General features: G+C 73.5%; 53 protein-coding genes and 2 pseudogenes (2 of these 55 only partly in view). 31 read left to right on the plus strand and 24 right to left on the minus strand.

The window, feature by feature from the left end; genetic code table 11:
- Positions 1–617: the 3' portion of an inorganic phosphate transporter gene (locus tag RLT57_RS16665; protein ID WP_311298193.1), read on the plus strand. It extends 379 nt beyond the left edge of the window; the window shows 617 of its 996 coding nt (coding positions 380–996); its start codon lies beyond the left edge, outside the window; it ends in the stop codon at positions 615–617.
- Between the two features lie 89 nt (positions 618–706).
- Here the strand turns inward: RLT57_RS16665 and pstB are convergent, their stop codons facing one another.
- The 9 genes from pstB to RLT57_RS16710 all read right to left on the minus strand — a co-directional run bounded on the left by pstB (position 707) and on the right by RLT57_RS16710 (position 11,933).
- Positions 707–1,483 carry a phosphate ABC transporter ATP-binding protein PstB gene (pstB, locus tag RLT57_RS16670; RefSeq protein WP_311298194.1) on the minus strand — a complete coding sequence of 259 codons (777 nt, stop codon included), beginning with the start codon at positions 1,481–1,483 and terminating at the stop codon, positions 707–709.
- 63 nt (positions 1,484–1,546) lie between these two features.
- Complete coding sequence (pstA, locus tag RLT57_RS16675) at positions 1,547–2,623, minus strand: phosphate ABC transporter permease PstA (RefSeq protein WP_311298195.1); 1,077 nt, start codon at positions 2,621–2,623, stop codon at positions 1,547–1,549.
- A complete protein-coding gene (pstC, locus tag RLT57_RS16680) occupies positions 2,620–3,600 on the minus strand; it encodes a phosphate ABC transporter permease subunit PstC (RefSeq protein ID WP_311298196.1) in 981 nt (326 codons plus the stop codon). The genes pstA and pstC overlap by 4 nt, the downstream gene beginning before the upstream one ends.
- A gap of 112 nt (positions 3,601–3,712) precedes the next feature.
- Positions 3,713–4,864: a phosphate ABC transporter substrate-binding protein PstS gene (gene pstS / locus RLT57_RS16685; RefSeq protein WP_311298197.1), complete on the minus strand. Its 1,152-nt coding sequence runs from the start codon at positions 4,862–4,864 to the stop codon at positions 3,713–3,715.
- A gap of 369 nt (positions 4,865–5,233) precedes the next feature.
- Positions 5,234–5,677 (minus strand): NUDIX hydrolase, encoded by a 444-nt coding sequence (locus tag RLT57_RS16690; protein WP_311298198.1) that lies wholly within the window; start codon positions 5,675–5,677, stop codon positions 5,234–5,236.
- Positions 5,674–6,804 (minus strand): CHAD domain-containing protein, encoded by a 1,131-nt coding sequence (locus tag RLT57_RS16695; protein WP_432759758.1) that lies wholly within the window; start codon positions 6,802–6,804, stop codon positions 5,674–5,676. The genes RLT57_RS16690 and RLT57_RS16695 overlap by 4 nt, the downstream gene beginning before the upstream one ends.
- A 301-nt stretch (positions 6,805–7,105) precedes the next feature.
- Entirely contained in the window at positions 7,106–9,328 is a 2,223-nt protein-coding gene (locus RLT57_RS16700) for an RNA degradosome polyphosphate kinase (RefSeq protein WP_311298199.1), read from the minus strand.
- Between the two features lie 440 nt (positions 9,329–9,768).
- On the minus strand, positions 9,769–10,740 hold the full coding sequence (gene mshD / locus RLT57_RS16705) for a mycothiol synthase (RefSeq protein ID WP_311298200.1): 972 nt from the start codon (positions 10,738–10,740) through the stop codon (positions 9,769–9,771).
- Positions 10,737–11,933: an MFS transporter gene (locus RLT57_RS16710; protein ID WP_311298201.1), complete on the minus strand. Its 1,197-nt coding sequence runs from the start codon at positions 11,931–11,933 to the stop codon at positions 10,737–10,739. The genes mshD and RLT57_RS16710 overlap by 4 nt, the downstream gene beginning before the upstream one ends.
- Before the next feature lie 267 nt (positions 11,934–12,200).
- Between RLT57_RS16710 and RLT57_RS16715 the strand changes: the two genes are divergently transcribed.
- On the plus strand, positions 12,201–14,003 hold the full coding sequence (locus RLT57_RS16715) for a bifunctional metallophosphatase/5'-nucleotidase (RefSeq protein ID WP_311298202.1): 1,803 nt from the start codon (positions 12,201–12,203) through the stop codon (positions 14,001–14,003).
- On the opposite strand, the gene RLT57_RS16720 is transcribed toward RLT57_RS16715, so the two are convergent.
- From RLT57_RS16720 to RLT57_RS16740, 5 genes are all read right to left on the minus strand, one after another.
- The gene (locus tag RLT57_RS16720) at positions 13,996–15,417 is read right to left on the minus strand and encodes a sensor histidine kinase (protein ID WP_311298203.1); all 1,422 of its coding nucleotides are present in this window, start codon (positions 15,415–15,417) and stop codon (positions 13,996–13,998) included. The genes RLT57_RS16715 and RLT57_RS16720 overlap by 8 nt on opposite strands.
- Positions 15,414–16,151: a response regulator transcription factor gene (locus RLT57_RS16725; protein ID WP_311298204.1), complete on the minus strand. Its 738-nt coding sequence runs from the start codon at positions 16,149–16,151 to the stop codon at positions 15,414–15,416. Before RLT57_RS16725 ends, RLT57_RS16720 begins: the two co-directional genes overlap by 4 nt.
- Positions 16,152–16,223: 72 nt before the next feature.
- Complete coding sequence (locus RLT57_RS16730) at positions 16,224–17,309, minus strand: S1C family serine protease (protein WP_311298205.1); 1,086 nt, start codon at positions 17,307–17,309, stop codon at positions 16,224–16,226.
- A gap of 107 nt (positions 17,310–17,416) precedes the next feature.
- On the minus strand, positions 17,417–18,454 hold the full coding sequence (locus RLT57_RS16735) for a LacI family DNA-binding transcriptional regulator (RefSeq protein WP_311298206.1): 1,038 nt from the start codon (positions 18,452–18,454) through the stop codon (positions 17,417–17,419).
- 43 nt (positions 18,455–18,497) lie between these two features.
- On the minus strand, positions 18,498–19,349 hold the full coding sequence (locus RLT57_RS16740) for a response regulator transcription factor (protein ID WP_311298207.1): 852 nt from the start codon (positions 19,347–19,349) through the stop codon (positions 18,498–18,500).
- A gap of 209 nt (positions 19,350–19,558) precedes the next feature.
- On the opposite strand from RLT57_RS16740, the gene RLT57_RS16745 reads away from it, so the two are divergent.
- The 7 genes from RLT57_RS16745 to RLT57_RS16775 all read left to right on the plus strand — a co-directional run bounded on the left by RLT57_RS16745 (position 19,559) and on the right by RLT57_RS16775 (position 25,296).
- Entirely contained in the window at positions 19,559–20,566 is a 1,008-nt protein-coding gene (locus RLT57_RS16745; RefSeq protein ID WP_399128823.1) for an alpha/beta hydrolase, read from the plus strand.
- A 253-nt stretch (positions 20,567–20,819) separates the two neighbouring features.
- Positions 20,820–21,113, plus strand: a complete 294-nt coding sequence (locus tag RLT57_RS16750; RefSeq protein WP_311298208.1) for a MoaD/ThiS family protein — start codon at positions 20,820–20,822, stop codon at positions 21,111–21,113.
- On the plus strand, positions 21,110–22,447 hold the full coding sequence (locus RLT57_RS16755; protein ID WP_311298209.1) for a hypothetical protein: 1,338 nt from the start codon (positions 21,110–21,112) through the stop codon (positions 22,445–22,447). The genes RLT57_RS16750 and RLT57_RS16755 overlap by 4 nt, the downstream gene beginning before the upstream one ends.
- A gap of 128 nt (positions 22,448–22,575) precedes the next feature.
- Positions 22,576–23,271, plus strand: a complete 696-nt coding sequence (locus RLT57_RS16760) for an LmeA family phospholipid-binding protein (protein ID WP_311298210.1) — start codon at positions 22,576–22,578, stop codon at positions 23,269–23,271.
- Positions 23,272–23,703: 432 nt separating this feature from the next.
- A complete protein-coding gene (locus tag RLT57_RS16765) occupies positions 23,704–24,540 on the plus strand; it encodes a sulfurtransferase (protein WP_311298211.1) in 837 nt (278 codons plus the stop codon).
- A gap of 37 nt (positions 24,541–24,577) precedes the next feature.
- Complete coding sequence (locus tag RLT57_RS16770) at positions 24,578–24,868, plus strand: DUF1416 domain-containing protein (RefSeq protein ID WP_311298212.1); 291 nt, start codon at positions 24,578–24,580, stop codon at positions 24,866–24,868.
- 134 nt (positions 24,869–25,002) lie between these two features.
- Positions 25,003–25,296: a DUF3099 domain-containing protein gene (locus RLT57_RS16775; RefSeq protein ID WP_311298213.1), complete on the plus strand. Its 294-nt coding sequence runs from the start codon at positions 25,003–25,005 to the stop codon at positions 25,294–25,296.
- Positions 25,297–25,443: 147 nt separating this feature from the next.
- Here the strand turns inward: RLT57_RS16775 and RLT57_RS16780 are convergent, their stop codons facing one another.
- Complete coding sequence (locus RLT57_RS16780; protein WP_311298214.1) at positions 25,444–25,806, minus strand: DsrE family protein; 363 nt, start codon at positions 25,804–25,806, stop codon at positions 25,444–25,446.
- Positions 25,807–25,881: 75 nt separating this feature from the next.
- Here RLT57_RS16780 and RLT57_RS16785 point away from each other — a divergent pair, with 75 nt between their 5' ends.
- The 4 genes from RLT57_RS16785 to RLT57_RS16800 all read left to right on the plus strand — a co-directional run bounded on the left by RLT57_RS16785 (position 25,882) and on the right by RLT57_RS16800 (position 28,974).
- A complete protein-coding gene (locus RLT57_RS16785) occupies positions 25,882–26,637 on the plus strand; it encodes a hypothetical protein (protein ID WP_311298215.1) in 756 nt (251 codons plus the stop codon).
- 311 nt (positions 26,638–26,948) lie between these two features.
- Positions 26,949–27,512 carry an FABP family protein gene (locus tag RLT57_RS16790; RefSeq protein ID WP_311298216.1) on the plus strand — a complete coding sequence of 188 codons (564 nt, stop codon included), beginning with the start codon at positions 26,949–26,951 and terminating at the stop codon, positions 27,510–27,512.
- Between the two features lie 20 nt (positions 27,513–27,532).
- Positions 27,533–27,985 carry a Fur family transcriptional regulator gene (locus tag RLT57_RS16795; RefSeq protein WP_311298217.1) on the plus strand — a complete coding sequence of 151 codons (453 nt, stop codon included), beginning with the start codon at positions 27,533–27,535 and terminating at the stop codon, positions 27,983–27,985.
- A gap of 20 nt (positions 27,986–28,005) precedes the next feature.
- Positions 28,006–28,974, plus strand: a complete 969-nt coding sequence (locus RLT57_RS16800; RefSeq protein ID WP_311298218.1) for a YgfZ/GcvT domain-containing protein — start codon at positions 28,006–28,008, stop codon at positions 28,972–28,974.
- Positions 28,975–29,030: 56 nt separating this feature from the next.
- Here RLT57_RS16800 and dtd read toward each other — a convergent pair.
- A pseudogene (gene dtd, locus RLT57_RS16805) lies at positions 29,031–29,455 on the minus strand (D-aminoacyl-tRNA deacylase).
- Between the two features lie 299 nt (positions 29,456–29,754).
- Here dtd and RLT57_RS16810 point away from each other — a divergent pair.
- Together RLT57_RS16810 and RLT57_RS16815 are read left to right on the plus strand one after the other, a co-directional pair.
- Positions 29,755–30,345, plus strand: a complete 591-nt coding sequence (locus RLT57_RS16810) for an ABC transporter substrate-binding protein (protein ID WP_311298219.1) — start codon at positions 29,755–29,757, stop codon at positions 30,343–30,345.
- Between the two features lie 127 nt (positions 30,346–30,472).
- Positions 30,473–31,726 carry a GNAT family N-acetyltransferase gene (locus tag RLT57_RS16815; protein WP_311298220.1) on the plus strand — a complete coding sequence of 418 codons (1,254 nt, stop codon included), beginning with the start codon at positions 30,473–30,475 and terminating at the stop codon, positions 31,724–31,726.
- An 82-nt stretch (positions 31,727–31,808) separates the two neighbouring features.
- Here RLT57_RS16815 and RLT57_RS16820 read toward each other — a convergent pair whose 3' ends face one another.
- On the minus strand, positions 31,809–31,976 hold the full coding sequence (locus RLT57_RS16820; RefSeq protein WP_311298221.1) for a hypothetical protein: 168 nt from the start codon (positions 31,974–31,976) through the stop codon (positions 31,809–31,811).
- A 50-nt stretch (positions 31,977–32,026) separates the two neighbouring features.
- Here RLT57_RS16820 and RLT57_RS16825 point away from each other — a divergent pair, with 50 nt between their 5' ends.
- On the plus strand, positions 32,027–32,659 hold the full coding sequence (locus RLT57_RS16825) for a hypothetical protein (RefSeq protein WP_311298222.1): 633 nt from the start codon (positions 32,027–32,029) through the stop codon (positions 32,657–32,659).
- 101 nt (positions 32,660–32,760) lie between these two features.
- Entirely contained in the window at positions 32,761–33,495 is a 735-nt protein-coding gene (locus tag RLT57_RS16830; protein ID WP_311298223.1) for an HAD family hydrolase, read from the plus strand.
- 276 nt (positions 33,496–33,771) lie between these two features.
- Here the strand turns inward: RLT57_RS16830 and RLT57_RS16835 are convergent, their stop codons facing one another.
- Positions 33,772–34,182: a GNAT family N-acetyltransferase gene (locus tag RLT57_RS16835; protein ID WP_311298224.1), complete on the minus strand. Its 411-nt coding sequence runs from the start codon at positions 34,180–34,182 to the stop codon at positions 33,772–33,774.
- Between the two features lie 84 nt (positions 34,183–34,266).
- Here RLT57_RS16835 and RLT57_RS16840 point away from each other — a divergent pair, with 84 nt between their 5' ends.
- Together RLT57_RS16840 and RLT57_RS16845 are read left to right on the plus strand one after the other, a co-directional pair.
- Positions 34,267–35,343 carry a dihydrodipicolinate synthase family protein gene (locus tag RLT57_RS16840; protein ID WP_311298225.1) on the plus strand — a complete coding sequence of 359 codons (1,077 nt, stop codon included), beginning with the start codon at positions 34,267–34,269 and terminating at the stop codon, positions 35,341–35,343.
- A 109-nt stretch (positions 35,344–35,452) separates the two neighbouring features.
- On the plus strand, positions 35,453–36,508 hold the full coding sequence (locus RLT57_RS16845) for an aspartate-semialdehyde dehydrogenase (protein WP_311298226.1): 1,056 nt from the start codon (positions 35,453–35,455) through the stop codon (positions 36,506–36,508).
- Between the two features lie 70 nt (positions 36,509–36,578).
- Here RLT57_RS16845 and RLT57_RS16850 read toward each other — a convergent pair whose 3' ends face one another.
- Positions 36,579–37,925, minus strand: a complete 1,347-nt coding sequence (locus RLT57_RS16850) for a M14 family zinc carboxypeptidase (protein WP_311298228.1) — start codon at positions 37,923–37,925, stop codon at positions 36,579–36,581.
- Between the two features lie 398 nt (positions 37,926–38,323).
- On the opposite strand from RLT57_RS16850, the gene RLT57_RS16855 reads away from it, so the two are divergent.
- The 3 genes and pseudogenes from RLT57_RS16855 to RLT57_RS16865 all read left to right on the plus strand — a co-directional run bounded on the left by RLT57_RS16855 (position 38,324) and on the right by RLT57_RS16865 (position 40,670).
- The gene (locus RLT57_RS16855) at positions 38,324–39,448 is read left to right on the plus strand and encodes a ThiF family adenylyltransferase (RefSeq protein WP_311300739.1); all 1,125 of its coding nucleotides are present in this window, start codon (positions 38,324–38,326) and stop codon (positions 39,446–39,448) included.
- A gap of 14 nt (positions 39,449–39,462) precedes the next feature.
- Positions 39,463–40,310: pseudogene (locus RLT57_RS16860) on the plus strand (aldo/keto reductase).
- Between the two features lie 18 nt (positions 40,311–40,328).
- Positions 40,329–40,670 (plus strand): ArsR/SmtB family transcription factor, encoded by a 342-nt coding sequence (locus RLT57_RS16865; RefSeq protein WP_311298229.1) that lies wholly within the window; start codon positions 40,329–40,331, stop codon positions 40,668–40,670.
- 177 nt (positions 40,671–40,847) lie between these two features.
- Here the strand turns inward: RLT57_RS16865 and RLT57_RS16870 are convergent, their stop codons facing one another.
- Positions 40,848–41,774: a cytochrome P450 gene (locus RLT57_RS16870; protein WP_311298230.1), complete on the minus strand. Its 927-nt coding sequence runs from the start codon at positions 41,772–41,774 to the stop codon at positions 40,848–40,850.
- Positions 41,775–42,157: 383 nt separating this feature from the next.
- Entirely contained in the window at positions 42,158–42,793 is a 636-nt protein-coding gene (locus tag RLT57_RS16875; protein WP_311298231.1) for a maleylpyruvate isomerase N-terminal domain-containing protein, read from the minus strand.
- 428 nt (positions 42,794–43,221) lie between these two features.
- On the opposite strand from RLT57_RS16875, the gene rox reads away from it, so the two are divergent.
- The 4 genes from rox (at position 43,222) to RLT57_RS16895 (ending at position 46,898) form a co-directional block, all read left to right on the plus strand.
- Positions 43,222–44,676: a rifampin monooxygenase gene (rox, locus tag RLT57_RS16880; RefSeq protein ID WP_311298232.1), complete on the plus strand. Its 1,455-nt coding sequence runs from the start codon at positions 43,222–43,224 to the stop codon at positions 44,674–44,676.
- 521 nt (positions 44,677–45,197) lie between these two features.
- Complete coding sequence (locus RLT57_RS16885) at positions 45,198–45,668, plus strand: helix-turn-helix domain-containing protein (protein ID WP_311298233.1); 471 nt, start codon at positions 45,198–45,200, stop codon at positions 45,666–45,668.
- A 70-nt stretch (positions 45,669–45,738) separates the two neighbouring features.
- Positions 45,739–46,377: a hypothetical protein gene (locus RLT57_RS16890; protein ID WP_311298234.1), complete on the plus strand. Its 639-nt coding sequence runs from the start codon at positions 45,739–45,741 to the stop codon at positions 46,375–46,377.
- A gap of 143 nt (positions 46,378–46,520) precedes the next feature.
- Positions 46,521–46,898 (plus strand): DUF2516 family protein, encoded by a 378-nt coding sequence (locus tag RLT57_RS16895; protein WP_311298235.1) that lies wholly within the window; start codon positions 46,521–46,523, stop codon positions 46,896–46,898.
- A gap of 50 nt (positions 46,899–46,948) precedes the next feature.
- Here RLT57_RS16895 and RLT57_RS16900 read toward each other — a convergent pair whose 3' ends face one another.
- The 3 genes from RLT57_RS16900 to RLT57_RS16910 form a co-directional block, all read right to left on the minus strand.
- Positions 46,949–48,460 (minus strand): PP2C family protein-serine/threonine phosphatase, encoded by a 1,512-nt coding sequence (locus tag RLT57_RS16900; protein ID WP_311298236.1) that lies wholly within the window; start codon positions 48,458–48,460, stop codon positions 46,949–46,951.
- Between the two features lie 432 nt (positions 48,461–48,892).
- The gene (locus RLT57_RS16905) at positions 48,893–49,282 is read right to left on the minus strand and encodes a hypothetical protein (RefSeq protein ID WP_311298237.1); all 390 of its coding nucleotides are present in this window, start codon (positions 49,280–49,282) and stop codon (positions 48,893–48,895) included.
- Positions 49,283–49,422: 140 nt separating this feature from the next.
- Positions 49,423–50,217 carry a class I SAM-dependent methyltransferase gene (locus RLT57_RS16910; protein ID WP_311298238.1) on the minus strand — a complete coding sequence of 265 codons (795 nt, stop codon included), beginning with the start codon at positions 50,215–50,217 and terminating at the stop codon, positions 49,423–49,425.
- 281 nt (positions 50,218–50,498) lie between these two features.
- On the opposite strand from RLT57_RS16910, the gene mshA reads away from it, so the two are divergent.
- The 5 genes from mshA to RLT57_RS16935 all read left to right on the plus strand — a co-directional run.
- Positions 50,499–51,887 (plus strand): D-inositol-3-phosphate glycosyltransferase, encoded by a 1,389-nt coding sequence (gene mshA / locus RLT57_RS16915; protein WP_311298239.1) that lies wholly within the window; start codon positions 50,499–50,501, stop codon positions 51,885–51,887.
- A 256-nt stretch (positions 51,888–52,143) separates the two neighbouring features.
- On the plus strand, positions 52,144–52,626 hold the full coding sequence (locus RLT57_RS16920) for a YbjN domain-containing protein (RefSeq protein ID WP_311300740.1): 483 nt from the start codon (positions 52,144–52,146) through the stop codon (positions 52,624–52,626).
- 557 nt (positions 52,627–53,183) lie between these two features.
- Positions 53,184–54,350, plus strand: coding sequence for a UDP-N-acetylglucosamine--N-acetylmuramyl-(pentapeptide) pyrophosphoryl-undecaprenol N-acetylglucosamine transferase (locus tag RLT57_RS16925; protein WP_311300741.1), 1,167 nt, complete (start codon positions 53,184–53,186; stop codon positions 54,348–54,350).
- Positions 54,351–54,828: 478 nt separating this feature from the next.
- Positions 54,829–55,179 carry an ArsR/SmtB family transcription factor gene (locus RLT57_RS16930; RefSeq protein ID WP_311298240.1) on the plus strand — a complete coding sequence of 117 codons (351 nt, stop codon included), beginning with the start codon at positions 54,829–54,831 and terminating at the stop codon, positions 55,177–55,179.
- Between the two features lie 74 nt (positions 55,180–55,253).
- Positions 55,254–55,518: the 5' end (the start) of a SulP family inorganic anion transporter gene (locus tag RLT57_RS16935; RefSeq protein WP_311300742.1), read on the plus strand. It continues 1,385 nt past the right edge of the window; only the first 265 of its 1,650 coding nucleotides appear in the window; its start codon is at positions 55,254–55,256; its stop codon lies beyond the right edge, outside the window.

Genomic DNA, 55,518 nt, shown 5'->3' on the forward strand with positions numbered 1-55,518 from the left:
CGGGCGTGGTGGACAAGGTGGTCGTGCCGATGTTCGTCTCGCCGCTGGTCGGTTTCGTGGTCGGCTACGCGATCATGCTGGCCATCCTGTGGTTCTTCCGGCGGGCCAACCCGCACAAGGCCAAGCGGGGCTTCCGGATCGCCCAGACCATCTCGGCGGCGGCGATGGCGCTCGGCCACGGCCTGCAGGACGCGCAGAAGACGATGGGCGTGGTGGTGCTGGCGCTGATCATCCACGACCCGTCCACCGGCGACGGCATCCCGATCTGGGTGAAGCTGGTGTGCGCGGCGATGATGTCACTGGGCACGTACGCGGGCGGCTGGCGGATCATGCGCACGCTGGGTCGCCGGATCATCGACCTGGATCCGCCGCAGGGCTTCGCGGCCGAGACCACCTCCGCCGGCATCCTCTACACGACCGCGTACCTCTTCCACGCGCCGGTCTCCACCACCCATGTGATCACCTCGGCGATCATGGGCGTCGGCGCCACCCGGCGGGTGAAGGCGGTGCGCTGGGGGGTGGCCAAGAACATCGTGGCCGGGTGGTTCATCACCATGCCGGCCGCCGGCCTGGTCGCCGCCGCCGGGTTCTACCTGATCCGGTTGGCCTTCGGCTGATCTGCGGATCAGGCCCCGCCTCCCGGTGGGAGGCGGGGCCTGCGCGCCTTGCGGTGGCACCGCCATGCAGCACCGCGCGGCGGTCTCGGTCACCCGAAGCGGCCGGAGATGTAGTCCTCGGTGGCCTGGACCGACGGGTTGGAGAAGATGCGCTCGGTGTCGTCTATCTCGATCAGCTTGCCGGGCCGGCCGACCGCCGCCAGGTTGAAAAAGGCGGTACGGTCCGACACGCGGGCGGCCTGCTGCATGTTGTGGGTGACGATGACGATGGTGAACCGGGTCTTGAGCTCGCCGATCAGGTCCTCAATGGCGAGGGTGGAGATCGGGTCGAGCGCCGAGCACGGCTCGTCCATCAGCAGCACGTTCGGCTCGACCGCGATGGCGCGGGCGATGCACAGCCGCTGCTGCTGGCCGCCGGACAGGCCGGAACCGGGCTTGTTGAGGCGGTCCTTGACCTCGTTCCAGAGGTTGGCGCCCCTGAGCGACTTCTCGACGATGCCGTCCAGTTCGCCTTTGCGGCGGATGCCGTTGAGCCGCAGGCCGGCCGCCACGTTGTCGTAGATCGACATGGTGGGGAACGGGTTCGGGCGCTGGAAGACCATGCCGACCGTGCGCCGCACCGTCACCGGGTCGACCCCCGGGCCGTACAGGTTCTCGTCGTCCAGCAGCACCTTGCCCTCGACGCGGCCGCCGGGGGTGACCTCGTGCATGCGGTTCAGGGTGCGCAGGAAGGTGGACTTGCCGCAGCCGGACGGGCCGATGAAGGCCGTCACCGAGCAGGGCTCGACGGTCATCGAGATGTCGTCGATGGCCTTGTGGCTGCCGTAGAAGGCGGAGAGGCCGCTGACGTCGATTCGCTTGGCCATGGGAACTCACTTCTTTTCTGCTGATGGCCGCGTCCGCGACCGGCCGCACGGCTCGGGAGCCGCTTATCGGGACTTGGGCGCCTTCCAGCGGGCGATGCCGCGGGCCACCAGGTTCAGGATCATCACGAAGGCGATCAGCACCAGGGCCGCGGCCCAGGCGCGGTTCCAGCTCGCGTCGTTGCCGTTGCCGTACTGCTGGTAGATGTAGAAGGGCAGCGACGACTGCGGGCCGCTGAACGGGTCCGTGTTGATCAGGTTGCTGCCGAACACCAGCAGGGCGATCGGGGCGCTCTCACCGGCGATACGGGCGATGGCCAAAACCACACCGGTGGTGATACCCCCGACCGCGGTCGGCAGAACCACCTTGACGATGGTGCGCCACTTGGGCACGCCCAGCGCCAGGGCCGCCTCGCGCAGCTCGTTGGGGACGAGCTTGAGCATCTCCTCGGTGGAGCGGACCACGACCGGCATCATCAGGATGGTCAGGGCCAGCGAGCCGGCGAAGCCGGACTGCGGGGCGGAGCCGACGAGCACGAACCAGATCGACAGGATGAACAGGCCGGACACGATCGAGGGGACACCGGTCATCACGTCGACGAAGAACGTGACCCACTTCGCGAGCGCGCCCTTGCCGTACTCGACCAGGTAGATCGCGGTCAGGATGCCGATCGGCGCCGCGATCACGGTGGCGATGCCGACCTGTTCCAGGGTGCCGATGATGGCGTGGTAGACGCCGCCGCCCGGGTCGACGGTCAGCACGTTGTTCATCGAGTGGGTCAGGAAGGTGACGTCGAGGACCTTCACGCCCTCGCTGATCGTCGTCTCGACCAGCGAGTAGAGCGGGATGACCGCCAGCACGAAGCTGGCCCAGACCAGGCTGGTGGCCGTCCTGTCCCTGGCCTGCCGGCGGCCTTCGACCCGGGCGGTGATGAGGTAGGACCCGGCGACGAACAGCAGCAGGGCGATCAGGCCCCACTGGATGTGGCTGTCCAGCCCGGCGCCGGCGCCGATGGCGCAGGCGACCGCGATCGAGCCGACGGCGGTGGCCAGCGGCGCCCAGCGCGGCAGCCGCGCGGTGGCCAGCGGCTTGGCGGCGGGGGGGTTGGGCGCCGGCGCGGCGTCCACGGCGGTCTCACTCATGCGTTGGCCCCCGAGTATTCCTTCCGGCGCTGGATGATGACCCGGGCGGCGCCGTTGACCAGCAGGGTGATGACGAACAGGACCAGGCCGGAGGCGATCAGCGCGTCGCGGCCGAACTCGTCGGCCTCACCGAACTTGGCGACGATGTTCTGCGAGAAGGTGCCGCCGACCGGGTCCAGCAGGTGCGCGGACAGCTGCGGGGAGGCGGACAGCACGGTGGCGACCGCCATCGTCTCGCCGAGCGCGCGGCCCAGGCCCAGCATGGACGCGGAGATGATGCCGGAGCGGGCGAAGGGCAGCACCGACAGCCGGATGACCTCCCAGCGGGTCGCGCCGAGCGCGATCGCCGCCTCCTCGTGCATCTTGGGCACCTGCCGGATGACCTCCCGGCTGACGTTGGTGATGATCGGCAGGATCATGATCGCCAGGAGGATGCCGACGGTGAACAGCGAGCGGGCGGAGGAGTTCGGGTCCTGCTTCGCGAAGATGACCGTCCAGCCGAAGTACGTGTCCAGCCAGAGGTTCAGCCCGTGCAGGTGCGGCACCAGGAAGAGGGCGCCCCACAGGCCGTAGATGATGCTGGGTACGGCGGCGAGCAGGTCGATGACGTACGCGATCGGCTCGCCGAGGCTGCGCGGCGCGTAGTGGGTGATGAAGAGCGCGATGCCGATGGCTATCGGGACCGCGATGACCATCGCGATGATCGAGCTGACGATCGTGCCGTAGGCCAGCACGGCCACGCCGAAGACCGGCGGGTTCAGGCTGGCGTTCCACTCGAAGGTGGTCAGGAAGTTTCCGTGGTCCTCGGAGATCGCGCTCACCGCGCGAACCGTCAGGAAGATCGCTATCGCGGCCACGACCACGAGCAGGAGGACACCGGAGCCACGCGACATGCCGGCGAAGATCCGGTCGCCGGGCCGGGTCACGGCCTTGATGTGGTGTGGCGGTGCGGTGGGAGGCGGTGTGGTTATCGTCATGGGAACTCTCCGGTCTGGGTGGGAGAGCGGAACGGCTCCCCCCTGCGGCGGTGCACCGGATGCGCGGCGGGTCCCGCGGCCGGTGACCGGCCGCGGGACCCGCCGGCTGTGATCAGGAAAGGGCGGCGACGGTGGAGCGGACCTTCGTGGCGATCTCGGCGGGCAGCGGGGCGTAGCCCGCGGCCGTCAGCTGCGACTGGCCGTCCTCGCTGGAGATGTAGTTGAGGAAGGACTTGGTCAGCGGCAAAGTGCCCGGCTTGTTGCCCTTGTCGCAGGCGATCTCGTACGTCACCAGGACGATCGGGTAGGCGTTGGCCGCCTTGGTGGTGTAGGCGGCGCCCAGGTCGAGCGACAGGTCGGAACCGGTGCCGACGACCTTCGCGGAGGCGATGCCCGCGGAGGCGTCGGCGGAGGTGGCTTCGACCGGCGCGGAGGCACCGGTGTCGATCTTGACCGTCTTGATGCTCTCGGCGGTCGCGTAGGACAGCTCGAAGTAGCCGATGGAGCCCTCGGTCTGCTTGACCAGGGCGGCCACGCCGGAGGACTTGGCGGCGGCCTGGCCGCCCTTGCCCGCCCACGCCTTGGCGTGTTCGTAGGGCCACGCGGACGGGGCCGCGCCCTTGAGGTACTTGGTGAGGTTGTCCGTGGTGCCCGACTCGTCCTGGCGGTGGACGGTCTGGATCTTGGTGGTCGGCAGGGTGGCGTCCGCGTTCAGCGCCTTGATGGCCGGGTCGTTCCAGGAGGTGATCTGCGAGTTGAAGATCTTGGCCAGGGTGGGCGCGTCCAGCACCAGGCTGTCGACGCCGGGCAGGTTGTAGCCGATGGCGATCGGTCCGCCGACCATCGGGATGCTGATGCCCTCGCCGCCGGCGCAGACCTTCTTGGAGGAGGCCACCTCGGTGTCCTTCAGCGGGGAGTCGGAGCCGGCGAAGGCGTCCGTGCCCTGGTTGAAGTCGACGACGCCCTCACCGGAGGACGACGTCTTGTAGTTGATCGTCGCGCCCGGGCAGGCCTGCTGGTAGTTCTTCACCCAGGACTCGATGGCATTCTGCTGGGCAGAGGAGCCGGAGGCCAGGATCTGGCCCTTCTCACAGGAGATCGCCGACGCGTTGGAGGCACTGCTGCTGGGCTGACCGGCGCTGGTGCCGGGGCTCGACGAGTTGCTGTTGTCGTCCGAACCGCAGGCGGTCAGGACCAGCGCGCCGGTAATCGCGACCGCGCCGACGGTCAGGACCCGGAGCCCGCTCTTACGCTGAAGCTTCACCTTCGTGTGTTCCTTCCGAGAGCCCGCCGGTGGAACGGCGAAGCAGAGGGCTGGTCTGTCTGCATCCACCCGGCGAATGGTGCTCACCGGTAAGGCCGAAATTAGGCAGATCAGGTGAAGCGACCTTCGGGAGATGGTGAACGTAGGGTGAACCTCGTCTATCAGGGTGGTGGCGCACTCCGTGGATCTTGTTCGGTACGTCGCGAAAGTGACCTACGCGGTCAACGGAAAAGGCGCGGTGACGACGGGATCACGACCCGATCACGGGAGTCACGGGCGGGTCACGGTCGGCGGCCCGGCCGCAACGGGGAGCCGGCCGGCGGGTGTCGGGGGGCCCGGAGGCGGACGCCGGGTGCGCCCGGACGGCGTTCAGCCGGCGAGCGTACGCAGCAGGGCGTCGACGAGCGGTCGGTCGCGGTCGTGGGTCAGGCGGTGCCGGGCGGCGGCGGCCGGCAGCCACACCATACGGTCCACCTCGCGGCTGACCGCGAAGGCGCCACCGGTGGCCTCGGCGGCCCAGTACCTGACCTCTTTGGGGCGGCCCTCGACCACATAGCGGGTGGTCGGCAGCGGCGCGCCGAGCACGCACTCCATGCCGGTCTCCTCACGGGTCTCCCGCAGCGCCGCCGCCGCGGTCTCCTCGCCCCGCTTCAGCTTGCCCTTGGGCAGACTCCAGTCGTCGTAGCGCGGGCGGTGGATCAGCGCGATCTCGACACCGCCGCCGTACGGCGAGCGGCGCCACAGCACCACCCCCGCCGCGCGGACCGTCGCCGGGTCCGCGCCGCCGAAGCGCCGTTCGTCCGGCCGGGTCATGCGCCGCGTGCCTCCGGGGGCCGCTGGGCGACCGGCGGGCCGGGCCGGTCCCACAGCCGGGAGAAGGCGAAGCGGGCGGCCTCCACCTCGTGCCGCTGGTCGGCGTGCAGCACGCCCAGCGCGTAGGCCGTGGCCGGGGCGATCCGCGGGGTGCGGGCGGCGGCGGCCACCGCGGCGGCCGACTCGGCGGCCTCCAGGTGCCGTTGGAGCAGCACCGCCGCCTCCGGCAGCCGCGGGTCGTCCGGCGCCCCGGCGCCCGGCACCTCGGCGGCGTAGCGGCTCAGCCGCAGCAGGACCCGCACCCGGTGCCAGGGCGCGTCCTGGAGATCGGCGGTGAGCTCGGCGCCCAGCGAGGCGCGCATCGCCTCGGCGTTGTAGGGGTCCGCCGCCCGGTGCAGCGGCAGCGCCTCGGCGGCGTCCGCCAGCCGCTGGTACGCCTGTCCGGCCAGCGGCGGCAGTACGGCGTCGGCCGGGTCGGCGCCGCTCGCCGTCAGCGGCACCTCGGAGGCCAGTACCGCGATCGCGTCGGCCAGGCCGTGGAACCGCGGGGAGCCCGTCGCCTGGAGCGTCGCGGAGTGCGCCCGGGTACGGGCCAGCGTCAGCTGACGTTCCAGCAGGGCGGCGGCGCGGGCGGCGCCGAGCGCCGGCGGGCCGGAGCCGCCGGCCGCGGCGGGATCGGGTTCGGGGGCGCCCGGCAGGGACAGCCGCCGCAGCGCCTCCAGCAGCCGGGTCAGCCGCTGCGCGTACTGCGGCTCGCGGCCCAGCGTCGCCGACAGCCAGTTCAGTTCGGCCCGCAGCGGCTCGGCCCAGCCCTGTTCGGTCAGCGGCGCGTAGGTGTGCAGCACCCCGGCTATGCGGCGGGCGCTGCCCCGCAGCAGCGGGTCCGCGTCGGACTCGCTGTCCCCGCGCAGGCCCAGCCCGCGCAGGAACGCGGTCGCCTGCTCCCGCAGGTATCCGGTGAGCTCCCCGCCCGCGCTGCGCCCCGCGCCGCCGGTGCGGGTCCCGCCGCCCGTACGGCCGACGCCGGTGCCGCGGCCGACGGCCGCCTTGGCGGGAGCCGGGCCGGCCGGTCGCCCGCCCGCTGGGTTCGGCGGGCGCCCGCCGAACGCTGTTCTGCCGCCGGCCACCGTGCTGCTCCCCGTGTCCCCGTCGTCCGCGCGGTCGCGCGTGACGTCCCTGCCCGCCGGGCCGCTTGCCGCGGCCCGCTCGCCGGGCACCGGGCCCGTGCGTGTCGGTCGGCCGGCCGCCGGGCCGCCGGTGCCGCGGTCGCGGCCGAGCGCCGGTTCCGCGGGTGTCCGCCCGCCCGCCTGACCGCCGCCCGCGGTCGTAGCGCCGACCGTGTCCGTACCGCCCGATGCCGCCCGGTGGTGTGCCGCGGTCATCGCGTGCGGCCGGCCGGGCGGGCCGGAGGCGGTCACCGCGAGGGCGTCAGGTCGCTGCTGATGGGCCACGCCGGCGCCTCCGGGCGTCGATGAGCATCTCCTGGATGTTGCGCAGCGGCCGTCCTTCGGGGTCGGCGCTGTGCCGGGTCCAGTTGCCGTCGGCCGCCAGGTGCCAGGAGGACGTGGAGTCCGACATCCCGGTCTCCAGCAGGCGGCCGATGGTGGCGCGGTGCGTCGGGTCGGCGACCCGGACCAGCGCCTCGATGCGGCGGTCGAGGTTGCGGTGCATCATGTCGGCGCTGCCGAGCCAGACCTCGGGCTCGCCGCCGTTGCCGAACACGAACACCCGGGAGTGTTCGAGGAAGCGCCCGAGGACGCTGCGCACCCGGATGTTCTCCGACAGGCCCGGCACCCCGGGCCGTACCGCGCAGATGCCGCGGACCCAGATGTCCACCGGCACGCCGGCCTGCGAGGCGCGGTAGAGCGCGTCGACGATCACCTCGTCGACGATGGAGTTGACCTTGATCCGTACGTACGCCGGCCGGCCCGCCCTGTGGTGGTCGACCTCCGCGGCGATCCGCTGGATCAGCCCGTCGCGCAGGCTGCGCGGCGCCACCAGCAGCCGGTTGTACGCCTCCCGCCGGGAGTAGCCGGACAGCCGGTTGAACAGGTGCGACAGGTCCGCGCCGACCTGCGGGTCGGCGGTCAGCAGGCCCAGGTCCTCGTACAGCCGGGCGGTCTTGGGGTGGTAGTTGCCGGTGCCGACGTGGCTGTAGCGGCGCAGTGTCTCGCCCTCCTGGCGGACCACCAGCGACAGCTTGCAGTGCGTCTTGAGGCCGACCAGCCCGTACACCACGTGGCAGCCGGCCTCCTCCAGCTTGCGGGCCCACTTGATGTTGGCCTGCTCGTCGAAGCGTGCCTTCAGCTCCACCAGCACCAGCACCTGCTTGCCCGCCTCGGCCGCGTCGATCAGCGCGTCCACGATCGGCGAGTCGCCGGAGGTGCGGTACAGGGTCTGCTTGATGGCCAGCACGTCCGGGTCGGCGGCGGCCTGGTCCAAGAACGCCTGCACGGAGGTGGAGAAGGAGTCGTACGGGTGGTGCAGCAGCACGTCCCGCTCGCGCAGCGCCGCGAAAATGTCCGGCGGTGACGCGGACTCGACCTCGGCCAGGTCGCGGTGGGTGCCGGCGATGAACCGCTTGTACTTCAGCTCCGGCCGGTCGAGCCCGGCGATGGCGAACAGGCCGGTCAGGTCCAGCGGGCCGGGCAGCGGATAGACCTCGGTGTGGCTCATCTTCAGCTCGTGCACCAGCAGGTCCAGCACCCGCGGCGCGATCGACTCCTCGACCTCCAGCCGGACCGGGGGCCCGAAGCGGCGCCGCATCAGCTCCTTCTCCAGGGCCTGGAGAAGGTTCTCCGCGTCGTCCTCCTCGACCTCCAGGTCCTCGTTCCGGGTGACCCGGAACATGTGGTGGTCGAGCACCTCCATTCCCGGGAACAGCTCGTCCAGGTGGGCGGCGATCACGTCCTCCAGCGGCACGTACCGCTGCGGACCGGCCTCCAGGAAGCGGAACAGGATCGGCGGCACCTTCACCCGGGCGAAGTGCTCGTGGCCGGAGACGGGGTTGCGGACCACCACCGCGAGGTTCAGCGACAGGCCGGAGATGTACGGGAAGGGGTGCGCGGGGTCCACGGCCAGCGGGGTCAGCACCGGGAATATCTGCTGCCGGAACAGCGTGGCCAGCCGGGCCTGCTCCTTCTCGGTCAGATCGCCCCAGCGGATGACGTGGATGCCCTCGTCGGCGAGCTGCGGCGCCACGTCGTTCTGGAAGCAGGCGGCGTGCCTGGCCATCAGCTCGCGGGACCGGGTCAGGATCAGGTCCAGGACGTCGCGGGGCTGGAGCCCGGAGGCCGAACGGGTGGCGACACCGGTGGCCATCCGCCGTTTGAGGCCGGCCACCCGGACCATGAAGAACTCGTCGAGGTTGCTCGCGAATATCGCCAGGAAATTGGCGCGTTCCAGCAGGGGGGTCGCCGGGTCCTCAGCCAGCTCCAGCACCCGCTCGTTGAAGGCCAGCCAGCTCCGCTCCCGGTCCAGAAAACGGTTCTGCGGCAGTTCCCCGCCGTCCTCCTCCGTGACCGGGGTGAGCTCGGGCAGCTCGGGTTCGAGGTCGGGCACGACCCGGGGCCGGAAGGTGCCGTCCGGGGCTCGGTCGCCGTCGCCCGGCTGCGGCTGTACGGGGACACTCGGGTGGTTCGTCTGCGCCATGGTGTGCGAGCCCTCCTCCGGTTCCGGCACGTCGGACGTGCGACCGGCGGCCTTTCCGGGGCGTCGCTCAGCCGTCGCTCCATTGTCCCGGGTACCCGACGGTTTCGGCAGGTCGGGCCGGGGCGTGGGGGGAGGGGCGGCGGGCTGCATCCTCTGATGCTCGCAAGGGAGGTTGAATCGCCGGTAACGAGCGCATGGCCGTCAGGCAAGCGCGGCACTTCCGGCAGGGGCGCCCGGACGGAGCGTGTCCGGTTCCGGGGCCCGCGGGCTCCCGGGGCGGGCCAGGGAGCCGCCGCCGGGCCCCCGGGAGCCCGTGCGGCCCTGCCGGGGCCCTCCAGGGGGCTTCCCGGGGCCTCCCGCGGCCCGGCGCGGTGCCCTTGGGCGGTCCCGGCGGGGGCCTCGGGGAGCCTGGGGGTATTTGCGGCCCCGGGGGGATCCGCTCAGTCCCGGGTGCGGTACATCAGGTCGGTCTCGTGCACGGTGAAGCCCAGCCGCTCGTAGAGGGCGACGGCCGGTGCGTTGTCGGCGTCCACGTACAGCATGGCCGTGGGCAGGCCGCGGTCGCGGGCCAGGTGGCGCAGTCCGATCGTGGTCAGCGCCCGGCCCAGGCCGCTGCCCTGCTCGCTGGGGGCGATCCCGAGCACGTACACCTCGCCCAGGCGCTCCTCGGCGTGCACCTTGGTCCAGTGGAAGCCGGCCGGCGCGGCGCCGCGGAAGGCGAGGAAGAAGCCGGCCGGGTCGAACCAGTCCTCGGCCTCGCGGTCCTCCAGGTCACGCGCGGTGAGGCCGCCCTGTTCGGAGTGCCGGGTGAAGGCGGCGGCGTTCAGGGCGAGCCAGGCGGTCTCGTCCTGGCCGGGGACGAAGGTGCGGACGGTGACACCCTCGGGCAGCCGGGGCTCGGGCAGACCGGTCAGCCCGGCGTCCAGCGGGCGGCGCATCTGGCGCAGCTCGCGGATGAGCTCGAGGTCCAGGGCGGCGGCCAGGTGGCGGGCGGCGGGATGGCTGCCGTGCGCCCACACCCGCAGCCGCTTGCCGGTGGCCTCCAGCACCGCCCGGCCGATCGCCCGGCCGTGGCCCCGGGCGCGGTGCGCCGGGTGCACCAGGATCTCGGCGACGGGGGGCTCCGTCGGGTCGGTGCCGTCGATCTGGGCGTACCCGATCAGCTCCTCCGCGCCGGCCCCGCCGCCTCCGCCGGTGTCCGCGCCGCCGCCGGGCTCCGCCCCGGCCGCGCCGGGCGCCCACAGCAGCAGATGCCGCACTCCGGCGCTGCCACCGCGCCGGACGTACAGCCGGCCCTGTTCGGAGACCGCTTGCCGGCCGTCGGCGGCTGCCGCGGTCCTGATGAGGTCGAGGACCGCCGCGGCGGCGCTCTGGTGCAGCTCGGACAGTGCCTCGATACGCCGGTCACTCATGCGGAAATCGTACGGCGCGGCCGCGCCGTACGGGGGGTCGCCGCCCGCCGCGGCACCGGGACGACCAGCGCTGACACACCGGCGACGGCCGCCGCGAGGGCGAAACCGGGCCAGTACGCGGTGGCCGAGATGAGTGCCGCCATCGCGGGCGGCACCACGGCCGCGGTCAGGTTCTGCCCGGTGTTGTGCACCCCCAGGGCGCGGCCCGACCAGGCGGGCCCGGCGCGTTCCGCGGTGGAGGTGAACGACAGTCCGTTGGTGCTGGCGGTCAGCGCGATGGCGGTCACCAGCAGCACCGGGGTGACCGGGGACGGGAAGGCGGTGGTCAGCGCGGCGGCGGCGACCACGGCCGCGGTCAGCACGGCCAGCTGCCGCATCGGCCGCAGCCGGTTGCCGACCCGGTCCGACCAGCGGCCGACCACGATGCGGGACACCGCGCCCAGTCCTTGGGCAAGCGCGATCAGCTGCCCGGCGTGCACCGGCGTCCAGCCGCGTACGTCCACCAGCAGCACCAGCGCGAACGCCCCGGCGGTGAACTGCGGCACCACCAGCAGGGCGGCCGAGCCGTGGATGCGCCACAGCACGTTCGACCCGCGGTACGGGTTCGGCGCGGGCTTGCCGACCGCGGTCTCCGGGCGCGCCGGGTCGGCCGCGAACACCCCGACCAGTACCGCGATGGCGCAGCACAGCACCGCCAGGAACCCGAACGCACCGGTCAGCCCGTGCGCGCCGGCCAGCGGCGGCATCGACAGCGCGGCCACGCCCATCCCCAGCGGGGTCGACGTCTGCCGGATCCCCATGGCCAGCCCGCGCTCGCCGGCGCTGAACCAGCCCATCACCAGCCGCCCGCTCGCCGAGTACACCGAGGCCCCGGCGGCCCCGGCCAGCACCAGCAGTCCGCCGAGCGCGACCATCCCGTGCGCGCCCCAGGCGGCCCCGGCCAGCGCCCCGCCGGCCGCGCCCAGCCCCAGCGCGATCACCACCCGCTCGCCCCACCGGTCGGCCGCGGCCCCCCACAGGTACAGCGCCAGCACCAGTCCGGCCGTCGGGCAGGCCACCAGCAGCCCCACCTGGGTCAGCGTCAGGCGCTCGCGGTCCCGCAGCTCGTCGGCCAGATAGGGGATCCCGTACACGAACGCGCAGGCCGCGGTCTGTGCCGCGGTCCCCAGCGCCAGCATGATCCAGCGTCGCACGATGACGGAACCTCCTCGGTGGGCGGTGCTGACAACTATGCGGGCTGCTCCGCAGGATGAGACAGTTCGTTCCGTATGTTGAGACGCCTTCGGCCGTCCGGCGGTGGCCCGCCCCGGCCGGATCCGCCCCGGCCGGCCGCCGGCGGCGCCCGGCGGTTACCTCGTCTTAACCGGCAACCCCCTGCCGTGCTACGCGCGTTGACTCTATGCTGCCGTCCGAGTTAACAGTTCTTGACCGGTATTTGACCTAGGGATCCAGGGGAACAGATGTCTCTGGCACGCAGAATCTCGGTGGGTGTCGCCGGCCTCGCGGCCGTCGGCACCCTCATCGCGGCCTGTCCCGCCCCCGCGCACGGGCACGAGGGGCACGGCGGGCACAGCAGCCACGGAGGCGGGCACGGGAAGCCGGACCCGACCGTCGACCTCCAGCTCCTCGCGCTCAACGACTTCCACGGCAACCTGGAGCCGCCGGCCGGGTCGTCGGGCAGCGTCAGCGAAATCCAGCCGGACGGTACCGTCAAGGCGGTCAGCGCCGGCGGGGTGGAGTACCTCGCGTCCAGTCTGCGGACCGCCAGGAAGGGCCACGACCGGTCGCTGACCGTCGCCGCCGGGGACCTGGTCGGCGCCAGCCCGCTGCTGTCCGGGCTGTTCCACGACGAACCGACCGTCGAGGCGATGAACACGATCGGCCTGGACGTCACCAGCGTCGGCAACCACGAGTTCGACGAGGGCAAGACCGAGCTGCTGCGGCTGCAGAACGGCGGCTGCCACCCGGTCGACGGCTGCTACCAGCCCGGCAAGACCTTCAAGGGCGCCGACTACCCGATCCTGTCGGCCAACGTCGTCAACGAGGAGACCGGCCGCCCGCTGCTCCGGCCCTACGTGGTCAGGAACGTCAAGGGCGTCAAGGTCGGCTTCATCGGCGTCACCCTCAAGGGCACCCCGGACATCGTGACCGCCTCCGGCGTCGCGGGCCTGAAGTTCCTGGACGAGGCCGAGACGGTCAACAAGTACACCAGGGAGCTCAAGCGGCAGGGCGTCAACGCGGTCGTCGCGCTGATCCACGAGGGCGGCTTCCCGGTCTCCGGCAGCTACAACTACAACTGCGACGCGGGCGGCGCCGGCACCGGCATCTCCGGCCCGATCGTGGACATCGCCAAGAAGATCTCCCCCGACGTGGACGCCCTGGTCACCGGCCACACCCACAACGCGTACGTCTGCACCGTCCCGGACCCGGCCGGCCGGCCCCGGCTGGTCACCAGCGCCTCCTCCTTCGGCCGGCTCTACACCGAGCTGGACATGAAGTACGACCTGCGCACCCACGACATCGCCCGCACATCCGTGAAGGGCACCAACCACGTCGTGGACCGCGTGCAGCCCAAGGCCGCCGACATGACCGCGCTGATCGCCCGCTGGAACACCCTGGCCGCGCCGGTCGCCGGCCGCACCATCGGCTACATCAGTGCCGGCATCGGCCGCACCGGCACCCGGGAGACGCCGCTCGGCGACCTGATCGCCGACGCCCAGCTGGAGTACGGCAGGACCCTCGACCCGAGCGTGCAGCTGGCGCTGATGAACCCCGGCGGCATCCGCACCGACCTGGTCTATCCCGCCACCGGCAGCGAGGGCGACGGCGTGGTCACCTACGCCGAGGGCTTCGCCGTGCAGCCGTTCAGCAACACCGTCAACCTCGTCACGCTCACCGGCGCGCAGCTCGTCACCGCGCTCCAGCAGCAGGTCAGCGGCGCCAACCAGGCCGCCCCGAAGATCCTGCAGATCTCCGCCGGCCTGACCTACACCCTGGACACCACCAAGACCGGCGCCGACCAGGTGGTGGCCGGCTCGGTCGCCCTCAACGGCACCCCGCTCGACCCGGCCGCCTCCTACCGGGTCGCCATGAACAACTTCCTCACCGGCGGCGGCGACGGCTTCACCGTCCTGGCCCAGGGCACGAACCCGCTGGTGGGCGGCGACGACCTGGCGGCCTTCGCCGCCTACCTGACCGCGCACTCCTCGGCGTCGGCGCCCATCGCGCCGCCCGCCGCGAAGCGGGTGACGGTGGTCAGCTAGCCGGCAGCTCCCCGGGCGGCGCGGTCGGCGCCCCCGGCAGCCGGAGGGCGGCCAGCGTGCCGCCCCCCGGCGCCGGGGCCAGCGCCACCTCGCCCCCCGACTGCTGCACGGTCCTGGCCACGATCGACAGCCCCAGGCCGCTGCCGGGCAGGCTCCGCGCGTCCGGCGACCGCCAGAACCGCTCGAAGACGTGCGGCAGCTCCTCGGCCGGAATCCCCGGACCGTGGTCGCGCACGGTCAGCTGCCCGTCGTGCAGCCGCACCTCGACCTCGCCGCCCGGCGGGCTGAACTTCACCGCGTTGTCCAGCAGGTTGACGATCGCCCGCTCCAGCGCGGCGGCCTCACCGCGGACGTACCAGGGCCGGACGTCCGCGACCAGCTGGAGGTCGGGCCCGCGCAGCCGCGCCCGCTCCAGCGCCGCCTCGGTCACCCGGTGCAGCGGCACCACGTCCAGGGTGCGGGCCGCGTCCGGCCGCGACAGCTCCTGCAGATCGCCGATCAGCGCGGCCAGCTCGGTCATCTGCGCCTTCACCGACGCCAGCAGCGCGCGCCGGTCCTCCGGCGGCAGCGCCCGCCCGGTCGCCTCGCTGCGCTCCAGCAGCTCGATATTGGTCCGCAGGCTGGTCAGCGGGGTACGCAGCTCGTGCCCCGCGTCGGCGATCAGCTGCTGCTGCCGGTCCCGGGACGACGCCAGCGCGGCCGTCATCGCGTTGAACGACGTACTCAGCCGGGCGATCTCGTCCTGCCCGGTGACCGGGATCCGCACGTTCAGGTCCTCGGTACGGGCGATGTGCTCGACGGTCTGCGTGAGGGTGTCCACCGGCCGCAGCCCGGTCCTGGCGATCACCAGGCCGGCCGAGGCCGCGCCCAGCACCCCGATGCCGCTGACCGCGAGCAGCACCCAGGCCAGCCGGGTCAGCGGCCGGTCCACGTCGCTCAGCGGGCGGGCCACCGAGATCGCCGCGGGCTGGAAGTTGATCCGCGCCTGGAAGGTGTAGACCCGCAGCTTCCCGCCGCCGGGCGCGGTCACCGTGTGCAGGGCGTCCGTCGCCTGCCCCGTCGCCACCGCCCGGTCCTGCGCCCCGACGGGGATCTCCGCATGGCCCTGTACCCAGCAGGCCCGGCCGCTGGACAGCACCACCTGCGCGGAGGTGCTGGTGGTGATGAAGGTGTAAGGGTCGGCCGGGTCGGTCGTATCCGGCTTGGGCGCCGCGGGCAGGCAGCCCCGGGTGTTGAGGGTGTCGGCGATCTGCGTGTTCTGCACGATGTCGGGCTGCCGCAGCGACCGGTCGAGTTCGCCGCGCAGCTGGTCCCGGGTGATCGCCCAGCAGGCCAGTGCGGCCAGCGCCACGGCGACGGCCACCGCGACGGCGGTGAGCAGGGTCAGCCGGGACCGCAGCGGGAGTCGGCTCACGAACGGCCGCCGTCCGGCGCGCGCAGCACGTACCCCACCCCGCGGACGGTGTGCACCACCCGCGGCATGCCGCCGGCCTCGGTCTTGCGGCGCAGGTACATCACGTACACGTCCAGCGAGTTGGAGGACGGCTCGAAGTCGAAGCCCCACACCGACTTGAGGATCTGCTCCCGGGTGAGCACCTGCCGCGGGTGGGCCAGGAACAGCTCCAGCAGGGTGTACTCGGTCCGGGTCAGCTCGACCGGCCGGCCGGCCCTGGTCACCTCCCGGGTGCTGGTGTCCATCCGCAGGTCGGCGAAGGCCAGCACGTGCTCCTGGTCGGCGCCGGCCGGCCCCGCCGCGTAGGAGCTGCGGCGCAGCAGGGCCCGCAGCCTGGCCAGCAGCTCGTCCAGTTCGAACGGTTTGACGAGGTAGTCGTCGGCGCCCGCGTCGAGGCCGGTGACGCGGTCGCCGACGGTGTCCCGCGCGGTGAGCATCAGGATCGGGGTGGTCACACCGGTGGAGCGCAGCCGCCGGGCCGTGGTCAGCCCGTCCATCCGCGGCATCAGCACGTCCAGCACGATCGCGTCCGGCCGGTACGACCGCGCCTGCTCCAGCGCGGCCACGCCGTCGCCGGCCAGCGCGGTGTCGTACCCCTCGAAGGCCAGGCTGCGGCGCAGCGCCTCCCGGACGGCCGGCTCGTCGTCCACGATCAGGATGCGGGCGGGCGCCTCGCCGCTCTCGCCGGTGCTCATGGTGTCGGGTACCTCGCTGGGGGACGTCGGGCAGGACGGTTCTCTGGTGCGTTCAGCCTCGCATGCCCGGGGTCAGTTGCCGCCCGAGCCCCCGGCCCGCAGGTGCGCGAGGTCGGCGGTGACGGTGTTGATCGGGATGGCGAAGCCGAGGCCGACGCTGCCGGCGGAGCTGTCGCCGCCGGAGGAGGAGGCCGAGGAGTACATCGCCGAGTTGATGCCGATGATCTGGCCGCTCATGTTGATCAGCGCGCCGCCGGAGTTGCCCGGGTTGAGCGAGGCGTCGGTCTGGATCGCCTTGTACGTGGTGGTGGACTCGCCGGTGTCGCCGTTGTACTGGTTGCCGCCGAAGGAGAACGGCCACTGGTCGCCGCCGCTGCCGCCGAAACCCCGGCCCTGGTCCTGGCTCCGGCCGTCCTCGACCGGGACCGTCACGTCGCGGCCGAGCGCCGAGACGATGCCGCTGGTGACCGTGCCGGTCAGGCCGTCGGGGGAGCCGATGGCCACCACCTGGTCGCCGACCACCAGTCCGGAGGAGTCGCCGAGCGTCGCGGCGGGCAGCCCGCTCGCGCCCTGCACCCGGATCAGCGCCAGGTCCTTCTGCGGGTCGGTGCCGACCACCGAGGCGGTCGAGGTCCGGCCGTTGCTGAAGGACACCGTGATCGACGCGGCGCCCGCTACGACGTGGTTGTTGGTGATGATCTGGCCGTCGGCGGTGATGATCACCCCGGCGCCGGTGGCCTTCCCCTCGTTGGAGGTCGCGTTGATCTCGACCACGCTGGGGCTGACCGCCTTCACCACGCCCGCCACCGTGCCGTTGACCGCGCTGGCGTTGACCGCGCTGGTCGTGGCCGCCGCGGCCGAGGTGTGGTGGTCCGTCGCGCTGCCGATCAGGGCGCCCGCGCCGCCGCCGATCACACCGGCGGCGAGCGCCACCGCGGCGAACAGCGCGATCGGCCGCCCGGCCCGGCGCCCGCGGCGCGGCGCGGGCTCGCCGGGCGCCGGGAGCGGCGGGTACGCCGGAGGCGGGGGGAAACCGGAGCCCACACCCTCGTCGCCGGCGCCGGCCGGCTCGGGGGGCGTCTGCGGGCCGTGGTAGAGCGGTGCCTGCGGGCCGTGCGGGTACTGGGGTTCTCCGCTGTAGCGGTTGCTCTCGGTCATGACAACGACTGTGCGCCCGGATCATGAGAGCTTCCTGAGCGCGCGCTGAGAAGCCCGGCAGAAGCAGGTATGCCCGATGTAAAGAAGATCCTCTGGTACGGGCGGAGTTACGGTGTCGCGCGGGCGTGGCAGCCGCAGGAGCCGCGTACCACCAACCGGGAGGGGAACGTGCGCAGCCGCTCCCGGCGGACCCCCGGCACCCGCAGCGAGTCGTCCAGCACCGCGTCCACCGCGGCCCTGGCCATGGCTTTGCGGTCCGAGGCCACCGTGGTCAGCGGCGGGTCGGCCAGCCCGGCCTCCTTGACGTCGTCGAACCCGGCCACCGCCAGCTGCCCGGGTACCTCGATCCGCAGCTCGCGGGCGGCCCGCAGCACCCCGATGGCCTGGTCGTCGGTCGAGCAGAAGATGGCCGGCGGCCGGTCCGGGCCGGCCAGCAGCCCGAGCGCGACCTGATAGGCGTCGTAGCGGTTGTACGGGGCGTGGAAGAGCCGGCCCTCGGTGGACTTGCCGAACTCCTGCATGGCCCGCTCCCAGCCGACCACGTGGTCGGTGACCGGGTCGCCGGTGACCGGGGTGATCTCGGTTCCGCCGAGGCAGGCCACGTACTCGTGTCCGTGCTCCAGCAGGTGGCGGGTGGCCAGCTGGGCGCCGCCGATGTCGTCGGTGACCACCGCGATGTCGTCGATCGCCTCGGGACGCTCGTGCAGCAGCACCACACGGGCGTCCCAGGCGTCGATCTCGGCGGCGGCGTTCTGGCTCGGGCCCTGGCTGATCAGGATCAGCCCGGAGACGCGCATGCCGAGGAAGGCCCGCAGGTAGTGCACCTCGCGCTCGTCGAGGTAGTCGGAGTTCCCGACCAGCACCATCTTCCCGCGATCCGACGCGGCCTGTTCGACGGCGTGCGCCATCTCGGCGAAGAACGGCTGCCGCGCGTCCGGCACGATCAGTCCGATCAGGTCGGTACGGCGGCTCGCCATCGCCTGCGCCACCCGGTCCGGGCGGTAGCCGAGCTGCTTGATGGCCGCGAGCACGCGCTCGCGGGTGGCCGGGGCTACCGGCCGGGGTCCGTTGTTGATGACGTAGCTGACGACCGCGGTGGAGGTCCCCGCCAGCCTGGCCACGTCGTCACGCGTCACCTTGGGCACGTCGCGAAGTCTACGCGTGTCTATTCAGCCGTCACACGGCTCGTCATACGGTCTGTCCGGCTGATGTGTGGCCGTCGCCGAGCCCGTCACCGAGCCCGTCACCGAGCCCGCCGAGGCCCTCGCCGCGGCTGTCGGCACCGGCCGTCGGACGGCCCGCCGCGAAGGCTCCGCCGCGGCCCTGGGCGGCTTCGCTGCGGGCCGCCTCCTCCGCCGCGCGCTCGACCTTCTCCGGGGTGACGAAGCGGTAGCCGACGTTGCGCACGGTGCCGATCAGCGACTCGTGCTCCACGCCGAGCTTGGCCCGCAGCCGCCGTACGTGCACGTCCACGGTCCGGGTGCCGCCGAAGTAGTCGTAGCCCCACACCTCCTGGAGCAGCTGCGCCCGGGTGAAGACCCGGCCGGGGTGCTGCGCCAGGTACTTGAGCAGCTCGAACTCCTTGAAGGTCAGGTCGAGCACCCGGCCCTTGAGCTTCGCGCTGTACGTCGCCTCGTCGACCGACAGGTCGCCGTTGCGGATCTCCATCGGGCTGTCGTCCGTGGTGATCTGCTGCCGGCCCATGGCCAGCCGCAGCCGCGCCTCGACCTCGGCCGGGCCGGCGGTGTCCAGCAGGACGTCGTCGATGCCCCAGTCCGCGGTGACGGCGGCGAGGCCGCCCTCGGTGACCACCAGCAGCAGCGGGCAGCCGGGGCCGGTGGAGCGCAGCAGCTGGCACAGGCTGCGGACCTGCGGCAGATCGCGGCGCCCGTCGATCAGGATCACGTCCGCGCCGGGGGTGTCCACCAGCGCAGGCCCCTCGGCCGGCGCGACGCGGACACTGTGCAGCAGCAGGCCGAGTGCGGGCAGCACCTCGGTGGACGGTTGCAGGGCGTTGGTCAGAAGCAGGAGTGAACTCACCGGGTGCTCCCGTCGTTCGTCGTCCGGCAGCGACGCGTCGTGGTGCGTCCCGTGCACCGCGCTACCGGGTCGAGCTGGCCGAACTGGTTGAGCTGGCTCAAAACTGAACCCTCCTCGGTCCCCGCGAGGACGATATGACTCGTGCGCATAGCACGAAAGGACCCGGGGGCGACATTGCCCAGGTCCTCATGCACGGAAGAATAGCCCACATGGACAGCCCTGCCGAGACCGACGACAAACGATTGCGCGTCTTTCCGATCACTTCGGGTGGTCGGCGGGCGGTTCTGTTGACTTCTGACGGCGTGGCCGTCGAGGCGGAACACCTCCCCCCGCGGGCCTCCGGGGCGGGGGCCGCGGCAGAGGGTTCCGGCCACCGTCCCGGACCCGCCGCGGGGCCGGAGCCCGGTCCCGGCGAGGACTCCGGCCCCGGTCATGGACCCGATCAGGCCACCGGCCGGGCCGGCCGGCTCGCCGTCGTCGTCGCGCACGGCTTCACCGGCGCCCTGGACCGGCCCGCCGTCCGCAGGGCGGCCGGCCACCTCAGTGCTTACGCGGGAGTGGTCACCTTCTCCTTCCGCGGCCACGGCCACTCCGGCGGCCACTCCACCGTGGGCGACCTCGAAGTCCTCGACCTGGACGCGGCGGTGCGCTGGGCCCGGGAGCTGGGCTACGAGCGGGTGGCCACGGTCGGCTTCTCGATGGGCGGCTCGGTGGTGCTGCGGCATGCGGGCGAGGCCGGGCGGGCGGCCTCCGCCGCCGGGACGCCCGGCACGTCCCCGCGGCCGGGCGGGACCCGGGGGGTGACCGCGGGGGTCCAGGCCGTTGTCTCGGTCAGCTCGCCGGCCCGCTGGTACTACCGGGGCACCGCCCCGATGCGCCGGGTGCACTGGGCGATCACCCGGCCCGCGGGACGGCTGGTCTCACGCCTCGGGCTCAGGACGCGGATCCGGGCCGCCGAGTGGGACCCGGTGCCGCTGTCGCCGGTCGAGTCGGTGCCGTACATCGCGCCCACGCCGCTGCTGATCGTGCACGGTGACCAGGACGCCTACTTCCCGCTCGACCACCCGTACTCGCTGGCCGCGGCGGCGGGCCAGGGCAACGCCGAGCTGTGGATCGAGCGCGGCTTCGGCCACGCGGAGAACGCCGCGGGACCCGTGCTGCTGTCCCGCATCGGCGACTGGCTGACCGCGCACACGGCCGGGATTCCCGGGATCTGACGGGTTCGGGCCATGATGGACGCCGACGGCGGGCGTGAGCCGGCGCGCACCACGCGGGACGCGCCCGCCCGGTACCCGGTACCCGCGCGGCGCGGGGCCCGGCGAGCGCACGCCGCACGGGACGCAGGAGACGCACGGCGCAGGAAACGCAGGAAACGCAGGAAACGCACGGGACGCACGGGACGCACGGCGTAGGAAACGCAGGAAACGCACGAAACGCACGATGTAAGAGACGACGAAGGACGGAGCCGTGATGGCTGCACCCGAAACGGCCGCGAGGCAGGTGGCGGGCACGATCCGCTACTGGGCCGCCGCGAAGGCCGCCGCGGGCACGGCGGAGGAGCCGTACCGCGCGGCGACCCTCGCCGAGGCGCTGGCCGCCGCGCGCGAACGCCACGCCCGCGAGCCGGAGTTCGCCCGGGTGCTGCTGCGCTGCTCCTTCCTCGTCGACGGCAACCCCGTCGGCACCCGCGACCACACCGCGGTCGCCCTGCCCGACGGCGGCACGGTGGAGGTCCTCCCACCGTTCGCGGGAGGAAGCTCATGAGCACCCACGACTACGGCTCCGCCCCCGAGGGCGGCGAGTACGGCCCCGACGGCCAGGGCTACGGCTACGGCTGTCCGCCGGGGACCGGTCCCGGGCAGGGGTACGGCTACGACCCCGGCCAGGGGTACGGGTACGGCACCGGGCACCCGCAGGGCGGGGGCTACCCCCCGGAGCCCGGCAGCGGGCAGCCGCCGCGGGACCCCGGGGCGTACGCGGTCCCGCCCGCCGCGGACCCCTGGGCCGGGCACGCGCCGGCCGGCCCCGACGGCCGGGCCGGCGGCGCCCAGCCGTGGGAGGCGGGCCCCGCCGGGTCCTGGGAGCACGCAGGACCGGGCGGCGGATACCCGTACGGCGCCCAGCAGCAGTGGTCCGAGCCGCCGTCGCAGCCGCACGCCTACGCCGACCCGCGGCAGCCGCAGCCGCACGCGTACGCCGACCCGCAGCCGTACGCCCCGGGCGGCACCGAGCACACCGCGGTGCTGCCGGTGATCGAGGAGTCCGGGGCGTACGGGGGGACAGGGGAGACCGGAGAGGGGGCCGCCGCGTCCACCGACCCGCGGGCGCGGTCCGCCGCGCCGGTCCGCACCGGCTCGCCGGTCATCCCGCCCGGCATCCAGCCCGCCGGGCTGACCGCGGTCCTCGGGCTGCTGCTGGCCGGCGGCGCGGCGGTCGGCAAACCGGGGCTGGCCGTGGTCCTGGTGGCGCTGCAAGCGGTCACCGCGGCCGGCTGGTTCCGGCTGAACGGCATGTGGCCGGCCCGGCAGGGCATCGCGCTGGCCTTCCTGGGCGGCGTCACCGCCGACGTCGCGCTGCTCGCGGTGGACGGCGGGCACGGCCCGCTCGCCCTGGCCGGCACCCTCGGGGTGTGGCTGCTGCTGGTCCTGGTCCTCCAGCTGCGGCACCACGGCAGCCCGGACGAACGGCTCTCCTCGCTGACGGCGACCTCCGCCTCGACGCTGCTGGCCGTCCTCGCCGCCTGCTACCTGGCCACCGCCACCTCGGACGCGGGCACCGACCCGGTCGTGGTGGGCGCGGTCGCCGTCGCGGCGGCCACGGTGGTCCGCGCCCTGACGCTGCGGGCGCCGCTGGCCGCGTCGCTGCCGGCGGCGGTGGCCGCCGCGGCCGCGACCGGGGCGCTGACCGGCCCGGCCACCGGCTTCGGCGGTCCGCACGCCGCCCTGCTCGCCGCGGCGGCCGGCGCCTTCGCGCTGGTCGGCCTGCGGGTGGCCAGCTACGACTTCCCGTCCCGCTTCGTCCACTTCACCGCGGGCGTCGCGCTCCCGCTCACCGCCGCCGCGCCCCTCGTCTACGTTCTGGGCCGCGCGCTGGGCTGACCTGGGCGTGAAACGGTTGGGCCGCGCCGGGAACCGTTCGGCGCCGCCGCCCGTCGAGCGTGTCGGGAGCAACGCTGCCGAGCTGTCGGTGAATGTAGGAGCGGGAACGAGCGGGAAGTGGCGGACGCATGCGAGTGGCGCGGATAGTCCTGATCGTGGTGGTGATCCTCGGCGGTCTGTTCGTCGCGGCGGACCGGATCGCCGTCAACGTGGCCGAGAAGAAGGCCGCCGAGCGCGCCCGGAACAGCGAGGACCTGACGGCCGAGCCGAAGGTGTCCATCAAGGGCTTCCCGTTCCTGACCCAGGTGGCCGCCGGCAGGCTGCACGACGTCACGATCACCGCCGACGACATCGCGGCGGGCGACGGCGGCCAGTCGGTGCGGATCGAGACCTTCCACGCCGACCTGCACGGGGTGAGGCTGTCCGGCGGCTTCAGCCGGGCGGTCGCCGACACCGCCGGCGGCAGCGCCTTCCTCACCTACGCCGACCTCACCAAGGCCGCCCCGTCCGGCATCTCCGTCTCCTACGGCGGTACCGACACAGCCGGCCGGCCCATGGTCAAGCTCACCGGCACCATCCTGAACGCGCGCCTGAGCGTCCTGAGTGAGCTGAGCGTGCAGGGCGGGGACGGGATCCGGCTGCACGCCGAGGGGCTGCCGGAGGCGTTCACCGCGCTGGGCCTGGAGGACCAGGCACGGCAGGCGCTCGACTTCAGCACCCGGCTCAGCCACCTGCCGGCCGGGATCGCGCTGACCGGGGTGACCACAAGTGCCGACGGCATAACCGTGGCCGCGGGCGGGAAGCATGTCGTTCTCGCCAATTGAGACGGCCGGTGAGACAGTCGGCACCGCGAGTGGCGGGACGGGCGGCCGGCCGGGCGGCGGGACGGCCGATCCGCAAGAGTGTTCGACTCCATAAGGCGGCACGCCATATATTCGTACCGCCATTCGGACAATCCTGTCTCGCTATGTGATACGGCGGTGGCATCAGACGGTTCATTTCCCTACGATCGGGACCGTGACACGACAGGCGGATCTCACCGAGCGGCGGGCAGTGGACCTCTGCCGTGTGGCCGCGATGCTCTGTCACATGCCCTAGGGGCGGCAGCCCCCCGCGTCGCTGCGGGCCCCACGGCCCCGACGCCTCCTGTCTGCCCCGCCCTGGCCGTGCCTTCCCGCACGCACTCCCACACCACCGAGCACGCAGTCGCGCACGCCGCGGCACCGCAGATCCGTACTGCCCCGGAGGAGAACAGCATGAGCCGCAGTGACGTCCTGGTGGACGCCGAATGGGTCGAGGCCCACATCGACGACCCCAAGGTGGTCATCGTCGAGGTCGACGAGGACACGTCGGCCTACGACAAGAACCACATCAAGAACGCGGTCCGGATCGACTGGAAGCAGGACCTGCAGGACCCGGTCCGGCGTGACTTCGTCGACCAGGCCGGTTTCGAGGCGCTGCTGTCGGCCAAGGGCATCGCCAACGACGACACCGTGGTGCTCTACGGCGGCAACAACAACTGGTTCGCCGCGTACGCCTACTGGTACTTCAAGCTCTACGGGCACGACTCGGTCAAGCTGCTCGACGGCGGCCGCAAGAAGTGGGAGCTGGACTCCCGCGACCTGGTGGTGGCGGTTCCCGAGCGCGCCGCGACGACTTACCGGGCCAAGGCCCAGGACACCTCGATCCGCGCCTACCGCGACGACGTGGTGGCCGCGATCGGTTCGCTGAACCTGGTCGACGTCCGCTCGCCCGACGAGTTCTCCGGCAAGCTGCTGGCCCCCGCGCACCTGCCGCAGGAGCAGTCCCAGCGGCCCGGCCACGTGCCGAGCGCCCGCAACATCCCGTGGTCGAAGAACGCCAACGACGACGGCACCTTCAAGTCCGACGACGAGCTCGTCCAGCTCTACCAGGACGAGAGCGTCGACCTGGCCAAGGACACCATCGCGTACTGCAGGATCGGCGAGCGCTCGGCGCTCACCTGGTTCGTGCTGCACGAGCTGCTGGACCAGCCGAACGTCAAGAACTACGACGGTTCCTGGACCGAGTACGGCTCGCTCGTCGGCGTGCCGATCGAACTCGGCGCCAACTGACGCCGGACCGACCAAACAGAGGCGAGGACTGATCCGTATGTGTGGAGCGAAGGCCGGCGGTCCCGATCTGGCGGGCGTCGACGTGGCAGGCGAGACGATCATCCAGGGTTCCGTGACCCGTGACGGCGAGCCGGTCAGCGGCTACGTACGGCTACTGGACGGCGGCGGCGAGTTCACCGCCGAGGTGCCCACGTCCGCCACCGGCCAGTTCCGTTTCTTCGCGGCTCCCGGGACGTGGACGCTGCGCGCCCTCGTTCCCGGCGCCACCGTGGACCGCACCGTCGTCGCCACCCAGGGCGCGCCCGCCGAGGTCGCCATCGCCATCTGAGGCGCCCGGCCGCACGCCAGGGCCGCAACCCCGCGCAAGGGGGTTGCGGCCCTTCGCGCTGCCGGCGTACCGGCCCTTGCCCGGCCGCCCGCTGAGCGGGTGCTGCCGGAGCCGTGCCGACGTACCGTGGAAGCGTGTTCGTGCGCCGTCGTCGTTGGTACTTCGTCATGATGGGCACCTGTGCCGTGCTCTTCATCCTGGCGTGGTCGGTCGTGCGCCTGTGGTCGGTGCCGGCGGCCATCGCGATGTGCCTGGTCGCGATGGTGATTCCGCCCGCCGCGGCGATCGTGGCCAACCGGCGCGGGCCCGAGGACCACTGGTGGGACGAGGAGTCAGGGGACGCGCAGTCGGACGCGTGGTGGGCCGAGCTGGAGGGCCGCAAGCGGTCCGGGAACCCCAAGGACCCGGACGACCGGCGCGAGCGGTAGTCGGTGCGGGCGTACGGGACGCGAGCGGTGGTCGGCGCGGGCGTACGGGAGAGGTGACCCCGGTGTGCGGCGGGACGCGTACGGTGCGGGCCGCCCCGGTGTCCGGCCGGATCCGTACCGGGCGGGCTGCCCCGGTGTCCGGCCGGATCAGTAGACGAGCGCCTGGACGCCGTCGGGCATGATCTCGCTGAGAAACACCTGCGCGCCCGCGATCCTTACCCCCGCGATGACGTCCTTCTCGCCGATGTCCCGGCGGGCCGCGCACTGCGTGCACAGGGTGACCCGCCCCGCCCCCAGGACCGAGTCCAGCAGGTCCGGCAGCGGCGCCGCGTGCGGCAGCTCGAACCGCGCGGCCCGGCCCGGCAGCGCGAACCACGCGGCCTCGCCGGTCAGCCACAAGGACACCTCGACCCCGCTGGCGACGGCGACCGCCGCCACCGTGAACGCCTGGGAGCAGCGCTCGGGGGCGTCCGACCCCGCCGTCACCTTGATCACGAGCTTGTTCGCCATGGCCACAGCCTAGGCGGTGATATAAAGCAGATCCGTGTGCACCGCACACCTGCACGTCGTCGCCCGGGGGGCCTGGTGGATCACAACGACGGCGGCCCGCGCCGCCGCCGCGGCGGGCTGCTCGCCGGAGTCGGCCTGGCCGTGCTGGCGGCCGTCACCGCGGGGACGGTGGCCGCGTGCGGCCCGTCGTCCCCGGGGCACACGGGCGCGGAGCGCGCGGACGCGGCGACGGCGGCCGGCACCCCGGAGGCGCCCGCGCCGTCCGCCACCGGCCCGGCACGGGACGAACCCGCGGCGGCCGGCGCCTCGGCCGCCGCCCGCGGCGGCGGACACGTGACCGGCGGTGTGCACAGCGGCGACCTGCGGTACTTCCTGCTCCCCCCGCCCGCGGACGCCGACGTGACCGGTGACCGGGCCGGCTCGCCGCTCACCGCCGACGACATCGCCGCCACCGCGCCCGACGACTCCGCGGCCCGCGGCGAGCTGCGCACGTACGGCTTCCGCGCCGGCGCCTACCGCACGTATTCGACCGCGGACGGGATCTTCGAGGTCACCGTCAAACTGATCCGCCTCGGCACCCCCGCCGACGCCGCCGCGTACTACGCCGCCCACTCCTACGAGGGCGCCGCCATTCCCCTGGCCACGGACTTCCCCGCCCGCGCGTACGACCTGGCGTCCGGCTCCGCCGAGAGCACCGACACCGTGCTGGCCGTCTCCTACCAGGGCGACACCCAGATCATCCTCACCGTGACCGGCGGCGGGAGCCGGTCCCGCGCCCAGCTGCCGTCCTTGCTGGCCGCCCAGCACCGGCGCCTGGAGTCGGGCCGCTGATCCCGCGGGACCGCCGGCCCCGTCGGCCGGGGGCCCGTCGTCCCGCGCACCGGCCGCGTACCGCGCGGGCGGCGGTGGCGGCGACCGCGCCGGCGGCGTACCGGCGGCGTACCGGCGGCCGGCCAGGGCTGGCCGCGCCGGTGCCGGGGCCGCGCACTAGACTTGTGCGCGGCCCCGACCGCCTGCCCGCCCTAGGAGCACGTCCGTGGAAATCCAGTACTACTTCGACGCTCTGCTCGTGCTGATCTGCGTGGGCATCGCCCTGTTCGCGTTCTACGCGGTGAAGAAGCTCTACCAGGGCCAGCGCTGACATGATCGAGATCCCATCCGACCTGCACCCCGAGCTGGTGCCGCTGGCCTTCCTGCTCGGACGCTGGACGGGCGCGGGTGTGCACGACTTCCCCGGTGCCGAGAAGTGCAACTTCGGGCAGGAGGTCGTCTTCACCCACGACGGCCGCCCCTTCCTGGAGTACGCCTCGCACACCTGGGTGCTGGACGCGGACGGCAAGAAGGTCCGCCCGCTGGAGAACGAGACCGGCTACTGGCGGATCGACGCCGAGCGCAAGGTCGACGTGACCACCACCCGCGACGAGGGCGTGGTGGAAATCTGGACCGGTGAGCTGGCCGAGGGCAAGCCGCAGATCGACCTGGTGACGGACGCGGTGGCCCGGCTGCCGGTCGCCTCCGCGTACAGCGGCGGCAAGCGGCTGTACGGGTACGTGAACAGCGACCTGATGTGGGTGGGCGAGAAGAGCACCCCGGAGGTGCCGCTGCGCCCGTACATGTCGGCCCACTTGAAGAGGGTGGTGGACCCGCGGGAGTGGGCCGCCGACCTCAAGGACCTTCCCGACGACGGAATCGCCTTCTTCAAGTAAGCCCGACCTACACTGGTCGGGTGGCGACCACCGACTGGAAGAGCGATCTGCGGCAGCGCGGCTACCGGCTGACCCCGCAGCGGCAACTGGTCCTGGAGGCTGTCGGCACCCTGGAGCACGCGACGCCGGACGGCATCCTGTGCCAGGTGCGCAAGACGGCCTCCGGCGTGAACATCTCGACCGTCTACCGCACCCTCGAGCTGCTGGAGGAGCTGGGCCTGGTCACCCACGCCCACCTCGGCCACGGCGCCCCCACATACCACCTCGCGGACCGGCACGACCACATGCACCTGGTGTGCCGGGACTGCGACTCGGTCACCGAGGCCGACGTGGAACTGGCCGCGCCGCTGAAGGACGGGCTGCGCGCGCGGTTCGGCTTCGAGACCGACATGAAGCACTTCGCGATCTTCGGACGCTGCCGCGACTGCGCCCGCAAGGCCGAGCAGGCATCCGGCGAGCGGCCGGACGCCTGACGAGTCGTACGCTTGACGGCATGACGAAGAGCCCTTTGCTGTCGCTGCACGGCGCCGTCCCCGCAGAAGGCCCTGACGAGGGGGTCGCCGCGCATTACGGCGACCTCTTCCGCGAGCAGCGCGCGCTCGCCGGCGGAAGCGGGTTCGTCGACCTGTCGCACCGCGGTGTGGTGACGGTCGGCGGCGCGGACCGGCTCGCCTGGCTGCACCTGCTGCTCACCCAGCATGTGGAGAACCTCGCGCCGCGGACTGCGACCGAGTCGCTGATCCTCTCGGCGCACGGCCACATCGAGCACGCCCTCTACCTGGTGGACGACGGCGCCACCACCTGGATGCACGTCGAACCCGGCACCGAGGAAGCGCTGCTCGGCTACCTGGAAAGCATGAAGTTCTTCTACCGGGTGGACATCGCGGACGCCACCGACCGGTACGCGGTGGTCTTCCTGCCGGCCGGCTCCATCACCGCCGTGCCCGCCGAGTGGCCGGTGCGGGAGACCGCGTACGGCCGGGACGTCTTCGTGCCCCGCGACCGGCTGGAGTCCTTCGCCGCCGCGTCCGGACCGGCGATCGGCGTCCTCGCGTACGAGGCGCTGCGGATCGAGGGGCACCGGCCGCGGCTGGGCCTGGAGACCGACCACCGGACGATCCCGCACGAGCTGGGCTGGCTGGACTCCGCGGTGCACCTGCAAAAGGGCTGCTACCGCGGGCAGGAGACGGTCGCCCGGGTCCACAACCTGGGACGTCCGCCGCGCCGGCTGGTCTTCCTGCACCTGGACGGCAGCGAGGTGCACCTGCCCGCGCACGGCGCCCCGGTGCGCATCGCCGAGGAGGGCGCGGACGGGCGCGCGGTCGGCTTCATCACGTCCTCGGCCCGGCACTGGGAGCTGGGCCCGATCGCGCTGGCACTGGTGAAGCGGAACACCCCGGAGGGGGCGACGCTGCTGGCCGAGGAGACGGCGGCGGCGCAGGAGACGGTGGTGGCGCCCTAAGGGGCGGTGGCCAGGGCCTGCCGTGTGGATCTGCGCGGCGATCCGAACGACAGACCCTAGAGGTCCACCACGAGCGTGAAGGGGCCGTCGTTGGTCAGCGACACCTTCATGTCCGCGCCGAAGACCCCGGTCTCGACGGTCGCGCCCAGCGCCCGGAGCTGGGCGACGACCTCGTCGACCAGTGGCTCGGCGAGGTGGCCCGGCGCGGCGGCGTTCCAGGTCGGACGGCGACCCTTGCGGCCGTCACCGTAAAGCGTGAACTGGCTGATGACGAGCAGCGGCGCGTCGATGTCCGAGCAGGAGCGCTCCTCCGGCAGGATCCGCAGCGTCCACAGCTGCGGGCCAGCGCGGCGGCCTTCTCCTTGGTGTCGTCGTGCGTCACCCCCACCAGGACGCACAACCCGGGTCCCTGGACGGCGCCGACGGTCCGCCCGTCCACGACGACCTTCGCTTCGCTCACGCGCTGGGCCACTGCTCGCATGGCCCTATTGTGTCGGGTGCCGTCCGGCGGCGGGCACAGGGGTGAAGGGGGCGCGTGCCCCGGCCGCGTACCGTCGCCCGGCCGCCTCGCACATGTGTCGCGACGGCCGTTCGGGTGCAGAGTCGCTGCGGTGCGTCGGCGGCAGGTGGCAGCATCAAAGGGGGCGGAAAGGGCGTCGCGGGCAGGGGACAGGTATGACCGCATCCGGCGCTGGACAGACTTTCCGCACTGCTGTACCACGATCACCATCCACCGCGGCGCCCGCGGCAACGACGGCGCCGACCAGGAAGGGCCACCGCATGCTGAAGGCCGACGCGCCGGGTCCGCTCCGACCGCCCGCCCCCCGCGGCCCCCTCGCGGACACCGCCGGGCCCGAGTTGGCCACGCTGGACCTGGCCGCGCTGCGGACGCTGCGCCGCGAGGCCCAGCAGGAGGAGGCCGACCTGTCCTATCTGCGCCGGATGCTGCACGGCCGGATCGACATCCTCAGGGCCGAGCTGACCCGCCGCGGCGGCGCGGGCGCCGACGTGCCGGCGGGCGACCACGCCGCCGACGCGGAGTCCCCGGTCGTGGACCGGCTCTCCGAAATCCTCACCGACGGCCCCTCGCGGGTGCGGTCGTCGGCCCGGCACGTCACGCTCGGCACGCCGCTGACCGAGCGGGTGCGGCGGCTCGCCGAGGAGATGCTGTCCGAGGTGGCGCTCTTCGACCTCGAAGCGCGCACCGACCAGGAGCTGCACGCGGCAAGGGGCCGACTGCTGCGGTACGAGCAGCAGGTCTCCGGGCGCAGGCGCGCGCTCCAGCAGACGGTCGACGGCTGCTCGGCGGAGATCACCCGGCGGTACCGGGCGGGCGAGGCGCACGTGGACGACCTCCTGACGGAGGGCTGAGCGGGGGCGGCGGCCGGGCGCCGGCGGCCGTCGCGCCAGGCACTCACCGGCACTCACCCGCGCTCGCCGGTACTCACCCGCGCTTATCGGGGTGCGCCGCCCGCCGCGCCGCGCATAGCGTGCCGCCATGAGCCTCGACCTCCGCACCGTGGAAGAGCCCGACGTCCCCGACTGGCTCCGGGCGGTCGCCACCGGCTTCCACCACGCGGGCCCGATGGCGCCCGAGGAGGTGGCGCTGCGCCGCCTCGCGCTCGACCTGGAGCGGAGTCGGGGGGTGTACGACGCGGGCCGGTGCGTGGCGACGTGCCGCAGCATGCCTCGCGAGCTGACCGTCCCCGGCGGCGCGACACTGCCGGCCTCGGCGATCACCAACGTCACGGTGACCTCGACCCACCGGCGCCGGGGGCTGGCGGGCCGGATGATGGCCGCGGAACTGGCCGCCGCGAGGGAACGCGGGGAGCCGGCGGCGATCCTGATCGCCGCCGAGTACCCGATCTACGGGCGGTTCGGCTTCGGCCCGGCGACCTGGGTGACCGGCTGGGAGGTCGACCTGCCGCGGGCCGCGCTCGACCGCCGCTACGCCGGTCCCGACGACGGCGGGCGGGTGGACCTGGCGACGCTCGACGAGGTGCGGCGGTCCGGCCCCGCGCTGTACGACCGGGTCCGGACGCGCACCCCGGGGGCCGTCAACCGGCTGCCGCGGTGGTGGGACATGGCGACCGGCGAGGTGGTGCTGCCCTCCAACGGGCCCTGGAAGGAGCCGTTCCAGGCGCTCCACCGGGACGCCGACGGCCGGATCGACGGCTTGGCGCAGTGGGACGTCGGCGACGACGAGTGGCCCGGCAAGCTGCCCGCGAACCGGGCGACCGTACGGCAGCTGATCGCCGCCACCCCCGCCGCCGAGCGGGACCTGTGGCGGCTCCTGCTGTCCCTGGACTGGGTGACCCGGCTCGGGTCCGGGCACCGCGCTCCCGACGACCTGTTGCCGCTGCTGCTCGGCGACCCGCGGGCCGCCCGTACCGAGACGTACGCGGACCACATGTGGGCGCGGCTGCTGGACACCCCGGCGGCCCTGGCAGCCCGTACCTACGCGGGGGCTCCCACCGCGCTCGTCCTCGACGTCCAGGACCCGTCGGGACCGGCGGGCGGGCGGTTCCTGCTGGAGACGGACGCCTCGGGTGCCGCCTGTTGCGCGCCGACCTCCGCGGCGCCCGATCTGACCCTGTCCGCCGCCGACCTGGCCTGCCTCTACCTCGGTGACGAGTCCCCGGTGCGGCTGGCGGCCCTGGGGCGGCTGACGGAGCACCGCGCGGAAGCGGCGCGGACCGCGGACACGCTCTTCCGCACCCCCCGCCGCCCTTGGTGCCCCGACGAATTCTGAACCCCGTGCCCTCGGCGTCTTCTGTGTCTTCTGTGTTTTAGGCGTCCTGTGTGTCTCTTGCGCCGTGTACGCCTGCTTCCGCCTACTGGGCCAGCAGGGGTGCCGGCGCGGTGAGGCCGGTGGCCGTGCAGGTGGTGTTCCGTGCCTTGTGGCCCGACGTGACGAAGCCGAGCGCGAGCATCCCCGCGGCGCCGTACCGCCACTGCACGAGCTGTTCGAACGCGTATCCACACAAACGGAGAGCGAGCATGGGACCGATCCCTCCTTCGTGGCGCTGTGCGAAGGCTGAAGGCAGGGTGGTTGCGTGGCGTCCCGTACATCCTCGGACGGGACGAGTGCGACCCCCGTGCGGCCTTCGAGACGCGTGAGGTGACGATCGACGCCTGCTCCCTCACCACCGAGACCCTCGGCGGCGCCCTTGCCGCGCATCTTCAGCGCGTCGTGCTCGGCGAGCTGAACCCCTCCGCCCTCCACGTCCGGGTCCTGCTCCCCACCCGGGACACCGCCCTCGCCCTTCCCCGCCTGGTCGCCGACCTGACCGACGACCGCCCCCTGCGCCGCCTCCGCCAGCTCGTCCGCGGCCACGCGATCACCCTGCGCAGCGCCTTCACCCGGCTCTCCGACGTCCGCCCGGACATCACGTGCTCCATCGAGTGCAAAGCGGTGCCCGCGACGCCCCCGCAGAAGCTCTGCCTCCTCAACAAGCACGTGGCGCTCTCCGGTTACTACCGCGTGATCGAACGCGAGGTCACCTTCGGCGACGGCCGGCACGAGCTGATCTACGACGTCCCCGGCGTGAGCACCACCCTCTTCCACCACCGCCACGACCCGGAGCGGCCGCACTCGCACCCGTCCCGGTTCGTCACCGAGTCGCAGGCGTGGTTCGACTCCCTGTGGAGGACCATCGCGGAGACGGTGACGCTCTTCGAGTGAACGAGCGGTCCGGCGCGGCCCCGGACCGGGCCGGCGGACCTGCGGCCAGGGCCCGGCGCTTCGCTCTGGCCAACGATCTTCGGGCCGCCGAGACTCGTCCGGTGACCTCTGCGTACCACGAACCTTCCCTGCTCCGGCTGCGGGCACGGCTGGCCAGGGCGAAGTGCCGGTTGCCGGACTTCGACGGGCCCGTCTGCCACCTCTTCCGGGGATACCCGGCCGGGGAGATCGCGCAGACCGTGCGGGACCGATTGGCCGAGCGGGGGAGTCCGGTGACCGATCCCGCGCTGCTGGCGAGCACCGACCCGCTGGCGATCCTGCGGTCCCCGCGCGGCGGGCTGGCGGCCGAGCTCCAGCAGACGCTCGCGGAGGCGGAGGAGACGGCCGTCCGGTCGGCCGAACCGACCCCGCCGGCCGACGTGTTCATCCGGGCCGCCGCCGGCAGCGGGCGGCGGCTCGCCGTCACGAGGAACAACGCCCCCGCCGCGGTCCGGGCCTGCCTCAGGGAACACGACCTGGACGACTGCTTCGGCGGCCGGATCCACGGGCGCAGCGCGGTGGACGCCGCGCTGCTGAAGCCGCACCCCGACTGCCTGCTGCGGGCGGTCGACGGCCTGGCGGTACGGCCCTCGGAGTGCCTGATGATCGGCGACCCGGCGGGCGACGCGGCAGCCGCGACGGCCGCTCGGTGCCCTTCCTCGGCTACGCCCGCAGCGCCGACCGGGTGGCGCGGCCGAGAACGGTGGACCCGCACCCGGTGGTCGTCGGCATGCGGGACCTGGTCACCGCGGTCCAAGGCCGTTGAGCCGCCCGGCCGACGGCCCGGCCCCGGGTGACGAGCCGTCGCCGTACCCGCTGGCGTTCGCTGCGAAACGCGGTCGGGCCGACGCAGTCAGCCCCGTGAGTGCGGGGGCGCGGAGCCTTGAGCGGCTCGACAACCGGCGGGTGCGCAACGCCCTGCACCCGGCCGCGGGGCCGCTGCGGCTGAACCGGGTGCCGGGCCGTACCGAGGTGGAACGGGTGCTGCTCGGCCGGGCCCGCGGGCGCGGGGCACGCCGGGAGCCGGGACGAGGGCAGGGGGGCGTAGAGGGGTACGGCCGGGGCCGGCGGCCCTACTGGAGACCGAGGACCATCCACTTGCCGGGTTCGGCGAGCGGCTCGAAGCCGATCCTGGCGTAGACGCCGTGCGCGTCCGCCGTGGCCAGCATGATGCGGCGCAGGCCGTACCCGGTCAGGTGGTCGCGGACGGCGGTGACCAGCCGGGTGCCGAGACCGCGGCCGCGGGCCTCGCGGGCCACGTAGACATCGCAGAGCCAGGCGAAGGAGGCGAGGTCCGTCACGACGCGGGCGTAGGCGTGCTGCTCGCCGGTGTCGGGGCGGTACGCGCCGAAGTTGAGGGAGCCGGCGATGGCGGCCCGCTGCTTGGCGAGCGGGCGGCCCAGCGCCCAGTACGCGTCGGTGGAGAGCCATTCGTGGACACGGGGGACGTCGAGGCGGGCCGGGTCAGTGGATATCTCGTACATGGCCGTGAGTGTAGGAGCACTTAACGGTTCCATGCAGGATATTTAACTGGACCTACTCGGTGTGCGGGGGGCAGACTCGACGGCATGATCCACGTACCGCTGATCACGCCGTTCGGGCCGGACGGACGGGTCGACACCCGCGCGCTGGAAGCGCTCGCCCGCCAGGTGCTGGCGGACGGCGCTTCGGGACTCGTCGCGCTCGGCACCACCGGGGAGCCGGCCGCGCTGGAGGACGACGAGCGGGCGGAGGTGGCGGCGACCGTCGGGCGGGTCTGCCGGGAGCGGGGCGCGCGCTTCGTGGTCGGCGCGGGCGCGGGCTCCACCCGGCGGGCGGCCCGGGAGCTGGCGGCGCTGGCCGGGGCGCGCGTCATACCGGACGCCGCCCTGGTGACCGTGCCGTCGTTCACCCGACCGGGCGAAGCGGGGGTGCTGGCCCACTTCCGCGAGCTGGCCGCGGCCGGGCCCGTGCCGCTGCTCGTCTACCACGTCCCGCACCGCACCGGTCAGCCGCTGACCGCGCGGGCGCTGCGCCAGCTGGCCGCGATACCCGGGGTGATCGGCGTGAAGTACGCCACCGGCGGCATCGACGCGGAGACCGTCGGTTTCCTCGGCGACCACCCGGCCGGCTTCGCGGTGCTCGCAGGGGACGACGCCCTCGCCCCCGCCCTGCTGGCCCTCGGCGCGGACGGCGCCGTCCTGGCCTCCGCCCACCTCGCCACCGCCCGCTGGGCGGAACTCGCCGCGACCGGCGACCGGCACCTCGGACACCGGCTGGCCGGGCTCGGCGCCGCCCTGTTCCGCGAGCCGAACCCGGCCGTCGTCAAGGCGGTCCTGCACGCCCACGGCCGCATACCGACCCCGGACGTCCGCCTGCCCCTGCTGCCGGCGAGTCCCGAGGCGCTCCGCGCCGCTCTGGCGGCGGAGGCCGCGGTGGGGATCGGGCCTGCGGCGGGGACCGGACCCGTGGCGGGGGAAGGCCCCGGCCCGGCCGCCGGCCGGGCCGGGACCGGGCTGGGGACCGGGCTGGGGACCGGGACGCGGGCCGTGACCGTGGCGGAGGCCGTGGCGGGCGCCGGGCGAGGCGTGCGGAGCCGGCCGGCCGGGGCGGCGGCCCCGCAGCCCTGGGCCGCGCCGGCGGCGGCCCCGCGTCTCGTCCCCTGAAATCACCCGCCGTCCCGCTCCCGCTCCGGGGGATACTCGGACGGGCGGGCCCACCCAGCGCCGCCCGGCCGTACACCCGGCGGGCGCGACCAGATCGGAGAGAGACCGGATGAGGATCGGAATCGTCGGTGCGACCGGACAGGTCGGCGGGGTCATGCGCAAGGTGCTGGCCGAGCGCAAGTTCCCGGTGACGCAGCTGCGGCTGTTCGCCTCGGCCCGTTCCGCCGGGCGGAGCCTGGCGTGGGAGGGCGCGGGGAGCGTGCCCGCCGGTGAGATCACGGTGGAGGACGCGGCCACCGCGGACTACACCGGCCTGGACATCGTGCTGTTCTCGGCCGGCGGCGCCACCTCCCGCGAGCTTGCCGAGAAGGTCGCGGCGCAGGGCGCGGTCGTGGTCGACAACTCCTCCGCCTGGCGCCGCGACCCCGCCGTGCCGCTGGTGGTCTCCGAGGTCAACCCGCACGCGCTGGCCGACCGCCCCAAGGGCATCATCGCCAACCCGAACTGCACCACGATGGCCGCGATGCCGGTGCTGCGCCCGCTGCACGAGGAGGCCGGGCTGGTCGCCATGGTCGCCACCACCTACCAGGCGGTCTCCGGCTCCGGGCTGTCCGGCGTGGCCGAGCTGCACGGCCAGGCCACCAAGGTCGTCGAGCACGCCGACCGGCTCACCTTCGACGGCGACGCGGTCGACTTCCCGGCTCCGGCCGTCTACGCCCGCCCGATCGCGTTCAACGTCCTGCCTTTGGCCGGGAAGATCGTGGACGACGGCAGTTTCGAGACCGACGAGGAGCAGAAGCTCCGCAACGAGTCCCGCAAGATCCTGGAGATCCCGGACCTCAAGGTGTCCGGCACCTGCGTCCGCGTCCCCGTCTTCTCCGGCCACTCGCTCCAGGTCAACGTGCGGTTCGCCCGGCCGATCAGTGTCGAGCGGGCGTACGAGCTGCTGGCCGCCGCGCCCGGCGTCGAGCTCTCCGAGATCCCCACCCCGCTCCAGGCGGCCGGCCGCGACGCGTCCTACGTGGGCCGCATCCGGGTCGACGAGACCGTTGAGAACGGCCTGGCGCTGTTCCTGTCCAGCGACAACCTCCGCAAGGGCGCGGCCCTCAACGCGGTCCAGGTGGCGGAGCTGCTGGCCGCCGAACTGACCGCGGCCGCCGTCTGAGCCCCCGCGGCCACGGCCGGTCCCAAGACCCCGGCCCCCGGGACCGGCCGGCCCTCGGCAGCCCCTGCTGTTAGCCCTCGGTGAGCAGGCGGAACGCCGCGAGGACGGTTTCGGACTGGAGGCCGACCTGGTCGGAGACCGGGACCCAGGCCAGGTCGTGGCCGACGGTCAGCTCGTCCGCCCACTCGGCGAGCTGCCGTTCGCACTGCTGGCGGACACGGCTCTGCGCGCTGCCCGGGAGGCGCTCGGCGGGCAGCGCGTCGGCGGCCACGCAGTCGAGCAGGCGCAGCAGCGTGCCGGTGGTGCGCAGCGAGATCCGCCGGGCCGCGATGTCGAGCGCGGTGAGGTGGGCCCGGCTGAGCGGCACGGGCGAGGGGTGCAGCCGTTCCCACTCGTCGGCGACCTGCGGGCAGATCGCGGTGAGGTTCTCCACGATGCGCAGCAGCGTGGCGCGTTCGCCGGGGCCGCCCGCCTTGGCGGCGAAGGGCCGGTGGGCCGGGGCCGCGCCGCCGTCCGGCAGCAGCGGCCGCACCTGCTCCAGCAGCACCGAGGTGCGGTCCGACTGCCGGCGCAGCAGCGTGGCCAGGCCCGCCAGGGCACGGGCCGGGTCGGGGTGCGGGTCGGTGTCGGCGACCTTGCGGCTGGCCCACATCGGGACCTCGAACAGCGCGGTCATCCCGCCGTAGGCGTGCGGCCGGATCCAGGTGGAGCGGTTGACGTCCTCCGGCAGGCTGTCGAACTGGGCCGGCCGCCCCGGGCCCGGCATCACATAGACGCCGGGCCCGGACACCGTCCAGTAGAGGGCGTCGTAGGTGCCGGTCTGTACCGGCACGTCGCGTTCGGCGGACAGCTTGCCGAGCGGCTCGGCCAGCCCCGGCAGGTCGCGGGTGAGCTGGATCCAGGAGCCGCCGAGGTCGTTGCCGTGCAGCGAGCACTGGAGGAAGGGCTGGAGCTCGTCGATCAGGTCGATCAGCGCCTGGGACTCGGGAAGCTGGTCGTCGGCGGCGCGGATCGAGGGCGCCCACTCGGGCTGCTCGTCGGCGGGCGGCCGGTAGGAGTGGCGGAAGTGCGCCGCGGGGGTGCGGCGGACCGCCGGACCCTCCTCGCTGCGGACCGTGCCGTCCGGGTCGAGGCAGAGCAGGAAGTGCCAGGTGGCGTCGGCGCGGGCGTGCAGCCAGGGGTCGGCTGCGACCCGCTCCGCCAGCCGCAGCGCGGTCGCCGAACCGATGCGTTCGTCGGAGTGCGGGCCGGCCACCACCAGGACGTTGCGTCGGCCACGTCCGTAGCTGAGCACATGCAGCGGCCGACCCTCACGCGACTGGCCGATCTCCCGCAGCGTGCACAACCGCGGGTGGAAACGGGCGAACGCGGAGGCCGCGGCTGCGACCCCCGCGACGCTTGGGTACGCGTCGGCCATCGCCGACGTCACGTGCCGTTGGAGTTGCTGTCGCCGGTGGTCTCCTTCTTGTCCAGCGGACGGATGACAATCGTGGCTGCCACGAGATCTCCTCTCTGTCCAAGTCGGCTGCGGCGTAGGGCAGTTGGCTAATTACCCCCGGTCTCCTACGCCTTGCCAAGGCTGCGACGGGCCCGCGACAGTGTCAAGGGGCAGACGTTGACGGGGGTGAGGTTGACGTGGCGGCAGTTCACGGCACCGGGACCGGGGAACAGGGTACGGGCACGGCAACGGGCGTCGGCGTGAGCTCGGCCGCCGTCCCGGACGCGAGGGCGGGCTCCGCCGCGGAGCCGGGCGCGGGCACCGATCCGGGGGCCGCCGCCGATCCGCGGATCCGGCTGCCGCTGTACCGGCCGAGGATCAAACCGGAGCACCGCGCGTACCGCACGGTGGACGGCAACGTCCGGGTCGGCAGCGTGATCTACGGCATCGGCGCGGAGATCGCCGACCCCGACGGCTGGATCTGGACACTGACCGAGACGATGGACGGCAGCCGCGGCCTCAACCAGATCGCCGCCGAGGTGACCGCGCGGCATCCGGCGGTGACGACCGCCACGGTGTGCTCGGCGATGGCCGACCTGTGGGAAGCGGGGTTCGTGGACGACGCGGCGGCGCAGGTGCCGCCCGAACTCGGTGACCGCGATCCGATCCGGTACGCGCGCGGGGTGGCGCTGCTGCGCTGGATGGACCTCAAGCCCGAAGCCAGCGCGTGGCAGGCGCAGCTGCGATTACACCGGGCCCGGGTGGTGGTCCTCGGCGTCGGCGGTACGGGCGGGGCCGCCGCGCAGCTGCTGGTCGCCTCGGGCGTCGGACATGTGCACGCGGTGGACCCCGACGTGGTCGAGCTCTCGAATCTGAACCGGCAGTTGCTCTACCGCGAGAAGGACATCGGCCGCCCCAAGGCCGACGCGGCGGTCACCGCGCTGCGCTCGCTGAACTCCGATGTGACGGTGACCGGCCAGCCGCTGGAGGTACGCGGTCCGGACGACCTCATGACGCTGCTGGCGTACGGCGAGGGCGGCCCGTACGACCTGCTGGTGCTCGGCGCGGACCGGCCGGCGGAGATCCGGCGCTGGGCCAACCGGGTCTGCCTGGCTCTCGACCTCCCCTGGGTGGAGGGCGGTTACCGCGGCCCGCTGGTGACGGCGGGCGTCCACGTGCCGGGGGAGGGGCCCTGCTGGGAGTGCCAGCGGGCCGGTGAGAGCGAGCGGCGCGACCTGCGGCTGGGCCCCGGGCAGAGCGAGGACGCCGCCTCGCCGCGGATGCCGTGGAACCCGGCGAGCGCGGTCACCGCGGCGCTGTCGGGCACCCTGGTCGCGCACGCGGCGCTGGCGCTGCTCAGCGGGGTGCCGCCGATGGAACCGGGGTTCCGCTACGGCGTGAACCTGATGGACCTCGGCGATCCGGTGATCCAGCGCCATGAACGCCGCCCGGACTGCCCGGCGTGCGGTGGGCGCCCGTCACGCCGACCGGACCTCAACTGACCTGTCCACGGGCCATGCGGGTGTTGCGGCGGGCGGTGGAGCTCGGCGTCGACCACATCGACACCGCGGCCTTCTACTTCTCGGCGCTGCGGTCGGCGCACGAGCCGATCAACAGCGCGCCGGGCAACCCGTATCCGGACGGGCTCGTCGTCGTCACCAAGGCCGGCCCCGGCAAGGACGCCTCGGGGGAGTGGACGCCGGCCGCGCGCCCGGACCAGCCGCGCGGCCAGGTCGAGGGGAACCTGCGGCAACTGGGCCGCGACCACCTCGACGTGGTGAACCCGCGGGTGCACGGCCCCGAGCCGCCGGCCGAACGCTTCGGCGTACTGGCCGAGTTGCGCCAGGCCGGGCTGATCAGGCACCTTGGCGTCTCCAACGTCCGCTCCCACCAGCTCGCCGAGGCGCTCGCCATCGCCCCCGTGGTGTGCGTGCAGAACCGCTACGGGCTCGGCCAGCGCGGCGGCGACGGGCTGTTCGCCGAGTGCGGTGACAAGGGCATCGCCTTCGTCCCGTTCTTCGCCGCCGGCGGCCCGTCCGCGACGGCCCGCGGCGCCCGGGGCGGCACGCCCGGCGCCGGGGACGACGCGCTCCGCGAGGTGGCCGACGCGCACGGTGCCTCCCGGCGCGGATCCGCCTGGCCTGGACCCTCCACCGCGGCCCGCACGTCCCCGCCATCCCCGGCACCGGCGACCCCGACCACCTCACGGACAACGTCGGGGCCGCCGCGATCGCCCTCTCCGCGCGGAAGCTGAGCCGGCTGGACGCGATCGGCCGAGCCTCGCCGGGGCGGGGCCGAGCAGGCAGCGCGGGGCCGACCGGACACCTTCGTCGTACCATGCCCATGATGTCGGGCCCATGTTGAGCCGAGGAGGGATCCGTCATGGCTGACACCGTTTCGCGCCGCGCCAGAGGGTTGGTCCACGCCGACCCGGCCGAGGTGACGCTGCAAGAGGCACTCGACGCGCTCGCCGATCCGGTACGCCGCGCGATCCTCCGCGCCTGCGCCGCCGAGCCCGACTTCAGCCGGGCCTGCGGGACGTTCGACCTCCCGGTGTCGAAGGCGACCGCCAGCCACCACTTCGCCGTCCTGCGCGCGGCTGGCCTGCTGGAGCAGGTGGACCGGGGATCCCGGCGCCTCAACCGCCTGCGGCGGCCCGAGTTCGAGGCGTGTTTCCCCGGTCTGCTGGCCCTTGTCCTGGCCGAGCCCGCGCAGCCCGGGTGAGGACGCCCCGCCGGTCCCGGTGAAGGACAGGCACCGACGGTTCCGCTCTCACCCGGCGCGGCTCGCCGCGAAGCGCGGGACACACCCGAAAAACCGGTGGGCGCCGGCGGGGCGGTATTCCCCGGCAGCGCTGCGGAGTTCGCCGGCGCACGCCGATTCACCGGCGGGGCGCGGAATTCACCAGAGGACGGGGAAAGCCTTCAGCGTGCTGAGCAGATCCCCCCGGGAGAACCGCAGTTTCTCCGGTGCCACCGCCGGCCGCACCTCGGGGAACCGCTCGACAAGCGTCTGGACGGCGATCTGCAGCTCTGCCTTTCCCAGGTGAACACCGACGCAGTAGTGCGCGCCGCCGCCGAACACCAGCGCGCGCGGCGGCGATTCGCGGTCGAAGCGGAGCGCGTACGGATCGGGGTACACCGCCGGGTCCAGGCCGGCCGGCGACAGCGGCAGGACGACGGTCTCCCCGGCCCTGATCGTCCCCGACGGCAGTTCCACGTCCTCCTCCGCCATCCGCAGCATCGCGCCGTTGCCCTGCTGCATCAGCCGCAGCAGCTCCTCCAGGACCTGCGGGCTCACCTCCGCCCCCGCGACGACCTGCTTCCACTGCGCCCGGTCGTCCCGCATCAGGTTCACCATGATGCGGCCCAGGGCGTTGGTGACCGTGTCCGTGCCGGTGGCGATGACGCCCAGCATTATGTAGAGCAGCTCCTCCTCGGAAAGCTGCTGTTCGACGCCGTGGGCGGTGACCAGGTGGCTGAGGACGCCGTCCCCGGGGGCCGCGCGCTCGGCGGCGACCAGCTCCCGCGCGTACGCGGCGAACACCGCGATGGCGGCGGTCCGCTGGCTCTCGGAGATGAAGACCGTCGACATATAGGCATACCGGGGGGCCTCCGGGTCGGCCAGCGTGCTGCGGATCATCCGGGGATGGGCGACGGCCGCGGCGATGTCGGCGTACCCCAGCGCGAGGATGGCCTCGTGGCCGCTGCGCAACGTCACCTTGCCGAAGGGGCATTCGGCCCGCCGCTGGGCGAACTCCCGCGGCTCGCCACCGAACGGGCCCTGCGGAAACGGGAAACGAGGCTCTGTGCTGCTGCTGTCTGCCATCGTGCACAGCCATTCTTTTCGGTTGTCCCCCCGTCCGCGGGCACCCGCCCGACCGCTCGCAGAGTGTGCGAACAACGGCCGGCGGGCGCCGCGGGACAGCCGAATCGCCTGTTCTTCCGGTCGGGCTCCGCTCTGTTTCCGCCGAAGATTCCGGGAAATGTGGCAGTCCGAATTCCTGGTGCCGGCGGCCGGGTCGCGGAATTCACCGGATGCGGGCAGGACCGGCGTACCGGAGGCGGCGTACCGAAGTCGTCCGCACCGGAATCAGCCGTACGGGCGCACGACCGCGCCCGCAGCGGCCGTACGGCACGCGTCCGCACCGCGAGCAGCCGTACGCACCGGCGTCACCCGGCGGCCACCGCCGCCCCGTGGCCCGCCCCCGCTCAGAGCGCGTTGACCGCCGACGGCGCCCGCTCCACCCGGGCCAGGGCGCGCAGCAACGGCACCTGGCCGTGCCGACGGGCGGCGAGCCGGGCCAGCAGCGTGAGGACGGGGTCGAACGCCTCGTCGGAGAGCTCGGGCGCGGTGATCCCCACGCTGACGGCGAGGTCGTCCATGTGCACGGCGAACTCCAACAGCCGCGTGACCAGGAAGTCGTCCAGACTCAGCGCCCACCCGGCCCGCGGAATGGATACCGCCCGTTCGCCGTCGAGCCCGGCCAGGTCCGCCCGCTGCCCGGCGAGCACGGTCCCGACCCGCTCCACCAACTCCCGCACGCCCTCCGCGGCGAGCCCCTCGCCCCTGGCCCGGATGCCGACGTTGATCTCGCTGTCGAGCGGCGCGTCGATCCACACCGCGCGGGCGTAGTGCTCCAGCAGCGCGATCGGGGCCTCCTCGGCCGCGGGCGCGCCCACTACGGAGCCGACCTCGAAGACCTGGTACGCGAGATGGCCGGCCAGCCCGCGTACGGTCATCTCGGCCAGCGCGCTGGGCTTCTCCCAGGCGGCGGCGACCTCCGGCGCGCCCAGCAGCGCGACCGCCTGAGCGGCGGTGCCGAGGTAGGCGTCGGTCAGACTCATCAGTCCCCCAGTGATCGACTTTCTCGGCATTATGCGCCAGAAGCCCCCACCCGGCCCACTCCGCCGGGACCGGGCGCGGGATGTCGCGGCTGTGTCCCGGGCCCATGGACGGTGCGGGTATCCGTCCGACGGCGGACGCCAAAAGGAAAAAGCGAGGAGTCGTCCTTTCCTCGCCGCTCTCAACATATAGCGCACCGGGGGGCTTGCGGCAAGGCCCGGGTCGTGCCGCAGAATCGGCGGCCACGGCCGGTACCCGCGCGGACAGCGGATTCGCCGGGTGCGGTGGCGCGGGGCGGTGTCAGAGCGGGGGATGCCCGCAGCGTCGACGGCGGCGGCAGCGGCGCTCGCCGGGCGAGGCGGCCGCCCGAAATCCGTAACTCCTGACTTTTCATTCGTTATTCGTTACTCGTTGAACGGGCGTCCTGTTGATGATTGACGTGATCGTGGTCGGCGGCGGACCGACCGGCTTGATGCTGGCCGGCGAGTTGCGGCTGCACGGCGTGCGCGTGGTCGTGCTGGAGAAGCTGACCGAGCCGACGGGGCAGTCCCGCGGGCGCGGTCTGCACGCGCGCAGCGTCGAGATCATGGACCAGCGCGGCCTGCTGGACCGCTTCCTCGCGGCCAGTGAGAAGTTCCAGGTCGGCGGCCTCTTCGGCGGCATCATGAAGCCGTGGCCGGACGGGCTGGACACCGCTCACCCGTACGGCCTCGCCACTCCGCAGCCGGTCACCGAGAGGCTGCTCAACGAGTACGCCCTCGAACGCGGCGCCGAGATCCGACGCGGCGGCGAAGTGGTCGGGCTGGACCAGGACGAGGACGGGGTGAGCGTCGAACTGGCCGACGGCGCGCGTCTGCGCTCCCGCTACCTCGTCGGGTGCGACGGCGGCCGCAGCGTGGTGCGCAAGGGGCTCGGCGTCGGTTTCCCCGGCGAGCCGGCCACGGTCGAGACACTGCTGGGCGACATGGAGCTGACCGCGGACCCGGTGACCGTCGCCGCCGTCGTGGCGGAGGTCCGCAGGACCCACCTGCGGTTCGGCGCCATCCCCGATATCGACGGGGGCAAGGGGGTGTACCGCCTCATCGTGCCCGCCGACAAGGCGGCCGAGGACCGTACGGGCGCGCCGACCCTTGACGAGTTCAAGCGGCAGCTGCGGACCTTCGCGGGCACCGACTTCGGCGCGCACTCGCCGCGTTGGCTGTCCCGGTTCGGCGACGCCACCCGGCAGGCCGAGCGCTACCGGGTCGGCCGGGTGCTGCTGGCCGGCGACGCGGCGCACATCCACCCGCCGACCGGTGGGCAGGGCCTCAACCTCGGCGTGCAGGACGCCTTCAACCTCGGCTGGAAGCTGGCCGCCGCGGTGGGCGGCTGGGCGCCGGAGGGGCTGCTGGACAGCTACCACGCGGAACGGCACCCGGTCGGCGCCAGCGTGCTGGACAACACCCGCGCCCAGATGACGCTGCTCGGGACCGATCCCGGCGCGACCGCGCTGCGCGAACTGTTCTCGCGGCTGATGGACTTCGAGGAGGTGAACCGGTACGTGACCGGGATCATCACCGCGGTCGCGGTCCGCTACGACTTCGGGGAGGGGCACGACCTGCTCGGCCGGCGGATGCGGGACGTGCAGCTGGAGCGGGGCCGGCTCTACGAGCTGACGCGCACCGGCCGCGGTCTGCTGCTCGACCGCACCGGCCGGCTCTCGGCGGCGGGCTGGTCGGACCGCGTCGACCACGTCGTCGACACCGGCGACGAACTAGAGGCACTGGCCGGCCTGGACGCCCCCGCGGCCCTCCTGCGCCCGGACGGCCACGTCGCCTGGACCGGCGCGACCCAGCGGGACCTGCTCAACGCCCTCCCCACCTGGTTCGGCACCCCCACCCCCTGACCCCCACCCCCGGGGGTGGGGGTGCCCAGGGGTGGGCGCCCGGTGGCGTGAGGGTGCCCTGGGGTGGGTGCCGTACGGCGTCAGGGCGCCGTACGTCCCCCTTTTTTGCCGTTGCTTCGCCTCCGGGCGCTTGGGTCCGGTGTCGACGGTCGACCGTGCTCACTCGCTCGTACCTCGCTCACTGCGCGCGCTCTCCCTTTCGACACCGGCGCGCCCTTCGGCTCACCGGCTACCCGGCTCACCGGCCTCACCGGCTACCCGGCCGGACGTCGGGCGTCAGGCGGACCCAGCGGCGGACCCGGCGGCGGACCCTGCGGCGCCAGGTGGACGCGGGGGCGGGCCGTCGGGCGTAACGGCACCCCAAGGGGGGTGCCCACCGGCGTTGGGGTGCCCGGGGGCGGGAGGGCCGTTGTGGGACGTGGGGGTCGCCGGTGCCGGGGCGGCCTCGGTTGCGCGCCCGGTGGGAGCGGCTGCAAGCATGATGCTTGCAAAAGTTAGCGGGGTGGGGGAAGGTAGGGGGTATGGGTGCGCTGAAGGTGGGAGGGCTCGGGGAGTTCCTGCGGGAGCAGCGGCGCGGTGCGCAGCTGAGTCTGCGGCAGCTCGCGGAGGCGGCCGGGGTGTCGAATCCGTACCTGAGCCAGATCGAGCGCGGGCTGCGCAAGCCCAGCGCCGAGATCCTGCAACAGCTCGCCAAGGCGCTGCGGATATCGGCGGAGACGCTCTACGTGCAGGCGGGAATCCTTGACGCGCGGGAGCGGGGTGAGCTGGAGGTGCCGGCGGTGATTCTCACCGACCCGTTGATCAACGAGCGCCAGAAGCAGGTGCTCATCCAGATCTACGAGTCCTTCCGCAAGGAGAACGCCGCGGCGACCGGCCCGGACGCGGCGCTCGGCGCCGGGGCGGACAGCGCGGAAGCGGGCGGCGCCAACGGCGGCGGTGCCCGTGGGGGCGACGGGGAAGACCCCGCGAACACAGCGGGGAAGACGGGGTAGACAACGACAACGTGACGGGGACGGACGGCCGGGACGCGGCCCGCGTCCCCGTACGGGAGGAACGGCAGAGATGACGATCACCGATGACATCGTGAAGGGCCTCCGCAACCCGACCCCGCTGTACGCGGTCGCGGGTACGGCGGACCTCGCCGCGGAGAAGCTGCGGGAGGTGCCGGGGCTGATCGTGCGGCTCCGGGAGCAGGCGCCGGACCAGATCGGGAAGCTGCGGGCCACCGACCCGAAGGCCGTGCAGGAGCGGGTCACCGCGCAGGCCAAGGACGCGCAGGCGCGGCTGAACACCACCCTCGCCGAGCTGGACCTGAAGGAGCTGCGCGACTTCAAGAAGCTGAGCGAGTCGGTGCAGGACCTGGCGCTCCAGGGCGTCGGCCGGGCCGCCGGGTACGCGGTCAGGGCGCGTGAGACGTACGACGTGCTGGCGCAGCGCGGCAAGGGCGCGGTCGCGACCTGGCGCGGGGAGGCGGCCGACGAGGTGGTGGAGATCGCCGTGGCGGTCGAGCCGAACCCGCAGCCCGCCCCGGACGCCACGCCCGATGTCGCTTCTTCCGGCGTGGCCACCGACCCGGCGACAAACTCTGTGGCGGACTCTGTGACGGACCCCGCCGCCGACCTCGGCGCCCCCGCGGCCAAGCCCGCCGCCGCGAAGAAGCCGGCCGCGCGCAGGACGAGCACGAAGAAGACCGCCGAGTAACCCTGACGGGACCTTGTCGGGGCCGTGGCACCATCACCCGAACGGGTCGGGCACGCTGGGTGAGCCCGACCCGTTGGGTGGGTATGACCGATACGGATGAGACAAGGGCGCCGGCCGGCGCGACGACTTAGGCGGTGGACGGCGTGCTGATCACAGGGTTCTACTCGGTACTGGGGCTGGTCTCCTGGGCGCTTCTGCTGTTCGCGCTCTTCGCGTTCGTCGACGCCGCGTTCCGGCGGCCGGACGCGTACCGGGCCGCGGACAAGAAGAGCAAGACGTTCTGGCTGGTCGTGCTGGGGCTGGCGGCCGTGGTGATGAAGTTCTTCTCGCTCGTCACGATCCTGCCGCTGATCGGCCTCGTCGCGGTGATCGTTTACATGGTGGACGTGCGTCCGGCGATCCGTGGGATAACGGGTGTCGGCGGGGGCCGCCCCAGGGGTCGGCTGCGGCGCGGCGGTGGCGGTGGCGGCGGTGGCAGCAGCAGCGACGGCCCTTACGGCCCGTACAACGGCCGCCGCTGAGACCGAGCCCGGCCAGGGCCCTACCAGGCCCTGCCAAGGGGGTTTGGACCTCAGCCGCGCCGTTCCAGCAGGACGACCGCCACGTCGTCCGTCAACTCGCCGCCGTTCAGCTCCCGTACCTTGCGCACGGCCGCGTCCAGCAGTTCCTCACCGCTGAGGCCGGCCGCGAGCAACCGGGTGACGAGGGCGACCATGCCCTCCTGGCCCAGGCGGCGGGTCCCCTCGCCGACGCGGCCCTCGATCAGCCCGTCGGTGTAGAGCATCAGGCTCCAGTCGCCGTCGAGCCGGACCGGGATACGGTCCCAGCGGGCGTCCGGGAGCAGGCCGAGCGCCGGGCCGCCGTCCTCGTAGGGCAGCAGCGCCGGTAGCCGGCCGGGGCAGGCGAGCAGGGGTGCGGGGTGGCCGGCGAGGTAGAGGCCGGCCGAGCGCGCGTCCGGGGCGATGTCGATCACGGACAGGGTCGCGAAAATCTCCTCGTCGTCCCGTTCGTGGTCCAGCACCTCCTGCAGGGTGCGGAGCAGGGGCTCCCCGCCGATGCCCGCGAAGGTGAGGGCGCGCCAGGCGATGCGCAGTTCGACGCCGAGTGCGGCGGCGTCCGGGCCGTGGCCGCAGACGTCGCCGATCATGGCGTGCACGGTGCCGTCGGGGGTGCGGACGGTGTCGTAGAAGTCGCCGCCGAGCAGGGCGCGGCTGCGGCCGGGGCGGTAGCGGGCGGCGAACCGCAGGCCGGCGGAGCCGTGCAGCAGCGGGGTGGGCAGCAGGCCGCGTTCGAGCCGGGAGTTCTCCTGGGCGAGCAGCCGGGTCTCGGTGAGCTGCCGCTGCGCGAGGTCGGCGCGCTTGCGCTCGACCGCGTAGCGGACGGCCCGGGTGACGGTGGCGGCGTCGATCTCGTGCCGGGCGAGGTGATCCTGCGCGCCGACCCGTACCACCTCGGCGGCCTGCCCCTCGTCGGTGCCGTCGGTGACGACGAGGACGGCGGTGGTGGGCGCGAGCCGCAGCACTCGGCGCAGGGCGTCCAGCGGGTCGGGGGTGTCCGGTGCGGGGGGCGCCGCCGGTTCACCGGGTCCGCCGGTCCCGCCCTGGGCACCGCTACCGCTCGGCCCGCCAGGCCCGCCAGGCCCGCCAGGCCTGGCGGGCCGGGCGGGTGCGCCAAGGGTGCCCGGTACGGCGGAGGGCAGGTCGAGCAGGACGCAGTGCACGTCGTGGTTGAGCAGCCGGTCGGCTGCCGTGAGGTTACGGGCCCGGAGGATACGGACGCGCGGGCCGCTGCCGTCCTGGAACCACGGCGCGGTGAAGGCGCCCGCCGGGTCGTCGCCGATGACCAGCAGGGTGAGGGTGGGGTTCGCGGAGTCCTGCCGCTGGCGCGGGAGCACAACCTGCCCCGCGGCGGCGGGAGCGGCGGCAGTGGCACGGGCCTGGTCCGCGGTACGCGCGGGATCGCCGGTACGGGTCTGGTCCGTCGTACGGGCCCGGTCCGCGTCGTACGCGGGCACGCGTTCGAGGCCCTCCGGCCCGGGAAGCGTGGCCGAGGGCCGTTCGGTGTCACGCTCGGCAGCGGACATCAAGCGACTCCTTCTCCCCGCCCGGGGACGGGGTCCGGGCATTCGGTCAGGTGACCCTAGTGGCAGGGGAGGTCGTCACGGGAGGCCCGCAATCCGGCCGCCAGCGTGATAATCCGTGGCCAGAGCGGGATTTCGAGCGGAAAGCGTGGCTCCGCACATGACAAAGATCACGCGAATGAGCTGCAACCTTGCCCCGGATTTCCTGTCGAACCCCAACGACCCCAAGGGCCCGCCATGGGGTGGAATATCCGTAAAACAGTGGTCGCGGGTGTCCGGGGCGCTCCACCCCCGAGGGTCCGGTCCCGGAAACGGTCGCCGCTGCGAGGACCGGGGGTCGGCCGTGGTGGCCACTGGGCCGGACGCCGCGAGTCCGGCCCGGGTGCCCGTGGAGACCCGCGACCATGACCGGAAAAGACGCCGGCGACGTCTCACCTACGAGAAACCGGCCTTGCGGGAAAGCGTCCACATGGAGTGCCACCTGTCCTCGCGCAGGCGTTTGGTGCTGTTATCGGAAAGGGCGCTGATCATGCCCCAAATGCCGCCGCGGGTCCCGAGCGTGGCGACGGCGGACTCCAGCGCGGGACCGTGGACCGCGATGAGCGCGGCTCCCACCGTGCCCACCGCCGCGCCGCCGGCGGTGAGGAACCGCTTGTGCCTGGCCTGTTCCCTCTCGGCTCGCGAGGCGTGGATCTGTTCTTTGACGTCCAGTCCCAGCCGGACGAGTTGGCGCTCGGAGTCGACGGCGTTCAGCGCCGGACCGAGGTCGAGCAGCTTCAGCCGCAGATAGTCGCGGAACGCGGCGGAGGAGTTGAACGCGCCCACGGTGATCTTGCTGAAGTCACGCAGGCCGACCCCCCCGGGCCTGAACGGCGCGGCTGAACGGCTCGGTGCCGCCCCCGGGAGCGGTCGCGCTGTCCCGTGTCCGCAGCCCGGCAGCGACGTCCCCCGGGCGGGTCGGCTGCTCAGGCCCGCGGCGCCAGCGCCGCCCACGCCACCGTGACCTCGCCCTGGCGCCAGCGGGCCGGGCCGTCGACCACCGGCCAGCCGGACGCGCGCAGGTCCCGTACCGCCCGTGCCCACCGCTGGCGGGCGCCCAGGGCGGACAGTGGGGAGGCTGCGGCCCAGGCGCGGTCGAACGCGGTCAGGAAGGAGTGGACCGGCTCGCCCGGCACATTGCGGTGGATCAGCGCCTTCGGGAGGCGTTCGGCCAGGTCGGAGGGGCGGTCGAGGGAGGCGAGGCGGGTGGCGAAGGTGACCGTGCGGGGGCCTTCGGGGCCGACGGCGACCCAGACGTGGCGCCGCCCGATCTCGTCGCAGGTGCCCTCGACCAGCAGCCCGCCGGGAGCGAGCCGTGCCCGCAGCCGGTCCCAGACGGCGCCGACCTCCGCCTCGCCGTACTGCCGCAGGACGTTCGCCGCCCGGATCAGCACCGGGCGCCGGCCCCCGGGCAGCGGGACCTCGAAGCCGCCGTGCCGGAAGGTCAGGCCGTCCCGGGCGTACGGCTGCGCGGCGGCGACCCGGCCCGGGTCGATCTCGATGCCCACCACCTCGGCGTCCGCCCGGACCGCCCGCAGCCGCCCGAGCAACTCGACGGCCGTCCACGGCGCGGCCCCGTACCCGAGGTCCACGGCGAGCGGGTCGGCGGCGCCGCGCAGCTGCCACCCGCACGTCGCGGCGATCCACCGGTCCATCCGCCGCAACCGGTTCGGATTCGTCGTTCCCCTGGTCACCACCCCGACCGGCCGCACCCCACCCATCCCCCGAGATTAGGCTGCCGCCTGCGATCCCCCTCTAGCGACCCACCCGCACCATCGGCTCCCGCCCTGGGCAAGCCACGGCTCCCGCCCGCGCGAGGGCCCCGGCGTCCGGGAGGGCGCCGCTCCCAGTCCCGGCCCGCGCAGCACGGCGCACGTGCACCCGGCCGTCGAAAAATTAATTGCCTCCCCCACGTATCAGTTCGGCAACAGGGAAATGGAATCCGACATTCCGGCGTTGGGCAAGGTTGACGACGGGGTACGGCTGCCGGAAGGAACGCATGGTGACCACGTACACGTCCCGGCTGGGCGCACTCCGCGGCGCGGCGCCGCGGTGGGGCGGCGGTCGGCGGGTGCGGCGGGTGGCGATGCTGAGCGTGCACACCTCGCCGCTGCACCAGCCCGGTACGGGTGACGCCGGCGGTATGAACGTGTACATCGTGGAGCTGGCCAGACGGCTCGCCGAGCGGGACGTCGAGGTGGAGATCTTCACCCGGGCCACCACCGGCGGCCTGCCCTGCGAGGTGGAGCTGGCGCCGGGGGTGGCGGTGCGGCACGTGGACGCGGGGCCGTACGAGGGGCTGGCCAAGGAGGACCTGCCCGCGCAGCTGTGCGCGTTCACGCACGGCGTGATGCAGGCGTGGGCCGGCCAGCGCCCCGGCTACTACGACCTCGTCCACTCCCACTACTGGCTGTCCGGCCAGGTCGGCTGGCTGGCCGCCCAGCGCTGGGGCGTGCCGCTGGTGCACGCCATGCACACCATGGCCAAGGTGAAGAACGCCGCCCTCGCCGAGGACGACTGCCCGGAGCCGATCGCCCGGGTGATCGGCGAGACGCAGATCGTGGCCGCCGCCGACCGGCTGATCGCCAACACCGACGAGGAGGCGGGCGAGCTGGCCCGGCACTACGCCGCCGCGCCCGGCAAGATCGCGGTGGTGCACCCCGGGGTCAACCTGGACCGTTTCCGGCCGGGCGCCGCCGGTCCCGCGGGCAGCGGCCACGGCGCGGGTGTTGCCGCCGCCGGTCCCGCGGGCCGCGCCGCCGCCCGGGTCCGCCTCGGGCTTCCCGTCGACGCGCTGGTCCCGCTGTTCGTCGGCCGGATACAGCCGCTGAAGGCCCCCGACGTGCTGATCCGCGCGGTCGCGGTGCTGCTGGAGCAGGACCCGGGGCTGCGTGACCGGCTGGTCGTGCCGGTGGTCGGCGGCCCGAGCGGCAGCGGACTGGCCAAGCCGGAGGCCCTGCACAAGCTGGCCGCGCGGCTCGGGGTGTGCGATGTCGTACGGTTCCAGCCGCCGGTGGACCAGGAGCGGCTCGCGGACTGGTACCGGGCGGCGACCGTTCTGGTCATGCCGTCGCACAGCGAGTCCTTCGGGCTGGTCGCCATCGAGGCGCAGGCGTGCGGGACACCGGTGATCGCGGCGGCGGTCGGCGGCCTGTCGGTCGCGGTGCGCGACGGCCGTACCGGACTCCTGGTGGCCGGGCACGACCCGCGCGACTACGCCGCCGCGCTGCGCCGCTTCGTGGACGAGCCGCGGCTGGGGGACGTCCTCGGCGAGGCGGCGGCCCGGCACGCCCGCGACTTCGGCTGGGACACGGCGGCGGCGAACACGGCCGAGGTGTACGCGGAGGCGCAGTACGAGCACCGGCGTCACCTACGATCGGCCCATGGCTGAGCAGCACCGGAGTCCGGAGAGCCCGCGGGACGAACACCATCGGGCCGCCGAACCGCCCCCCGCTGCCGCTGCCGGGCAGGGCGCCGCGCCGGCAGCCGGCGGCGCGGCATCCGGCCGCGGTCCCGGGCCGTACGCCCCCGGCGACCCCGGCCCCGCTTCCGGTGGCGATCCCGCCCCCCGCGGCGCTCCCGATCCCGCCTGGGACGCCTCGCCGGAGGGCGACAGCGGCCCCGACACCCGCTCTGACGCCGAACGCATCGCAGCCCACACACTCGAAGAGGCGTTGCGTGACGCCGAGTTGAGCTGGGAGTCGCCGGCGCCGGGCACGTACGTCACCCAACTTCCGGGCACCCGCAAGCTTTCCACGACCTGTCAGTTCATCGTCGGCCGTCACACCGTCTCGGTCAACGCCTTCGTCATCCGCCGTCCCGACGAGAACCACGAAGTCTTCTACCGCTGGCTGCTGGAGCGCAACCTCCGGCTGTACGGGGTGGGTTACGCGGTGGACAGGCTCGGCGACGTGTACCTGAGCGGGCGGCTGCCGCTCGCCGCGGTCAGCGTGGACGAGATCGACCGGCTGCTCGGCGCGGTGGTCCAGAACGCCGACGGCTCCTTCAACACCCTGCTGGAGCTGGGCTTCGCGTCCGCCATCCGCAAGGAGTACGCGTGGCGGGTGGCGCGCGGCGAGTCCACCCGCAACCTGGCGGCCTTCACCCATCTGACAGGCGAGCAGGCGTAGCCGCCCGCGGCCGACCTGCGACCGCCCACCCGCGGCCGACCGCCTCCACCCCCAACCGCCTCTCGGCGTCTGCCGACTGCCCACCTGCGGCCGACCGCTGCCCGGTGCCTGCCGACCGCCTGCCTGCCTGCCTGCCTGCGGCCACCGCTAACCGCCGACCGCCTGCCTGCGGCCGACCGCTGACCACCGACCGCCGCTACTGCCCCCTGCCAACCGCCCCCGCCAACTGCCCCCCGCCAACCGCTCCCCGGCGTCCGCCCCCCCGCTCCGCGCGGTCCGCCAACTCCCCTGCCCGACAAGCCGACCGCCCTCCCGCGACCGACAAAAGCCCACCGCCCGGGGCCCGTTGCGTGAAAGGCCGCCAGGCGTCCGCCGAAGGCCCGCCGCACCGCCCTGCTATCGTCCGCGATGTTCCAGTACCCCCAGGCGCGGGTCACGGCCCGGCGTAGGCAGATTGGCAGCCCCCTGTGAACCCTGTGAACCCTGTGAACCCCGCGAACTCCCCCCTGAACGGCGCCGCCGACCGCTTCGCGGCCTCCGCCGAACCCGGCCGGGCACTGCGCCTGATCGTCACCGGCGGCGGCACCGGCGGCCATACGTACCCCGCGCTCACCGCGGTCCGCACGCTGCGGGCCAGGCTCGCCGGGGCCGGGCGGGCGCTGGAGGTGCTGTGGGTCGGGACGGCCGACAGCCTGGAGTCGCGCGTCGCGGCCGGTGAGGGGATCCGGTTCGCCTCGGTCGCCACCGGCAAGATCCGCCGCTCCGCCAATCCGCTCAAGCTGGTCTCGCCCGCCAACGTCAGGGACATGGGCCGGGTGCCGCTGGGCGTCGCCCAGGCCCGCCGTATCGTCTCCGGCTTCCAGCCGGACGTGGTGCTGGCCACCGGCGGGTACGTCGCCGTACCGGTCGGCATGGCCGCGAAGATGTGCCGGCGCCCGCTGGTGGTGCACGAGCAGACGGTCCGCCTGGGCCTGGCCAACCGTTCGCTCGCCCGCCGGGCGACCCGCGTGGCTGTGTCCTCGCCCTCGACGCTGCCGCTGCTGCCCGAGTCGGCCCGCGCGACCGCGGCGGTCACCGGCAACCCGGTACGGCCCGAAGTCCTGTCCGGGCAACCGGAGAAGGCGCTCCAGGCGCTCAACCTCCAGTACTTCGACCGCCGGCTGCCCACCGTCTACGTCACCGGCGGCGCCCAGGGGTCGCAGCAGATCAACACCGTCGTACGGGACGTCCTGCCGTGGCTGCTGCCGTACGCCAACGTCATCCACCAGTGCGGGCCGGCCAACCTCGCCGAACTCCGGCGCCACACCGCGTCGTTGCCCGGCGAACTCGCCTCCCGCTACTTGCTGACCGGGTACGTCGGCCCCGAGCTGCCCGACGTCCTCGCCCTCGCCGACCTGGTGATCTCCCGCAGCGGCGCCGGCACGATCGCCGAGCTGACCGCGCTCGGCAAGGCCGCCGTCCTCATCCCGCTCGCCACCGCGGCCGGCAACGAACAGGCCCACAACGCCCGCCACTTGGAAGAGGCCGGCGCGGCGGTCGCCCTCGTCGGCGAGGTCACCCCGGACCGCCTGCGCGACGCCGTCGCCCCGCTGCTCACCGACCCGTCCCGCCGCTCCGCGATGGCCGAACGCGCCCGCGCCCAGGGCCGCCCCGACGCCGCCGACCGCCTCGTCGACGTCCTCCTCTCCGTCGTTCCGGTCAACTTCTACGAGCCCCAGCGGTAGCGCCGTACGCGGGTACGGGCGGGGAGCCAGGGCCTGTCATACGCACGCACCGCCGCACCTCCGTCGCGCGGGCGCCCGACGGGAGCGGCCCGGCGGCGGGTTCCCCGGACAGCACGAACCGGCGGCACGAACCGGCGGCACGAACCGGTGGTGGCTCCGGTGGTGAAATCCGCTCGACCACCGCGGTGTACGACGAGAGCGGGGCGAACAGGGGCACGGCCCCGCGCGCGGGACAGCCGGATCGCGCCCCGCCCTCCGGTCCGGCCGCCCTGCCCGCCCCGCCCTTTCCCGTAGCGCAGGTCCGCCACCGGACGCATCCCTCATGTCATGAATTGAAGATTTCTTCACTTGGTGACATAGTACGCGATGGCGGCGCTGCCGGGTCGCCGTGCCCCGCGAGGCGCCGCTGACGGCCCGTGACCAGGGCGTCGAGGTCACCCCGGTCGGGGGACGAGAAGCGGATGGGGAGCTGAGGACTGTGCCGGTCCCGTTGTACCAAGCGAAGGCGGAGTTCTTCAGGATGCTCGGGCACCCCGTGCGGATCCGGGTGCTGGAGCTGTTGCAGGACGGTCCGATGCCCGTACGCGACCTGCTCGCGAACATCGAGGTCGAGCGTTCCAACCTGTCCCAGCAGCTCGCGGTGCTGCGGCGCTCGGGCATCGTGGTCTCCACCCGGGAGGCCGACACCGTCACCTACGCGCTCGCGGGCACCGACGTCGCCGATCTGATGCGTGCCGCCCGCCGGATCCTGACCGAGCTGCTGGCGGGGCAGCAGGATCTCCTGGCCGAACTCCGCGAAGCCGAGGCCGCGGCAGGTCGGGTCGCGTGAACGCCCGGCAGATCGGCGCGGCCGCGCTGGACCGGCTCCGTTCGGTGCTGCCAAACCGGCGGACCCTGGCCACCATGGGCCGCTCCCCGCGCAAGGACCTGACGGCCGGACTGACCGTCGCGATCGTCGCGCTGCCCCTGGCCCTCGGATTCGGCATCTCGTCGGGTGCGGGGGCGGAGGCCGGCCTGGTCACCGCCGTGATCGCCGGGACGGTCGCGGCGGTGTTCGGCGGCTCCAACCTCCAGGTGACCGGTCCGACCGGCGCCATGACCGTGGTCCTGGTCCCGATCGTCCACCGGTACGGACTGAACGGCGTGCTGACGGTCGGCCTGCTCGCCG

This window comes from Streptomyces sp. ITFR-21 (assembly GCF_031844685.1).
Lineage (GTDB): Bacteria > Actinomycetota > Actinomycetes > Streptomycetales > Streptomycetaceae > Actinacidiphila.

What these genes read in the sequence shown, in the direction of transcription:
- RLT57_RS16800 (WP_311298218.1), top strand. Translation starts at nt 28,006, where the DNA reads ATGACGAAGAGCCCTTTGCTGTCGCTGCACGGCGCCGTCCCCGCAGAA.
- RLT57_RS16755 (WP_311298209.1), top strand. Translation starts at nt 21,110, where the DNA reads ATGAGCACCCACGACTACGGCTCCGCCCCCGAGGGCGGCGAGTACGGC.
- RLT57_RS16850 (WP_311298228.1), bottom strand. Translation starts at nt 37,925, where the DNA reads ATGGCCGACGCGTACCCAAGCGTCGCGGGGGTCGCAGCCGCGGCCTCC.
- RLT57_RS16875 (WP_311298231.1), bottom strand. Translation starts at nt 42,793, where the DNA reads ATGAGTCTGACCGACGCCTACCTCGGCACCGCCGCTCAGGCGGTCGCG.
- RLT57_RS16870 (WP_311298230.1), bottom strand. Translation starts at nt 41,774, where the DNA reads ATGGCAGACAGCAGCAGCACAGAGCCTCGTTTCCCGTTTCCGCAGGGC.
- RLT57_RS16835 (WP_311298224.1), bottom strand. Translation starts at nt 34,182, where the DNA reads ATGTACGAGATATCCACTGACCCGGCCCGCCTCGACGTCCCCCGTGTC.
- RLT57_RS16700 (WP_311298199.1), bottom strand. Translation starts at nt 9,328, where the DNA reads ATGGCGCAGACGAACCACCCGAGTGTCCCCGTACAGCCGCAGCCGGGC.
- RLT57_RS16770 (WP_311298212.1), top strand. Translation starts at nt 24,578, where the DNA reads ATGTGTGGAGCGAAGGCCGGCGGTCCCGATCTGGCGGGCGTCGACGTG.
- mshD (WP_311298200.1), bottom strand. Translation starts at nt 10,740, where the DNA reads ATGAGTGACCGGCGTATCGAGGCACTGTCCGAGCTGCACCAGAGCGCC.
- RLT57_RS16780 (WP_311298214.1), bottom strand. Translation starts at nt 25,806, where the DNA reads ATGGCGAACAAGCTCGTGATCAAGGTGACGGCGGGGTCGGACGCCCCC.
- pstC (WP_311298196.1), bottom strand. Translation starts at nt 3,600, where the DNA reads ATGACGATAACCACACCGCCTCCCACCGCACCGCCACACCACATCAAG.
- RLT57_RS16815 (WP_311298220.1), top strand. Translation starts at nt 30,473, where the DNA reads ATGAGCCTCGACCTCCGCACCGTGGAAGAGCCCGACGTCCCCGACTGG.
- pstB (WP_311298194.1), bottom strand. Translation starts at nt 1,483, where the DNA reads ATGGCCAAGCGAATCGACGTCAGCGGCCTCTCCGCCTTCTACGGCAGC.
- RLT57_RS16730 (WP_311298205.1), bottom strand. Translation starts at nt 17,309, where the DNA reads ATGACCGAGAGCAACCGCTACAGCGGAGAACCCCAGTACCCGCACGGC.
- rox (WP_311298232.1), top strand. Translation starts at nt 43,222, where the DNA reads ATGATTGACGTGATCGTGGTCGGCGGCGGACCGACCGGCTTGATGCTG.
- RLT57_RS16890 (WP_311298234.1), top strand. Translation starts at nt 45,739, where the DNA reads ATGACGATCACCGATGACATCGTGAAGGGCCTCCGCAACCCGACCCCG.
- RLT57_RS16845 (WP_311298226.1), top strand. Translation starts at nt 35,453, where the DNA reads ATGAGGATCGGAATCGTCGGTGCGACCGGACAGGTCGGCGGGGTCATG.
- RLT57_RS16760 (WP_311298210.1), top strand. Translation starts at nt 22,576, where the DNA reads ATGCGAGTGGCGCGGATAGTCCTGATCGTGGTGGTGATCCTCGGCGGT.
- RLT57_RS16840 (WP_311298225.1), top strand. Translation starts at nt 34,267, where the DNA reads ATGATCCACGTACCGCTGATCACGCCGTTCGGGCCGGACGGACGGGTC.
- RLT57_RS16900 (WP_311298236.1), bottom strand. Translation starts at nt 48,460, where the DNA reads ATGTCCGCTGCCGAGCGTGACACCGAACGGCCCTCGGCCACGCTTCCC.
- RLT57_RS16750 (WP_311298208.1), top strand. Translation starts at nt 20,820, where the DNA reads ATGGCTGCACCCGAAACGGCCGCGAGGCAGGTGGCGGGCACGATCCGC.
- RLT57_RS16715 (WP_311298202.1), top strand. Translation starts at nt 12,201, where the DNA reads ATGTCTCTGGCACGCAGAATCTCGGTGGGTGTCGCCGGCCTCGCGGCC.
- RLT57_RS16745 (WP_399128823.1), top strand. Translation starts at nt 19,559, where the DNA reads ATGGACAGCCCTGCCGAGACCGACGACAAACGATTGCGCGTCTTTCCG.
- RLT57_RS16865 (WP_311298229.1), top strand. Translation starts at nt 40,329, where the DNA reads ATGGCTGACACCGTTTCGCGCCGCGCCAGAGGGTTGGTCCACGCCGAC.
- RLT57_RS16820 (WP_311298221.1), bottom strand. Translation starts at nt 31,976, where the DNA reads ATGCTCGCTCTCCGTTTGTGTGGATACGCGTTCGAACAGCTCGTGCAG.
- RLT57_RS16790 (WP_311298216.1), top strand. Translation starts at nt 26,949, where the DNA reads ATGATCGAGATCCCATCCGACCTGCACCCCGAGCTGGTGCCGCTGGCC.
- RLT57_RS16725 (WP_311298204.1), bottom strand. Translation starts at nt 16,151, where the DNA reads ATGAGCACCGGCGAGAGCGGCGAGGCGCCCGCCCGCATCCTGATCGTG.
- RLT57_RS16765 (WP_311298211.1), top strand. Translation starts at nt 23,704, where the DNA reads ATGAGCCGCAGTGACGTCCTGGTGGACGCCGAATGGGTCGAGGCCCAC.
- RLT57_RS16910 (WP_311298238.1), bottom strand. Translation starts at nt 50,217, where the DNA reads ATGGGTGGGGTGCGGCCGGTCGGGGTGGTGACCAGGGGAACGACGAAT.
- RLT57_RS16885 (WP_311298233.1), top strand. Translation starts at nt 45,198, where the DNA reads ATGGGTGCGCTGAAGGTGGGAGGGCTCGGGGAGTTCCTGCGGGAGCAG.
- RLT57_RS16690 (WP_311298198.1), bottom strand. Translation starts at nt 5,677, where the DNA reads ATGACCCGGCCGGACGAACGGCGCTTCGGCGGCGCGGACCCGGCGACG.
- pstA (WP_311298195.1), bottom strand. Translation starts at nt 2,623, where the DNA reads ATGAGTGAGACCGCCGTGGACGCCGCGCCGGCGCCCAACCCCCCCGCC.
- RLT57_RS16810 (WP_311298219.1), top strand. Translation starts at nt 29,755, where the DNA reads ATGCTGAAGGCCGACGCGCCGGGTCCGCTCCGACCGCCCGCCCCCCGC.